Here is a 54,862-nt window from a genome sequence, read left to right as displayed (position 1 = left end):
CCGGCCTGCTTCGGACCTTTATTGCTATTGCTTTTAAATTGAAATTTACTGTCTCTTCGCAACTTCTCCCTGCTGTTTGTAGATGGAGTCTGCATCGACTGCGGTGCGGACGCTGGAGAGCGGGTAGACGCTGCTGTTCTTTCCAATGACGGTCCCCGGATTTAATACAGAGCCGCAGCCTACTTCTACACAGTCACCAATCATGGCGCCGAATTTCTTTAAGCCAGTTTCGATGTCGCCGTCTTCTGCGTGTACTTTGACCAGTGCTTTATCGGAACGAACGTTGGAGGTGATGGAACCTGCGCCCATGTGTGCTTTGTAGCCCAGAATGGAATCGCCTACATAGTTGTAGTGCGGTACCTGAACACCGTCAAACAGAATCACATTCTTTAATTCCGTGGAGTTTCCTACTACTGCTCCCTTGCCAACGATAACTTTACCGCGGATGAATGCGCAGTGACGCACTTCTGCCTCCGGTCCGATGATGACCGGCGCAATGATGCCTGCGGTCGGTGCGATGTGGGCAGATTTGTGAATCCAGATGCCCTCTGCCGGGTTTGCGTACTCATCCTTCGGAAGGGTTTCGCCCAGGCGCTCTACAAAATCACCAATGTGAGCCAGAACTTCCCACGGATAAGTAAACTGTTCTAACAGTTCTTTCGCCATGCTGTTCTCCAGGCTGTACAGATCACTGATCTTCATTTCTTCTTTTTTCATGATCATATCCTCTTTTCTTTCTTAAAGATATATACTCAGCTGCCTTTGAAAAGTGCAGGAGGGTTTCTGTTCTGTATGATTCTTTTCCAGACCAGGCTGCCTTACTTTTTCGAGTAGTTCTGCCCGGCTGTCTCAAAATATTCCCGGAGCTGATACTGGTTGTTCAGGCGCAAAACCCCGTAGGTTCTTCCAGCTACGAAACGTTCCAGTTTTTCCATATACTCGTCCGGAGTGATGGAGCCCTCTGCCACATAGGTAAGCCCCTTCTCCCAGCTTGCCGTCAGTTCCGGATTCAGAAGCTGGCGGATGGATGCGCCGACCACATCAAACACCAGCTCTCCTAAAAGCGTTGGCGTGATGATCTGGGTCTTGCCATTTAACGCCAGGTATTTGATATTGACCAGCTTTTTGAGGATTTCCGCGCGGGTCGCGCTGGTGCCGATGCCGCTTCCCTTGATCTGGGCGCGAAGTTCCTCGTCCTCAATAAGCTGTCCTGCGTTCTCCATTGCCAGGATCATGGAACCGGAAGAATAACGTTTTGGAGGGGATGTTTCCCCTTCCTTGATGGCAAAGCCATCCACCGGAAGCTGCATGCCCTTTTTCAGGGAAGCCAGCATAGTAATGAATGCCGGATTTTCCATATCCTTTTTGTTGATTTCGGACTCGTCCTTGTCATCTGTCTCCCCGTCTGCCACCTGACCGCCGGATGCTGCGGTATCATCCGCTTTCTTCCGCTTCGGCACCTCGGCCACCTTTAAATAGCCCTGCTCTGTAAGCACACGGAAGCTGGTAAAGAAATGCTCCTGGCCACAGGTCAGCTCCAGCGCATACTTCTGATAAATCGCCGCAGGATAAAAAATGCTTAAAAATCTTCTGGCAATCACCTCGTAGATTTTCATGCACAATGGTGAAAGACTGCGCATGGCACCAAATCCCTGCCCCGTCGGTACAATCGCATAGTGGTCCGTGATCTGTTTGTCATTGACATATCGGGTCTTCATAATCCCCTGATAAGACCCCTGGTCCAGGATTTCCTGGGCAAAGCCTTTCATTGGCTCAAAATTTTTCAAACCTCCGATATTCTTTGTTATTTCTTTGGCTACAGCTGTTGAAAGTACGCGGGCATCAGTACGCGGATAGGTTACCAGCTTTTTCTCATAGAGTTCCTGCACGACCTTCAGGGTTTCATCCGGGCTGATCTTGAACATTTTTGAGCAGTCATTCTGAAGCTCTGCCAGGTTATAAAGAAGCGGCGGATTCTTAGTTTCCTTCTTGCGTTCCACTTTGCTTAAGACACCCACTGGCGGATCTGTTTCTTTCAGCTGTGTGATCAGCGCCTCTGCATCCTCCCGCTTTTTAAATCCATTTTCCTTGTATAATTTGGGTGACTGGAAATAACGGGAACCATCCACGCTTCTCCACTCTGCGTCAAACTTCATATCCTGGGATAAAAACGTGCCGATCACCCGGTAAAATGGCGTCTTCACGAAATTGCGGATTTCCCTCTCCCGGCGCACCACCATACCGAGCACGCAGGTCATGACCCGGCCCACGGAAAGCACCGTGCGGTCCGCCTTCAAAAAAGCAGAAATCGTCGGGCCATATTTTAAGGTGAGCAGACGAGAAAAGTTAATGCCCATCAGATAATCTTCTTTCGCCCTAAGATAAGCAGAGGCCGCCAGGTTATCATACTCACTCCAGTCCTTGGCATCCCGGATGCCGCGCAGGATTTCCTCCTCTGTCTGGGAATCGATCCAGACACGCTTTCTGGTCTTGCCCTTTACACCCGCCATTTGATCTACCAGGCGGTAAATGTATTCGCCCTCCCGCCCGGAGTCGGTACAGATATAAATGGTGTCCACATCCAGCCGGTTCAACAGGCGGCTGACAATGGCAAACTGCTTTGAGACGCCATCGATCACCTGGTACTTGAATTCCTTTGGCAGAAACGGCAGTGTCTGCAGGCTCCAGCGCCTCAGAGCCGGATCATATGCCTCCGGATAACTCATGGTAACCAGATGTCCCACGCACCAGGTCACCACCGCGGTATCGGACTCAATATAGCCGTCCGACCGTCTTGCGGAAATCTTCAGCGCGTCCGCAAACTGCTGGGCCACGCTGGGTTTCTCCGCTATGTATAATGATTTTCCCATAAAATCAGGATTCCTTTCTGTTATTCAGCTTTCGCTTCCTTGATGCCAGCAGCCAGCTTCTTTTTCAGTGTCCTCCAGGCATCTTCATGTTCCACATAATATTTGGGGCAGTTTTTTCCGCTCACATCATGATGCCGGATGATATGCTTTTCATTTAAGGAAAGCTCCTTGCAGAGCCACCCCGTCAGCCTGGCCAGAGACTTGATTGTGGCATCAGTAAACCTTCCGTCCGCATCCGGATGACAGCATTCAATGGAAACGGTATCTTCATTGCGCGGATAATTACCATATGCCACTTCATCTAACGGAATGCACTGCAGAATTGTGCCATCCGCCCCAATGATGTAATGGCTGCTGGCAGACACCGTTTTTGAGCCACTCTGGTCTTTCAGTCCCTCAAAATAATTCCGGTTCTGTATCGCACTGCTTCCCGGGTTAGCCACATAATGGATGACGATGTCCCGCACATGTTCCCGCTTCGTTCCCGGTCTGGAGTAAGGATTTACGGTCAGAAAATCCTGGGTATACCAGTCTGGTGCCTGAATTTCAGAAAGATGCTGTTCTGCTTCCCGGTTCTGGCGCCGATAAAGCAGCATACCTCCCGCAATCAGGATAGCCAGAAACAAAACCGCATCCACAGCAATGAGAAGCCTCATTGAACGACTGGCCTTTCTCACATTTTCCCGTTCCTGCCCCGCGCTTTGCCTGAAACGCATCCGCGCATTCGCGCCTCTGCCTCTTTCGTTTTCATCCTCCTGTGCCATACCGTATCCGCTCCTTTGTATACAAACCTTGTTTCAGTATATCACAATTCTTAAGTCACGAGAACCGTTTTCTCCGGAAAAGAATACAGGCGCACGCAATCTGCGACGCCTGTAAATCTTATTTTGCTTAATGCTGTTTCTGGATGTACCCCTGATAAGCCAGTGTGGTTGCCAGATCCGCATGGCCCAGCATAGTCTGTACGGCCTGGATATCTGCGCCGCTGCTGATCAGGTGCGCGGCAAAGGAATGGCGCAGGGTATGCGGTGTAATATCCACCTGAATTTCAGCCTTGTCCCCGTAATATTTCACGATTTTCCAGAATCCCTGGCGTGACATCTGCTTTCCGCTGCAGTTGGTAAACAGCCAGGTAGATTCATTCCCCTTCAAAAGTTCCGGTCTGGCTTTCTCCAGATAGGCCCGCAGATACTGATTTACCTTTTTGCCAAAGGGAATCACCCGCTCCTTCTCCCCGTCACGGCAGGTAAGAAAGCCCACCGCCAGATTCACATCCTGAAGTTCCAGTCCGATCAGCTCAGATACCCGGATTCCCGTGGCGTAAAGGAGTTCCAGCATAGCTTTATCACGCAATTCTTTTGCGCCCTCTCCTTCTGGCTGCTCCAGAAAACGGTTCACTTCTTCTACAGTAAGAATGACCGGAATCTTTTTCTCAATTTTCGGTGTTTTCAAAAGCTCTGCCGGGTCGCGGCGGATGTTTCCCTCCATCAGTTCATAATGAAAGAACGCTTTCGTGGATGCAAGGATCCGGGATATGGTCGTTGTGGCCTTTCCCTTTCGTTCCAGATAGGAAATGTAGGAATTCAGACTGGTTCTTGTTACCTTAGACGGCTCCTCGATTCCCTGACGCTCCAGATACTCCTTAAGCTGCCTTAAGTCCCTCTGGTAAGATACTATGGTATTTTTCGATGATTGTTTCACATCCTCAAGATAATGGATAAAAGACTCTATCTCTGTCGTCATATTCTTAAACTCCAACTTCCCCAAAAACGGTATTTCCAGTCCATTCCTGCAGTGACGGGCCCGGGCTGTCTTCTGCCCTGAAATCCCATAAAACACGCATATTTCGGCAATGTGAATACCATTATATCCGCATTTTCCTATAAAATCAAACACATATTTCCCACTTTTCGGCCCATTTTGACATGATTAACATAAAAAATACAACATGTTGGAGACGTATTTTCTTCTATCTCAACATGTTGTAATTTTCGCATTGTATTTTTTTAGAACAATTTCACGATCAGCGGGCTGACATAGAGCTCCATCCAGATCCCCCCCGCCAGCAAAAACAAAATGATGCAAAAAAACCGGTCCTTCTGCACAGTCCGGTCCGATCTTCCACTGACCAGAAGCAGGAACAGGCAGGGCAGATAAGCCAGATCCTGAGGGAAACCGGCCGCCAGAAACAAAAAGCCTCCGGCCATGCCGCAGCTCCAGACCAGAAGACTGAAAAACACTCCACCGCAAAAGCCAATGGCAGTTCCCAGAAACAGACTTCCAGTCCGTCGAAGCCTGCTGCAGGTAATGCAGGCCACTGCTGCCACCTGCAGAACCCGGACTGCCAGAAGACAAATTTTCCCGGTACGGCTTCGCACAGCTGCCTGAGCCCAGCATTCTGCCATTCCATGATACAGGATTTCATAATTTACGATATTTCTGTAAAACAGTCCATTGCACAAAAGCACAGCAAGCAGCCATCCAGCCAGAACCGCTGCCGCAAGGACTGTTATGGAACGTTCCAGTCTCATAAAAACTCCATCGTTTTTTCTATCCTATGCGGTCAGCATGACCCGGTATTCAAATTTTTCTCTTTCCTATTTTCCGTATTTTGCCGCGTAAGCCATAATCGCCGCTACGGTCTTGGCATCGGTCATCTTGCCTGTATAAATAAGCTGCTGGAGGTCTTCCACGCTCCAGCGCTCCACGTTGATTACCTCATCCTCATCCAGATGCTGATGGGACGGAATCAGGTTTCTGGCTACAAACACATCAATGGCCTCATCGCAAAACGCAACTGTGGTGTTCAGGCTCATCAGATATTCCAGCTTCTCACAGCGGTATCCGGTCTCCTCCTCCAGTTCCCGGTAAGCGCACTCAATTTTCGGTTCCTCCGGCGCATCCAGTTTCCCCGCCGGAATCTCCAGAGTCTCCCGGTCCAGGGCATTACGGTACTGACGTACCATAAGAAGCTGACCGTCATCTGCCACAGCTACTACAGCCGCAGCTCCGTCATGATGAATATAATCCCAGTGAGCCTCATGACCATTCGCGATCACGGTATCCTCGTATATCTTTAAAATATTTCCGGTATATTTCAGCTGGCGGTCCTTGCGGATGACCGGCTCAATTTTAGCCTTGTTCTCCGGCTGGCCAGCATTCTGATTCTGTTTTTCTTCCATGTTCATGATGAATTTCTCCTTTACTGGATTCCCTTACATTTTGCGTAGCAGGCATCGGTTGCCTTGATCACGGCATTGCGCATGCCATACTCCTCCAGGGCAGCCACTCCTGCAATGGTGGTTCCTCCCGGGGAGCAGACCTTGTCTTTTAAGAGTCCCGGATGCTCTCCGGTCTCCAGCACCATCTTTGCGCTTCCAAGCACGGTCTGGGCCACCAGCTTGTACGCATCTGCCCGCGGAATGCCGTATTTTACGGCGCTGTCTGCCAGCGCCTCAATAAACATATAAACATAGGCAGGAGAACTGCCGCTGGCACATACCACCGCATCCATCAGCTTCTCTTCTACGATCGTCATGCGGCCAAAGGAAGTAAAGAGCGTTTCAATCGTCTGCTTCTCTTCCTCAGAAAACAGTGCCTGGTCATAGCAGACACCCGTCATGCCTTCGCCAACCAGAGCCGGAGTATTCGGCATAGCCCGGACAATGCGGCATTTCTTTCCAAAGCGGGCCTGTAGATTCTCAATCGTGATACCCGGGGCGATGGAAATGATGATCTGTTCCTCTGTCACCGCACTCCGGATTTCTCCGATAACCGTATCAAACTGCTGTGGCTTTACCGCCAGCACCAGACAGGCGCTTTCCTTCGCGCAGGTTACATTGTCTGCGGCGTAAGAAACTCCGGTCTCCGCTGCCACCTGCTCCATATGTGCTTTATTTCTTGCAGAAAAAATGAGCTGATCCGGTGCCACGGTCTTTAAAAGACCTTTTAAGATCGCGTAGCCCATGTTGCCCATGCCAATAAATCCAAACTGTTTCATGTCCGTGTCCTCCTGTGCATATGATAAGTTCATTTTAGCACAAAAGGCGCGTACTTTCCATACGCGCCTTCGTGTGAAAACCTATATTTAGTTCAGAAAATTCCTACCTATCTCCCGTTCGCCTGTTCCATATGAATGGATTTTCCTTTGATGCGGGCGTTTTTCATGCACTCCAGTACTTCCTCTGCGCAGTCCTGCGGAACTTCTACGAAGGTGTACTTGTCGTACATGTCAATGCTTCCCACCAGACGGCCGGAAATGCCAGACTCCCCTGCGATGGCACCGAGGATATCTCCCGGTTTTACCTTCTGGTCTTTTCCGATGTTGATGAACAGGCGGGCCATATCCGCGTCATCCTGATTCTTTCTGCCGCGGCCATTTCGTCCGTCTCTTCCCTTGCCCTCTCTTCTGCCGCGGCCATTTCCACGGTCACCGCGGTCGCGTCTGGAATCCAGATCGTCCAGGGATCTTGCCGGACGGTTGTCGAAGATGATATCCTCATTCTCCTCACCCATGTTCATGCGAAGCAGCGCTGCTGCCAGCTCCAGGGAAGTATAATCCTCCTCTAACAGCTTCTTCTCGATGATATGGGAAATGCGGTTTAAATCCATGTCTGCCAGAACTTCCTTTGCCTGATCCAGGATCTTCTCTGCCTTGATCTCGGTAATGTCATCCAGGGACGGAATTGCCTGCGGAATGATCTTGGTCTTGCAGTAACGCTGGATGTCACGCAGCTTGTATACCTCGCGTCCTACCACAAAGTTGAATGCGATACCTTCGCGGCCTGCACGTCCGGTACGGCCGATACGGTGTACATAGTACTCGTCATCCTGCGGGATATCGTAGTTGAATACTGCCTCTACGTCATCGACATCGATACCGCGGGCAGCCACATCGGTTGCCACCAGGATCTCGGTGCGTCCGTTACGGAAGCTGTTCATGACGCGGTCACGCTGTACCTGCTTTAAGTCACCGTGCAATCCCTCTGCAAAGTAACCGCGGCCCTGCAGCTCGGTTACCAACTCATCCACCTGCTTTTTAGTATTGCAGAACGCTACGGAAAGCTTCGGAGCATACATATCAAGCAGACGGCACATAACCTCTACCTTGGTCTTCGGCTTTACTTCATAATAATACTGGGTTACCTTCGGCACCGTCAGTTCTTTCTTTACCACCTTGACAATCTGCGGATCCTTCTGGAAGTTCTCTGCAATCTTCTGGATCGCTGCCGGCATGGTTGCGGAGAACATCACGGTCTGGCGCTCCTCCGGAAGCTGGCTTAAGATGGTCTCCATATCCTCTAAGAAGCCCATGTTCAGCATCTCATCTGCCTCATCCAGTACTACGGTATGTACCTGGTCAAACTTCACGGTCTTGCGGCGCATATGGTCCATAACACGGCCTGGAGTACCGATGATGATCTGGGTACCGTCCTTTAAACCACGGATCTGGCGCACGATATCCTGTCCGCCGTAGATCGGCAGGATCTTGATGCCGTGCATATACTTTGCCAGATTGCGGATCTCATCTGCTACCTGGATAGCCAGCTCACGGGTCGGGCAAAGAGCGATGGCCTGCAGCTTTTTCTTCTTCGGGTCGATCTTCTGAAGAAGCGGAATGCCGAATGCTGCGGTCTTACCGGTTCCGGTCTGAGCCTGGCCGATGATATCGTAGCCCTCCAGCTCCACCGGAATGGCCTTCGCCTGGATCGGGGAAGCCTCCTCAAATCCCATGTCGGTCACGGCACGCAGGATGCGGTCATCTAACTGTAACTCTTCAAATTTTACTGTTTCCATTCATTTTCCTCATTCTATTTACAATCTGTTTTCGGGTTTCCGAAAGTTTGTTCCAGTGGGGGAACACCTCGGTCTCAGGCATGCAAATACCTGCCACCGACAGATTTTTGCACACAATCACATGAAAAAAGAAGATTCAGGATGGTATTCTGAATCTTCTTCAGCACAATTTTGTATTCTAACATACGGATTTTGGAATGTCAATTTTCTTTTCGAGTGCAATCTGGCATGTGCAATCTGGCAGTATCCATTTTTCACTAATATTAAGAACAGCACCCTACATTCTCAGCAGGATGCCATTCTATTTTCAATATTCTTTAAAAGTTCCGCTCCGGTGATAATCCCTGGTTCGTTCCATAGGTATTATAAATCTGCTCAAAGGTTCCTTTCGGTGCCTGGGCGATAAAGGATGCGCCGCTGCCGTACTTTCCATACAGCTTCATGATCTGGGCCATCTGGTCTTTCTCGATGGCCACGCAGCCGGAGGTGTACTCCTTAAACTCACCGGAGCAGTGTAAAAACAGCGCGGAGCCCTGATTCTTGATGCCGTTCGGATTGAATCCGGCATCGATGGCGTAATCATAATATCCGGCATAGCCGCTGCTGCCAACCCGTTCACCCTCTTTGGAAAGGTCACGGCTCATTTTGTTGGTGTCATCCTCCCAGACATAGGTATCATCCACCTGAATATAATCAGAAGGAAATCCCTCCAGCGCTTTGGCCTGTCCGAACGGGGTATTCATTTTAAATACTCCGATCGGCGTAGTCTTATCTCCGGAGTGACGGTGGTTGCTCATGCCGTTCATACCGAGATGCCCGGTGGTCTCCAGCCGTTTCTCCCAGGCTCCTGCCGCGCTGCTCCGCTCAAAGGCGTAAACATTACAGTTAGAACCGCCGGTTCCTTCCACGATCACCAGCACCCTTGCTTCTTCCGGAAGCACAAAGCGGGATGCGTCTGCGGTCCCCGCCTGGGCCGATGCTGCCGTTACTTCTGTTGTATCTGTCTTACCTTCCATCTGATTTTCTGCCTCCCCGCTTCCGCTCTGCTGCGGTGCGTCAAAACTTACGTTGGTTGCCGCCGCCGTATTCTGTCCACCGCCTGCCGTCAGAACCGGTGCGGAAAGAATGGCTGCCGCCATATAAATTCCTGCATGGATTCCCATGTTTTATCCTGCCTTTCTTCTTTTATACCTTGAACCGATATCCCACGCCCCAGATGGTCTCAATATACTGCGGCTTTGCGGTATTGAACTCGATTTTCTCACGAATCTTTTTGATATGCACAGTTACTGTGGCAATGTCTCCGATGGAATCCATATCCCAGATTTCCCGGAACAGTTCTTCCTTCGTGTATACATGGTTTGGATTCTGGGCCAGAAAAGTTAAGAGATCGAACTCCTTGGTGGTAAAGTTTTTCTCCTCGCCGTTCACCCAGACTCTGCGGGCTGTCTTGTCAATCTTTAACCCGCGGATCTCAATGATCTCATTCTCCGGGCTTCCACTTCCGATCAGGCGCTCATAGCGGGCCAGATGAGCCTTCACCCGGGCCACCATCTCACTTGGACTAAAAGGTTTCGTCATGTAATCATCGGCGCCCAGGCCCAGGCCGCGGATCTTGTCGATATCATCCTTTTTGGCGGAAATCATGATGATGGGCGTATTCTTGACTTCCCGGAACCGTTTGCAGATTTCAAATCCATCCATGCCCGGAAGCATGAGGTCCAGGATCAGAAGATCAAAATCTTCATTCAAGGCCCGCTCTAGGCCCACATCTCCCTGCTCCTCCAGTTCTACTTCAAAACCGCTTAACTCCAGATAATCCTTCTCGAGCTCCGCGATGCTAGTCTCATCTTCAATGATCAGAATTCTGCTGCTCATTTTGTATTACCTCCTGATATTTTCTCAGCACAAAATGCATTTCCGTGCCGATTCCTTCTTTGCTGGTGGCCCAGATGCGGCCGCCGTGATCTTCAATGATCTTCTTGACAATGGAAAGGCCGATGCCGCTTCCGCCCTTGGACGAATTCCGGGAGGAATCCGTGCGGTAGAACCGGTCAAAGATATAGGGCAGATCCTTGGTGGCAATGCCCCGGCCATTATCCTCAATCTCCACCTGAATAAAATCGCCCACATCCTTGATGCGGATGTTGATGATGCCCTTCGGCTTATCCAGATATTTGACAGAGTTGCTGATGATGTTGTTGATGACACGCTTCATCTGCTCCGCGTCGGCAATGACTTCCACATCCTCATTGACATAGTTAAAATACCCCAGCTCAATGCCCCGGGATTCCATATCCAGGCCAACCTCCTCCGCACAGTCACGGAAGTAGCTGTTGACATTGATCTTATTGAAGGTATAGGGAATCTTGTTGGTATCAATCTTGGAATAAAAGGTCAGCTCATCAATCAGCCGGTCCATGTCGTTGGCCTTGTTATAAATGGTACGGATATATTTCTCCAGCTTTTCCGGCGAGGAGGCCACACCGTCCAGAATACCCTCCACATAGCCCTTAATGGCCGTGATCGGCGTTTTCAGATCGTGGGAAATGTTGCTGATCAGTTCCTTATTTTCATTGTCATACTGTATCTTCTGCTCGGCACTCTCCTTTAAACGGATGCGCATCTCCTCAAAGTCCTGACACAGCTCCCCGATCTCATCATCTTCCTCGATATCCAGGGTGAAATCCAGATTGCCATCCCGGATCTTTCTGGTTGCCTCCTGAAGCTTGCTCAGCGGACGCAGGATGGAACGGTACACCCAGATGGTCAGGGAACCGCAGATAAACATCAGCATCAGCACCGCCGTGATCATCAGCTGGGCCACCATAGTTTTGACTTCCGGAGCAAATTCATCCATCCGGTAGACCATAAACAGACGGCCCACCGACAGCATCAGTCCCACAAACATGATTGGGAGGACGCTGAATGTCACGAATGCAATGGCAAGACGCGTTTTTAACTTCATAAAAAATACACCTCTCTCTACTGACTAACAGTATAGCACAAGAGGTGTATTCCGTGTATTAAACTATTCTAAATTTTCAAACAATTACTTAGTTTCCGCACTCGATGCTGATCTCGTTGAACTTCTCCAGAATATGATCGATCTGGATCTGCTTTTTCTCCTCACCGGCCTTGTCAATGATGGCGTGGCCCTGATGCATCATCAGAAGGCGGTTGCCATACTCCACAGCATAGCGCAGGTTGTGGGTAACCATGATGGTGGTGAGGTGTTTCTCTTTTACCACCTTATCCGTCAGTTCCATGATAATGTCTGCGGTTTTCGGATCCAGTGCCGCGGTATGCTCATCCAGGATCAAAAACTCAATCGGTGTCATGGTAGACATAAGCAGTGCCATGGCCTGGCGCTGTCCGCCGGAAAGCACGCCGACCTTCACATCCATCTTATCTTCCAGGCTTAAGCCCAGCATATGAAGCTGCTCCCGGTAAAACTCCACCCGCTGGCGGTTGGTACCCGGGCGCAGATTGAAGGGTTTTCCCTTGTTATCGGCCAGAGCCATATTTTCCAGAATGGTCATGGACGGGCAGGTTCCCATGGCCGGATTCTGATACACGCGGCCGATGCGCTTCTGCCGTTTGAACTCCGGCATGTTGGTGATATCTTCGTTTCCAATTTTAATCTGTCCGGCATCCAGCGGAATGCTGCCGCAGATCAGGTTCAGCATGGAAGTTTTTCCGGAACCGTTGGAACCGACCACAGATACAAACTGACCGTCCTCAATGGAAAGGGAAAAGTCGTTGAACAGGCACATTTCATTGACGGTGCCCGCATTGTAATATTTATGAATGTGGTTTAACTCAAGCATGTGCCTTTACCTTCCTTTCCTTCCGGTTACTGGCAACCAGAATGATCAAAAACAGAACTGCCGTGATCAGCTTTAAATCCGATGCCGCCATACCCAGGGCAATGGCCAGGGACACGCAGGCTTTGTAAACGATGGAACCGAAAATCACGGCGGTGGTCGTTTTCACGCTGTGGAACCGCTTTAACAGCTTGGTTCCAATGATGACACTGGCCAGGCCGATCACCATGGTGCCGGTACCGGTGCTGACCTCAAAGAATCCCTTCTGCTGGCAGTATACACAGCCTGCCAGAGCTACGAAGCCATTGGCCAGAGCCAGACCCAGGATCTTGACCATGCCTTTATCCTTTGCAAGGGAAGTAACCAGCACCTCATTGTCACCGACCGCCCGGAGCAGATATCCGGCACGGGTCTTTAAGAACAGATCCAGCAGAATCTTGCAGACCAGAACGATCACAAACAGGATGATGCTCACCAGATACGGATCCAGCGCCTCCGGTACGACAGATTCCAGAAACGCGTTCTCAAAAATGGTTTCCTTACTGAAGATCGGCAGATTTGCTTTTCCCGCAATCCGAAGGTTAATGGAGTACAGCGCTGTCATCATAATGATGCCCGAAAGAAGATCCCGCACCTTCAGCTTAACATGGATCAGACCGGTAATGCATCCGGCCAGCAGTCCGGCCGCAAAGCTTAAGACCAAAGTCAGGGCCGGATGTACGCCCTTTAAGATCAGCATGGCTGTGACAGCCGCTCCCATCGGGAACGTGCCGTCCACAGACAGATCCGGAAAATCCAGGATTTTGTAGGTAATGTATAAGCCGAGTGCCATAATCGCGTAGATCAGGCCTTCCTCGATGACGCCAATGATGATAGACATGTGTTTCCTCCGATTTCTAAGAGCGTTTATTCTATATTATTAATACGCTCTAGTTGGTTATAATCTCATCGAACAGTGCTGCCGCATTGTCGGAAAGCTCTGCCGGGATGGTGATGCCAAGGTTTTCTGCTACTTTGTTGTTGCCATAGAAAGCTGCCTCTTCAATAACTTCAAAGTTCATCTCGCTTGCTTTCTTCTCGCCCTTTAATACTTTTGCTGCCATCTTACCGGTCTGCTCGCCAAGGCTTACATAGTCCAGTCCAACCGCTGCCAGGCAGCCGATCTTAACCTGCTCGATCTCGCTTCCGAATACCGGAATGTTCTTCTTTGCTGCCTTATCCAGGATAACCGGAAGGGAGCTTACTACGGTGTTATCGGTTAAGTTGTTGATGCAGTCTACTTTCTCTACCAGGGCATCTGCTGCTAACGGAATGTCTGCAGTAGAGGAAATGCCGCTCTCTACGATCTCAAAGCCATACTCCGGTGCTGCTTTCTTGTATTCCTCAATTGCGGAAACGGAATTGATCTCACTGGTGCTATACATGATACCGATGGTCTTTGCATCCGGAAGCATGGTGCGGATCATCTTTAACTGGCTCTCAACCGGAAGCTTGTCGCTGGTACCAGTGATCTCGCCGACCGGAGTTCCGTCTGCGTTTGCAAGCTCTGCCAGAACCGGATCGGTCACTGCGGTGTAGATAACCGGAACGCCTGCGTCCTTCGCTGCGCTGTAAGCACTCTGGGCGATCGGGGTTGCAATGGCACAGATCAGATCAGCTTTCTTGGAGAGGAAGTTGTTCATGATCTGGCTTGCGGTGCCGCCGTCTGCCTGTGCGTTCTCGTAAAGAATGGTCAGGTTCTTGCCTTCCACGATGCCCTCATCTGCCAGGCCCTGTAAAAATCCGGTACGGCAGTTATCTAAGGAGCCGTGCTCTGCGAACTGGCCAATGCCTATGGTATATTCACCATCTGCAATTTTCACACCCTCTGCTGCCTCTGCGGTAGTTTCCTCTGCTGCTGCCTCTGCGGTGATCTCTGCTGCTGTGGTATCTGCTGCGGTAGTCTCTGCAGTCTTGCTTCCGCATCCTGCTAATGTCATCATTGCTGCCATTGCTGCTGCCATCACTTTTACACTTTTTTTCATAATCTTTACCTCCTTAAAATAAAAAAGTCCCAAATACAGATTTTAATCTGTATTTGAGACGAATTCACTTAATCCGCGGTACCACTCAAATTGGTTTGCACCCACTCACCCGTATACTAACATATACGCCGCCAGATAACGGTTGCGGTCTCCGTCAGTCCCTACTCCCTGCTATGTGTTTTGCTCCGGTTTCAGATCTGCCCTCGAAAGTCCATTCAGCAATCCCTTCCATACTGCAATCCCACCACCTGCAGCTCTCTGTGATATCAGCGAAGTGCTTACTCCTCTTTCTCATCGGTTTGTCGTTGTTGGTACTTATCATAATGCGGCAGAATGGATTTGTCAACCACTTTTTTCAGACAATTTGCAATCGGTCCGACAGGGGAGTGCCACGAAACAGAACCCGACAGTTCTGGGTCCTATTTCACGGCACTCCCCTGTCTACGTTACTGGCTAAACTACAGATTCAGTTTGTCGTAACTTTTACTTAAATATACATCCAACCGTTCTCTTAACGCCCAGTATTCTTCCTGCTCCAGGTTCGGATCGCGTTCCAGGATGCGGTTTACTTCTTCGGATACGGTCTTTAACAGATTGGCGTCGGTAAAGATATCCGCGATCTTAAATTCCATGTCGCCGCTCTGGCGCAGGCCGAAGAAGTCACCGGGGCCACGCAGTTTTAAGTCCTCAGAAGCAATGTAAAAGCCATCGTTGGAGCGATTTAGGATGTCCAGGCGCTCCTGGGTTCCATCCTGATCGGAGCAGTTGACCATAATGCAATAGGACTGGTGCGCGCCACGGCCTACACGGCCACGCAGCTGATGAAGCTGGGCCAGGCCAAAACGCTCGGCATTCTCGATCATCATGACGGTGGCATTCGGCACGTTGACACCGACCTCCACAACTGTGGTAGAGACCAGCACCTGAATCTCTCCGAAGGCAAAGCGCTCCATGATCTGGTTCTTCTCCTTCCCCTTCATTTTGCCATGCAGATACTCCACAGTAATGCCTGCGGGCAGCTTTTCCCGCAACAGCTTTGTGTAATCCAGCACATTTTCTGCCTCGATCATCTCACTCTCTTCTACCATCGGACAGATCACATAAGCCTGACGCCCGGCTGCCACCTCTCTGGCAATGAACTGGTATGCCTTATCCCGGTACCCGGTGTTCACCACACAGTTTTTAATCGGCAGACGCTCTGCCGGCATTTCATCGATAATGGAAATGTCCAGATCCCCATACAGAATGATAGCCAGGGTCCGCGGAATCGGGGTGGCACTCATAACCAGTACATGAGGGGTCAGCTCCGGGTCCGTCTTGCTGCCCTTGTTGCCCAGGGCTTCCCGCTGTCCTACGCCAAACCGGTGCTGCTCATCGGTGATGACCAGCGCCAGACGGTCATAATGCACCTTCTCCTGAATCAGGGCGTGGGTCCCCACAATGATGTCTGCCTCATGGGACGCAATCTTCTCGTAGGCAATGCGTTTTTCCTTCGCGGTCATGGAACCGGTCACCAGCACCACCTGTTTTTCAATTCCATATGTGGCAAACAATTCCGTGATGGATTCGTAATGCTGCTTTGCCAGGACCTCTGTCGGTGCCATCATAGCACCCTGACAGCCATTCATGGCCGTTTCCAGAAGCGCCAGCACCGCCACGATTGTCTTTCCGGAACCCACATCGCCCTGTACCAGCCGGTTCATGACCAGGCCGCTCTCCATATCCTTCCGTACTTCCTCCAGTACCTTTTTCTGGGCTCCGGTTAACTCATAGGGCAGGGATGCCAGAAGCTTGTCCACCTCCGGCGCCCGCGGTGTCACATATTTGCTTTTCAGATCCTGCCGTTTTTCTTTTAAGCGGCGTACGGAAAGCAGAAAGAACAAAAACTCATCAAACACCAGACGTTTTCTGGCAAAAAGCAGTTCTTTTTTATCCGCTGGAAAATGGATGTGCTCAATGGCATAGTTATATTCTGCCAGTTCGTAGCGGCTGCGCAGTTCTTCCGGTAAGTATTCCCGCTCCATCTGACGCTGCTCTAACGCCTGCTGCACCGCCCGAGTAATAGCCTTGTTGCCCAGGCCCTTTGTCTGGCCGTACACCGGCTGCATGGAATGCATGATCCTCCGGTACTGTTCCGGTGTGAATACATCTGGCTGCTCCATGGTCAGCCGTCCGCTCTTCTTCACCACGCGGCCCCGGAATATGAGGATCTGGCCCATCTGCAGGACATTGCGCAGATAAGGCATATTGTACCAGGTCAGCTGCAAGGCTCCGGTCATATCCCGCACATCGGTAATGATAACCTGAATATTTTTAAACCGGCGCACGGACGGTGTTTTCATAAGCTGGCCGGATACCGCAAACATCTCTTTTTCCCGCAGTTTTCCAATAGGCACCGGCTCCTCATAGGCATCGTAGGCCCGCGGGTAATCGTGAAGCAGCTCCTCCACCGTCTCCACGCCCAGCTTCGCAAACAACTTTGCGGTTTTTTCTCCAATTCCTTTCAGACTTGTGATGGGTTGCTGATTCATAGTTTTTTTCTCCTCGTTCCATAATCCAGATTCTGCTGGCACAAAATATACCGCGTCAAAAGCATCGTTCCGCAGCATATAACACAAAAGGAGAGTCATCCCCAAAAGACAACTCCCCTCATATTCCACCTTACAGCACAGTTTCTATTTCCAGCTGTACGTGCTTTTTGACTACTCCACAGAAATCAGGTAATAGTAAATCGGCTGACCGCCCTCCTGAAGCTCAATTTCCACATCCGGGCAGCTTTCCTGAAGCTTTGCAGTCAGGGCCTCTGCGTCCTCTGCGGTGACATCACTTCCGTAGTACACGGTAACCAGCTCGGAATCCTCATCCAGCATGGCCTTTAAGGTATCAATGGTGGCCTTCTCCAGACTGGTGCTGACAGCCAGCATGCCGTGATCGCCGATTCCCATGATATCGCCCTCATGGATCTCCATATCATCGATAACAGTATTGCGGACCGCATAAGTGATCTGGCCGGTCTTCACGCGGCCCATCTCCTCTACCATGGCTGCCAGGTTCTCCTCCGGAGTCTGGTCCGGGATAAAGTTGATCAGTGCGGTAATGCCCTGGGGCACCGTCTTGGACGGAACTACAATAATCTGCTTGTCCTCCACCAGATACTTTGCCTGCTCTGCAGCCAGAATGATGTTCTTGTTGTTCGGCAGAATGTAAACGGTATCTGCATTCACATGCTCAATGGCATTGACCATATCCTCGGTGCTCGGATTCATGGTCTGTCCGCCTTCGATCAGATAGTCGGCTCCAATGCCCTTAAAAATCTCGCCCAGTCCATCTCCCACGGATACGGCAATGAAACCATACGCCTTTCTCGGCTCATGCTTTGCTGCCTCAGCATTTTCTTCCTCGGCCTTCTGCTCTGCTGCCTTGCGCTCTGCGTCCTGAATCACGCGTTCCTGATGCTCCTCGCGCATGTTGTCGATCTTCATGCGGGACAGGGAACCAAAGGTCAGCGCCTTTTGGATGGCAAGACCCGGATCGTTGGTGTGAACGTGTACTTTTACGATATCATCATCGGAAACAACAACAATGGAATCACCGATGGACTCCAGGTAAGCCTTGAACTCATGCTCGCTGTTCTCATCGTAATGCTTCTCCAGATTGATGATAAACTCGGTGCAATAGCCATATTTGATATGAGCCGTGTCGATATCAGTGGATGCTGCGCCCTTTGTCTCGGATGCAGCTGCGCTGACCGGTTTTGCGTCCGGAACCGTAATATCTACTTTCTTGCCGCTTAAGCCGTCAAACGCGCCCTTTAATACCTGCATCAGGCCCTGGCCGCCGGAGTCTACCACACCAGCCTGCTTTAATACCGGAAGCATCTCCGGGGTCTGACTCAGTACATAGTCACCGTGCTCAATGACTTTGCCGCCGAACTCTAATACATCGTCGGTCTCCTCAGCAACCTCTACTGCTTTATCAGCCATGCCCTTCGCCACTGTGAGGATGGTGCCCTCCTTCGGCTTCATAACAGCCTTGTAAGCAGTCTCCGTTGCATGAACGAACGCCTGTGCCAGGGTCTTGACATCTACAGTCTCTTTTCCTTTGATTTCCTTGGTAAAACCGCGGAACAGCTGGGATAAGATAACGCCGGAGTTTCCGCGCGCGCCACGCAGGGAACCGGAAGAAATAGCCTTGGCCAGGGAATCCATAGTCGGGTTCTCTACTGCTGCCACTTCTCTTGCCGCAGACATGATCGTCATGGTCATGTTGGTTCCGGTATCACCGTCCGGCACAGGAAATACGTTTAACTCGTTGATCCATTCTTTTTTTGCTTCTAATCCCTTTGCTCCGGCAAGAAATGCCTTCTGCATCAGACGGGCGTCTATTACCTTTACACTCACCGTCAGGTCCTCCTTAATCGATAACTCGTACACCTTCTACATAAATGTTGATCTTATCAACCTCCATGCCGGTGAATTCTTCTACTTTGTATTTTACACTTGCGATCAGGTTGTCTGATACCGCGCAGATGCTGACACCATATGCCACGATTACATGAAAATCAATGGAAATATGGTTGTCCTGCACCACCACGGTGATTCCGTGGGTCAGGCTCTCGCGCTTTAACAGCTTAACCAGTCCGTCTTTCATGCTGACAGCTGCCATACCAACAATACCAAAACACTCTACGGCCGTCATGCCTGCGTACATGGCAATGACATCGGAGCTAATCTGAATCTCGCCCAGTTTGTTATTGATGCGTCCCTTCATAGAAACCCCTCCATATCTATCTTATTTGCCGCAGAATGAAAAGCTCTGCGGCATTGCTTTCTGCTATGCCATTTTAGAAAAAGGCATTATTTAACTAATTAATCATACCATACATCCTTATTTATGTCCATTAGGACTTTCCTCGAAAACATTTTTCGGAAAATTATTTCCACGTTTTTCCCAATTTCTCCTGGTTCCTCACAAATTTCTCAAAAAAATGTGAAATTTCACTTGCCAAAATAAAGACTTTCTGCTATCATACTTTATGTTGTGGTTCCTTACGGGACCAAGTACCGGTTAAGGAGGTGCAATCATGGCTAAATGTGCAATCTGTGAAAAGGCTGCTCACTTCGGAAATAACGTGAGCCACTCCCATAGAAGATCCAACGCGATCTGGAAAGCAAACGTTAAATCCGTTAAGGTTAAAGTTAATGGAGGAGCTAAGAAGATGTATGTATGTACTTCTTGCTTACGTTCTGGCTTAGTTGAAAGAGCATAATTGGAACTGAATGCTGAGGACATGTCGTTTGACATGTCCTCTTTTTCGTTTCAGGATTTCTGTAAATCTTCTAATTTCGCAAATTTCTGCTGTTTTTCGCATTTATCTCATCCGCAAAACAGATAATACCCAAGGGTCAGGCATCCGATAATAAAGATCAGCGTAGACAACGTCTCCGGAATAAACAAAAGAAGCGTCATTCCGATTCCAAAACAAAAAAGCATAAGCCCCAGAACACGCCTCATGGCGGCCTCCCGATATAAAAACACAGCCATTTCTGCATCATCGTCTGACGCAGAAACAGCAGCGTAAGTTTTCACTATCAGTATATGCCGTATCCCACAAGGTATGAACCAGGGCTTATGCCAAATGCTCATTGTTCTCTTCGTATTCTGTAATCCGCGCGTGATAAGCCTCCGCAGATTATTCGGTCTTTTCTTCCGTATGTTTCTCTGCTTCTTCACTGGCCACGGCAATCTCCTGCGCCGTTTCCATCGCTTTTTCCGAAACCGTTTCTTCCTGCTTTCCGCCAACAAACTTATTCACAAAATCCGGCACCATGTCAAGAACCTTGGTCACCGCATCCTGCTGCTTGATGTTCACCAGCTTGGTCACACCATTCTGGATCACAAGAACCGCGCTGGGACTCATCTTGGCGCTCATACCGCCGCCACCGTTATGCTTTGCGTTGTCCGCAAAGGAACCAGCTGCCATGCCGCAGGTCACATCTACCAGCGGAAGGATGATGGCATCGTCTACCTTCACGGCATCTCCCACCACAGTCTTTGTCGTTACAAACTGATCCATCCCCTTAAACAGGGCCTCTACCGTTGAAACAAATTGATTCTCTGCCATATAATCCTCCTTTATGCGGACGGCCCGACACTCCAGGTCTTAAGATTCCCGCCATTTTTTGACCCACAAACGGATCTGTTTATTCTGAAACATCCGGAATGCCAGAAATATAAGTGTTCCCAGACGGATGCGTCCCTTCAATTTCAGTTCTCCATCCAGGCATGGCTCCATAAAATCCGGGCACACCTGAACATGCCGGCCATACAGTCCATAAAACGGGCTGATCCAGGTGAGAACCTGGCCGGTCGTATACGGATCACCAAAGCCAAAATGAATTTTTCCTTCCAGTTTTTGCGGCAGTACATGCCGGATGAGAGCAAAAATCTGCCGTTTGGCCAGGCGGAAAGCTTTTTTATTTTCCTCATCCCGGATAAAAGTCAAGATTGTCTCCCACTGTTTTTTTCTTTGTCTGAATTTCCTGGCAATTTTTTTGAACCTTTGGGAAATTCTGTGAATCCTAGCTTTCAGGTTTGCTATACACTTGCGAATTCGTTCCGGAATCGCGGACAGAAGGAAACTTGATTTTTTCGATTTCAGATCTACGTTATCCGGCGTCTCTGTTTCAGGAATTTTCGGAGTTTCCCCGATTTTTGTTTTCTGCACAGCTGCCTCTGATTTCGCAGTCTCAGAATATACTTCCGTTTCACACGTTTCTGCACGTTCCGTCCGCTCTGTTTTCACCTGTTCCGGCTTCACTTCCGCGGTTTCCACCCGCTCCGCCAGTTCCTGTTCCAGAGCATTTTCTGCCTCCCCATCTTTTCCTCTGCCCGGATGAAACCACAGAATCCGAAAATCCATCTGTGCTTCCCCGTCATAGGAAACCTTTATGGAAATGAGGCGCATAAACCAGCTTGCCGAGGCACTGCCCTTCAAATGCTCATAAATGCTGCCCTCCGCCCGATACCGGACCGGCACAAGCAGCACGCTGAATAGCACAAACAGGATCAGGCCCAGAATGATCAGGAGCAAAATCCCGATTATTTTTAAGATTCCCAGTACGATTGCTACCATACGTCAATTCCTGTAAAGCGGGCAAAGGCCTCCGCTGATACCTCTCCTGTTTTCTGATACAGATCATCCACCATCCGGCGCGCCACCTCCAGGGCCTCCCAGTAGGTCACCGCGATTCCCAGGATCATGCGCTCTTTTTTCTTTTCCGATGGAAACAGAAGCATTGCGGACGGATAGATGTCACAGAGATTCTCTCCATTTTGCGGGGAAGTAATCACATAAACCTCCGGCTGCAGCTTTTCCTCCCGGATGCCCTGAATGATGGCATACCGGTGCCGCTTTGCCTTTTTCCCAACATACAAATGACTGTACCACTGCATCGCATCTTCTCCATCTTTTCCTAGCGATAATTATCCAGAATGGAACGGCGCAGAAGATCCAGTCCCTTCACGACCGCCTGCTCCCGGATTTTAGCCCGGTTGCCCTTAAACTGATATTTCTGGACATTGACCTTGTCCTTCATGTAAGTCGCAATGTAAACCAGACCAACCGGCTTTTCCTCACTGCCGCCGTCCGGACCAGCCAGGCCGGTGACAGCCACACAGGCATCGGAATCGGTAGCAAACACACCGCCAGTTGCCATCTCTCTGGCGGTCTGCTCACTGACTGCACCATACTTCTTTAACGTACTCTTGCTGACATCCAGATACTTGCGTTTTGCTTTATTGGAATATGTGATAAAACCCTCGTTGTAAACCTCGGAAGCTCCCGGCACATTGATGATGCGGCCAGCCAGCAGTCCACCGGTGCAGGACTCCGCAGTCGTCACCGTCAGTTCGTATTTCTTTAACAGCCTGACCACAGCCTGCTCCAGCGTCTCCTCTTCCTTCGTAGAGTAGACATAGTCCCCGAAACGGTTTTTGATTTCTTTTACCACCGGCTTCACCAGTTTCTTGGCGTCTTCTTCGGTCGCTGCCTTTGCCGTCACGCGGATGTGTACCTCGCCAGTCTTCGCGTAGGTGGCAATGGTCGGATTCTGCTGTTTGTCGATGAGATCCAGAATTTTGTCTTCCACCTGGCTCTCTCCCACACCACAGATCTTCACCATCTGGGAGCGGATCACCTCCGGCTGCAGCTTCTGCAGATACGGATATACCTGATTCATGAACAGCGGATACAGCTCGTTTGGCGGTCCCGGAAGAAGAATGGCAGACTTGCCGTATTTCTCCAGGATCAGTCCAGGCGCGGTACCATTATCATTGTCCAGAACGATGCAGCCAGCCGGAACAATGGCCTGCTTCCAGTTATTGTCCGGAATCACCTTATAAATGTTGTTCCGGAAATACTCCTCAATCCGTTCATGGGTATGCGTATCCTCCACCAGCGGGAAGCCCATTACCTCCGCACAGACCTCTTTGGTCAGATCGTCCTCAGTCGGTCCAAGACCGCCGGTCAGGATGATGACATCCGAGCGCTTCAGTGCCGTCCGGATTACCTCAGCCAGGCGGTCGTGGTTATCTCCGACTGTCACCTGGTGATACATGGTCAGACCCAGAAGCGCGCATTTTTCTGCAAGAAACTGGGTGTTGGTATTCACAATGTTTCCGAGCAGAAGCTCTGTTCCGACTGAAATCAGTTCTACTACCATTTAAATTGCCCCCTCTGTAAGCACTTTATGATTCTTTGCAATGTAATCCACCAGTGAAACCACAGTCAGCACCAGGGCGATCCAGGTGCAGGCCACCGTCAGGATGTGCAGGACCGGAAGATTCACGATCATTAAGATGACTGCGATCATCTGGAATGTGGTCTTGAATTTGCCCCAATAGCTGGCAGCAATGACAATACCCTGCTCAGCCGCAATCAGACGGAAACCGCTGATGATGAATTCCCGGCTGACGATGATAATCACCATCCAGGACGGAAGCTGTCCCAGTTCAATGAGACAGATCAGCGCGGAACAGACCAGAAGCTTGTCCGCAAGCGGGTCCATAAATTTTCCAAAATTTGTTACCAGGTTATATTTTCTTGCAATCTTTCCATCCAGCATGTCAGTGAGACTGGCTACAATGAAGATGGCAGCCGCCAGGTTGCGAAGCAGGCGTACCTCACCGTGAAATGCCAGCAGGCTGACTACAAAAAACGGGATCATGATCACCCGCAGCACGGTCAGTTTATTCGGCAGATTCATCGTATACCTCCCCGATCAGATCATAGTCATTGGAACCAGTGACCTTCACCCGGACAAAATCACCGGACATAAAGAGTTCACCACTGTTAACAAAGATATATCCATCTACATTCGGGGCATCCATGTAGGTTCTTCCCACATAAGCAGCTTCGTCAGCCACCTTGCCCTCGATCATAACATCCAGAACTCGTCCTACCATGGATTCGGACTTTTCAAAGGCAATTTCCTGCTGGAGCTCCATGATCTCGTCGCGGCGCTCCTCCTTCACCTCCTCCGGGATCTGATCCGGGAAAGCTGCCGCCGGAGTATCTTCCTCTGCTGAGTAGGTAAATACGCCAAGACGCTCGAACTCCATCTCATCTACAAAGCGCATGACCTCTTCGTGATCTTCCTGGGTCTCGCCCGGGAAGCCGGAGATCATGGTTGTGCGAAGCGCAATATCCGGGACTGCGGCACGAAGCTTTCCAATGATCTCGCGAAGCTGTGCCTGATTGGTACGGCGTCCCATGCGCTTTAAGATACGGTCGCTGGCATGCTGGATCGGAACATCCAGATAATGGCAGACCTTTTCTTCCGTACGAATGGCCTCAATCAGTTCATCGGTGATCTCCTCCGGATAGCAGTACTGAATCCGGATCCAGTAAATGCCCGGGATCTCGGCCAGCTTGTGAAGCAGCTCCGGAAGCATCTTCTTTCCGTACAAATCCACGCCGTACAGGGTAGTCTCCTGCGCTACCAGAATCAGCTCGCGGACACCCTGGTCTGCCAGCTCGTTTGCCTCTTTTAACAGGCGCTCCATCGGCACGCTGCGGTAATTGCCGCGCAGGCTCGGGATGATGCAGTAAGTACAGTGTTTATCACAGCCTTCCGCGATCTTTAAAAACGCGTAATGACCGCCTGTGGTAATGATACGCGAGGTCTCCACCTCCGGAAGCGCATTCAGATCGTGGAAACAGCTGACGTGTCCCTCACCTCCAAGGGCCTGCTTTAACACATTGGAAATCTCATCGTAAGTGGAGGTTCCAAGAATACCGTCTACCTCCGGGATTTCATCGATGATCTCCTGTTTGTAACGCTGGGCCATGCAGCCGGTCACGATCAGTGCCTTGCATTTTCCGGTCTTTTTCAGTTCTGCCATCTCCAGGATGGTGTTCACACTCTCTTCTTTTGCGTCATTGATGAAACAGCAGGTATTGATCACAATGATATCTGCCTCGTTTTCATCGTCTGTAAAGGTATGGCCGTCCCGGTTTAAAAGCCCGAGCATCATCTCAGTATCAACCAGGTTCTTGTCACAGCCAAGAGAAACACATAAAATCTTCATAAATTCCAAACTCCTGTTTTATGGAAAAAGCCATCTCTGACATATGAGACGGCCTTCTCCTTTCTTTTATCCCGTTATACTTTTATTTCTACTCCTCAACCTGCTCAGCTTCTATTCCGAATGCTTCCGGATCTCCGTCTGCTGCGGCTTCGATCGCTTTTGCCTCTTCCTCTTCTTCGGCATCGTTATCGCCGAGGATTTTTACCTTACCCTCGTAAAGCTCTTGAACTGCGATGGAAAGCGGCTTTTTGCCTGCTGCTCTCGCAATGAGCGGCTCATCTCCGCCGATGATCTGTCTTGCACGCTTGGAGGTTGCAAGAACGATGGAATAACGGCTCTGCACGACCGGCTGCTCACCCGGCTCAACCTCGCTGTTTACTGCGTTGATCAAATCTGTATAAGATGGATGTAACATAATAAAACTCCTTTCTGGGGATATCTTCTTAATCTTGTATAATAGTTTTATGATAAAAACAGCCGCATTTAAAACTGTTTTAAATCCTCTTTCATTTCCACGATAAACTCCTGATTCTGGGAGGTCTTGTGGCGCTGCGCCTGAATCAGCTCATGCATTTCCCGCACACAGGTCTCCAGCTCATCATTTACCAGAATGTAGTCATAGCGGTCCATGAACTCAGCCTCTTCCACCGCGCGTTTTAAGCGGCTTTTGATGACCTCGTCTGTTTCCGTTCCGCGGCCCCGCAGTCTGCGCTCCAGCTCCTGGGCACTTGGCGGTGTTACAAATAAAAGCAGAGTGTCCGGGAACTTTTCTTTGACAGCAAGCGCGCCCTGGATCTCAATTTCCAGAATGACGTTCTTTCCGGCCTCCAGCTGCTCCATGACATAGCTCTTCGGAGTCCCGTAATAGTTTCCTACATAGCAGGCATGCTCAATCAGCGCGTCTTCCGCGATCATCTGCTCAAACTGCTCCTTCGTTTTGAAGAAATACTCTCTTCCATCCACCTCACCCTCACGCGGTCCGCGTGTAGTGGCCGAAATAGATAACGCATACTGGTCTGCATGCTCTGAAAGCAGTGCTTTCATCAAAGTGCCTTTTCCTGCTCCCGAAAAGCCGGAAACAACCGCTAAAATTCCCTTACGGCTCATACTTAATCCTCGATTCTTTCCTGGTTCTGTGATTATTCATAACTGTTCAGTATCTTCACAGTCACGAGCAAAAATCCATGAAAAATTGCCTGCGGCAATGGGATTTTTGCCTACCCGCCTATGTTTTCTTACGGTCAGCGCAGTAAATGCGCAGACCTACTGAACATTTACGATTATTCAATGTTCTGAATCTGCTCTCTGACTTTTTCGATCTCAGTCTTTAATGCAATGGCCTTATCACAAATCTCCAGATCGGTGGATTTGGACAGTGTGGTATTGGCCTCACGGTTCATCTCCTGTGCGATAAAGTCCAGCTTGCGGCCTACGCTGCCGCCTGCTTCCAGCTCTTTTCTGGTAGCATCAATATGACTGTGGAGACGTACCATCTCCTCATCTACACAAATCTTGTCGGCATAGATGGTAACCTCGGTAGCAATGCGCCCCTCATCAAGCGGGGTGCTGCCCAGAAGCTCCCTGACCTTATCCTCCAGCTTCTGGCGGTATTCGGTCAGGATGACCGGGGAACGTTCCTCGATAAAAGCCACCAGACTGCTCATGTAAGCCAGCTTGCCAAGCAGATCTTCCTTTAATTTTTCGCCCTCCTGAACGCGGGAATCCACAAATTTCTTTGCGGCCTCCTCGACGGCTCCTGAAAGCTGCTGCCAGATCCGGTCTTCATCCTCCTGGACCTGGTCCATGGTCAGGACCTCCGGCATACGGGCCAGTCCTGATACGGTAACATCGTTTTTGATGCCAAACTGTTCTTCCATCTGTTTGAAGCAGCTCATATACTCTGCAGCAAGGGAGCTGTTATACTTTAAGCACATCTTCTCTTCTGTGTAGTCTTCGTAGTTGATGAATACATCGACCTTTCCGCGCTGAATATAAGTTTTTAACAGATTGCGGATGCCTGCCTCAAAGTAGTTGAACTTCTTTGGCAGCTTGATGCTTAAATCGAGATAGCGATGGTTGACCGCCTTCATTTCTACGGAAATCTTGCATTCCGCAGTGACAATCTCGCACCGGCCGAATCCGGTCATGCTCTTTATCATGATGTCCTCTACTCCTTTGCCATAGATAAAAGTATTATAATTCAAATGGAAAAACAAGTCAACGGCTTCGTGGCAATCGGTTTTGCGTTCTTGTAAATTTTCATGGAATCCTGTATAATTGGAAGAATCGTAATATCCACTTCATATAAAGGAGCTGTATTATAACATGGCATTTGACGGAATTGTAATCGCGAACCTGGTCCATGATATCCGGCAGAAATTAGAGGGCGGCAAGATCAACAAGATTGCCCAGCCGGAGAAGGATGAGCTGATGTTCACGGTAAAAAATAATAAAGAAACCCTGCGTCTCTCGGTATCGGCCAGCGCAAGCCTGCCCCTGGTATACTTCACCGAGACCAACAAGCCAAGCCCGCTGACCGCACCGAACTTCTGCATGCTGCTGAGAAAACACATCGGAACCGGGCGCATCGTCAAAGTATCCCAGCCGGGACTTGAGCGTATCATCGAGTTTGAGATCGAGCATCTCGATGAGCTGGGAGATCTGAGGAGGAAGCGCCTCATCATTGAGCTGATGGGCAAGCACAGCAACATTATCTTTTGCAAGGAAGACGGCACCATCTTAGACAGCATCAAGCATGTCTCCGCCCAGGTCAGCTCCGTGCGCGAGGTTCTGCCGGGCCGGATGTATTTCATCCCGCACACCACCGATAAAGAAGACCCCCTCACCATTTCCGAGGAGACCTTTGCAAATGTCATAGGCAGCACCCCGGCTCCGGTTCAGAAGGCCCTGTATCAGAAACTTACCGGAATCAGTCCCATCATCGGCACGGAAATCTGCCATCTCGCCTCCATTGACGGGGACCGTTCCGCCAACGAGCTTTCTCCGGCAGAGCTGACTCATTTATACCACATGTTTGATCTGCTGATGGAGGATGTCAAAAACGGCAGGTTTACGCCGAACATCATCTACCGCGGTGAGGAGCCGGTGGAATTTTCTTCCGTACCGCTGACCTGCTATGAATCCGCGGAGTATCAGACAAAACCCTTCGGATCCATCAGCCGCCTATTAGACTCCTACTACTCCGAGAAGAGCGCTGTGACCCGCATCCGCCAGAAATCCGTAGACCTAAGAAAGATCGTCCAGACTGCCCTGGAGCGAAACTATAAAAAATACGACCTGCAGGAAAAGCAGTTAAAGGATACCGAAAAGCGTGACAAATATAAGGTATACGGCGAGCTGTTAAATACCTACGGTTATGAGTTAAAGGGCGGGGAAAAAGAGCTGAAATGCCTGAATTACTATACCAATGAAGAGATAAGGATCCCGCTGGATCCGCAGCTTTCCGCACAGGAAAACTCCCAGAAATTCTTTGCGAAATATAATAAGCTGAAACGTACCTTCGAGGCCCTGAGTGACCTGACCTTAGAGACAAAGCAGGAAATCGACCACTTAGAATCCATCAGTACCGCCCTGGATATCGCACTGAAGGAGGATGATCTGGTACAGATCAAGGAAGAGCTGATGGAATTCGGCTTTGTGAAGAAACGTCCCTACGGTGCCAAAAAGCCGAAGATCACCAGCCGTCCGTATCACTACCGCTCCACAGACGGCTTCGATATTTATGTTGGAAAGAACAACTACCAGAACGAGGAAGTGACCTTCAAAATTGCCAATGGCAATGACTGGTGGTTCCATGCCAAAGGAATTCCGGGTTCCCATGTAGTAGTCCGGACCGAGGGCAAAGAGCTGCCGGACCGTACCTTTGAGGAAGCCGCTGCCCTGGCTGCCTGGTACTCCAAAGGCCGGGACAATGATAAGGTCGAGATCGACTATATTCAGAGAAAGCATGTGAAAAAATCTGCCGGAGGCGCTCCGGGATTCGTCATCTACCATACGAATTATTCGCTGATGGCAGAGCCGAGGCTGATGCTGCAGGAAGTAACCGGTTAGCTTACAGCGCCGTTCCCTTCTTTGGAATGAAAAAGCGGCTCATATCCGTATGCTCCAATTTCAGCAGTGCCACTTTTTTGTCTATGCCACCTGCATATCCCGTCAGGCTGCCGTTACTTCCGACCACCCGGTGACAGGGAATGATAATGGAAATCGCATTATGCCCCACTGCACCGCCTACGGCCTGCGCAGACATACCTGGAGTCCTTTTCACGTCAGCCAGCTGTCTGGCAATCTCCCCGTAGGTTGTGGTCTGCCCGTATGGAATCTGCAATAAAATCTGCCATACTGCCTGCCGGAACTCTGAACCGGCAGGATGAAGGGGCGGGGTGAAGGCCGGCTCTTTTCCAGAAAAATACACATTCAGCCATTCTTTTGCTTCTGACAAAACCGGTGTTTCCCGGGAAATGTGTTCGTCCGGAAGTGTACTGGCAAAATACTTCTGCCCGGTAAACCATAAGCCGGTAAGTCCGATTTCATCCGCAGCCAGTAAAATTTCTCCCAATTCTGATTTGTATGTACAAGTGTATCCCATATGTTCCTCCGATTCTGCGATTGCTCCGTTCTTCTTGACTTACTACAAATGATATCATATATATTTCCAAATAGTAAACACATGTTCACCAGCTTGATAAAGTCTTGATATAGTTTCAACCTATGGCCAGCCACATATTTTACATATTTTACAATCACGCCGCGGGATTATATAGTGAACGTACAAAAACAAATGAGCCACGGATGATCTCGCAGCTCAGAAAGGACACGAACACATGAAAAATCCCGCTCCATACCGTTATGATATTGTCGGCAGCTTCTTGCGCACTGCTGCCATTCACGAAGCCCGCGCAAAGTTTGCATCCGGTTCCATCTCCGCCGAAGAACTGTCTAAAGTAGAGGACACTGAGATCCGCGGTTTAGTACAGAAGGAGGAACACGTTGGCCTCAAGACTGTCACAGATGGTGAATACCGCCGTTCCTTCTGGCACATGGACTTTCTCTGGGGACTGACCGGCACTCAGAAAGTCAAATCCGAGCACTTTTCCGTAGCCTTCAAGGGATTTCAGCCAAAGGCAGAAACCGTCAGAATTGTGGACAAGCTGGACTTTCCGGAGGACCATCCATTTCTGAAGCACTTCCGTTTCCTGAAGAGCATCACTGCGGATGGCATTCAGCCGAAGCAGTGCATCCCGTCTCCGTCCATGCTGCATCTGATCTGCTGTATCCGTGAGACCAATTATCAGCCCATCGAGCGCTACAAGGATGAGCAGGTGCTGTTAGATGATCTTGCCGCAGCTTACCAGAAAGCCGTAAAAGCATTCTATGCCGCAGGCTGTCGCTATCTCCAGCTGGATGATACCTCCTGGGGCGAGTTCTGCTCTGCCGAGAAACGCAAAGCCTATGCCGAGCGCGGCATCGATGTCGATGAGATCGGACGCAAATATGTCTACGTACTCAACAAGGTGCTGGAAGCAAAACCTGAAGATATGACCATTACCATGCACATCTGCCGCGGCAACTTCCGTTCCACCTGGTCCTCCTCCGGCGGATACGAGCCAGTAGCAGAGATCCTGTTCGGTCACTGCAATGTAGACGGTTTCTTCCTGGAGTATGACAGTGACCGCGCAGGCGGCTTTGAACCGCTGCGCTACATCGGCAAACAGAAGGTCGTTCTCGGCCTTGTTACCTCCAAAGAAGCCACGCTGGAAAACAAAGAGGACGTCATTGCCCGCATTCATGAAGCAGCAAACTATGTGCCGTTAGGGCAGCTGGCCTTAAGCCCGCAGTGCGGCTTTGCTTCCACCGAAGAAGGAAATCTTGTAACAGATGAGGATCAGTGGAAGAAGCTGGCACTCGTGAAAGAAATCGCTGAGGAAGTCTGGAACTAATGCCGGAATTTCTCTGCATTCAGGATCCACTCACAACCTGTCAGCGTGCTTGCACGGTGAGAAATCAACAACAGCGTCTTTCCCGCGTACTCTGTCTCCAGGGTATGCAGCAATTCCTTCTCGTGCAGTGCATCCAGCGCGCTGGACGGCTCGTCCATCAGGCAGACATCCGGATTTCTGAGAAGCACCCGCGCAATGCCGATACGCTGACGCTCTCCGCCGGAAAGCCGCGCGCTCATCTGCCCCATATCGGTGTCATAGCCATCTGGCAGAGTTTCAATAAACTCTGCGATTCCGGCACGTTTTGCTGCGGTTTTGATCTCTTCCACCGCAGCATCCGGCTTTGCAATACCAATATTTTCCGCGATCGTCGCGTCAAACAGGTAGGTATCCTGTTCCAGAAACGCGATACGCTGATGCAATTCCGTAAAGCTGATCTGCTCAATCGGGATTCCATTGATAAGGATCTGCCCTTTTGTCGGCGCATAAAACCGCAGAAGCAGACGCAGGATCGTGGATTTTCCCGCACCGGACTCCCCGGCAATGCCGACCCGGTCCCCTTTTTTGATGATATAATCAAAATGCTCCAGGATATTTTTCTGTGTACCCGGATAAGTAAAGGTCACATCCCGGAACTCAATGGTCTCGATCTCGCCGCAGAAAATCGGATGCTCCGGTTCCCTGGTCTCCGGCTCTGCATCTTCAATTTTAAAGATACGTTCTGCCGCCGCATAGCTCTCCAGCAGGCTCGTCACCACAAAGGTCAGACTGAAGGTGGAGGACAGAGAAGCCGTTGCCGCAAAGGACAGGGCAATGGTTCCCACCGGATGATTGATGCCGCGGGATGCCAGCACGCCGGCACACACCAGAATCAGGATTCTTGCCAGGTACACAAAAAAGTTCGGGAAGGATGCTATGGTCTGGCGGTGCAAAGTCAGCCCCAGAGCTGCCTGATTCACCTTCCCATTGGCCTGTTCCACCACCTGCATCCGGCGCTGTCCCGCGCCGAAAATCTGGATGTCCCGGATGCTGTAGACACTCTCCAGAATCTTAGACTTCAAATCTCCCAGCTGTTCCCGGTAACGCATGCCGATCCCCCTACCTGCCTTTAATGCCACAAGCGGAAGCACCACGCTGATGATCAGGTAGATTGGGATCAGCACCAGGGCATACAGCGGATTTACACACCAGGCGATCACCACCGTTGTCGTCGGAAGCAGAATGACCGTAACCATCGGCCCGATGGTGTGGGCAAAAAAGTATTCCAGCGTCTCAATGTCCGACACCGCAATGTTCATCACATCACCAGTCTTCCGCCCGATCAGATACGCCGGAGCGATGCGGTCGATGGCATCGAACAGATGCACCCGCATCTTTGCCAGAATGCCATAAGCACCCAGATGGGAAAACACACCCTCCAAGTAGCGGCAGACCGCGATCAGAACCGCGCAAACTGCCGTCAGGGCCGCATAAATTCCGGCTCCATCACAAAATCCCGCCGCAGCCAGAAGCCACAGGGCTCCAAAGCCCATCAGTCCCATATGGGACAGGGCTCCAAGGGTACTGGCCAGCGTGGAGATGCCAATATATTTCCAGATTGGGCGTCCCATCATCAGAAGGCGGTAATTCATCTCTTTCATCGAATAACTGAATTTTCGCTTCATTTTGCCACCTCCATTGCCTGCTGGCGTACCACCAGCTCTTTGTAAAGTCCCCCCTCTGCCATCAGGGCTTCATGGGTCCCATGCTGGGCCACCCTGCCATCTCTCAGCACATAAATGCAGTCTGCATTCTGCACGGAGGACATGCGGTGGGAAATAATGATGAGCGTCCGGCTCTCGGCCAGATGTCCGATGGTTTCCCAGATTTCTTTCTCACTCTGCGGATCCACGCTGGATGTCGCCTCATCAAAGATCATATACTCTGCCCTGGAAAGCAGCGCCCGGGCAATGCCCATCTTCTGGCGCTGTCCGCCAGATAAAGAGCTTCCGGCATTTCCAACATCGGAATCCAGCCCCTTACTCTGGGAGCGGATAAAAGCGCCCAGTCCCGCTTCTTCCAATGCCTCTAAAAGCGCAGCATCCTTTGCTCCCGGGTCCGCTAACAGCAGGTTCTCCCGGATCGTGCCGGAAAACAGATTGACCTGCTGCGGCACCATGGCAATGTGCTTTCGCAGCTCCTCCGGCTTCATGCTGCAATAGTCTTTTCCTTCTATATAGATGTTGCCAGATAACGGATCACAGAACCGCATCAGCAGAGACGCCGTTGTGGACTTTCCACAGCCAGATAAGCCCACCATAGCCACGGTCTTTCCCTTCGGAACCGTCAGGGAAATATCCTGCAAGGCCCTGCTCCTGCCTTCATAGCCATAAGAAACATGATCCATGCGGATTCCCTCGAACTGTTTCGGATCTGCCGGAAGGGCCGGATCATAAGGACGGGATGTGTCAGTATCCAGAATCTCTTCTACCTTGCCCGCTGCTGCAATCGCTGTCAGCGCGCTGTGAGAAGCGTTCATCAGCTCCTTTGCGGCAGAGAAATAGCTGTAGGAAAGCATCAGCACAATCAAAGCCTGAGCAATGGTCATGCTGCCATCCGCAATGCGGCCAGCGGAATTTACCAGTGCAAACAGAATCGCTGCGTAAATCATGGCTTCCGTTACCAGAAAGGACGTAAAGTTGACCTTCATAAAACAGTTGATGTTGTAGTTTAAAATATCTGCCTTCTCCCCTAAAATCCGGGAATGCTCCTGATCCCGGTCAAAGAGCTTCAGCGTGGTCAGTCCCCGCAGGCTGTCCATATAGTAGCCGGTCATATCATCCAGGGATTTCCAGTAAGTCTTTCGGATCTGCTCAATCCGACAGCGGAACAGATTGTTCACCGGAAGCAACACCAGAGAAACGGCCAAAAGCAGCAGAGCCACCGGCATGGAAATGTTTTTTAAATGAAAGAACAGATAAACCGGCGCCAGAATGCTGCAGATCAGGCTCGGCAGATAAGTGCTGAAATACATCTGCATCTGCTCCACCGCATCCACCGAAGCAGTGATAGCCGAAACCGGTCCGATCTTTTCAATGCCTCCTGCATCCAGCTCCAGTACCCTGGAAAAGATCATACGGCGCATACTGGTTCTCGCTTCGGCTGCTGTCTTGTATTCCAGCAGTCCCTTCCCCATCTGTGCACAGAATGTGAACAGTGCCACCAGAAGTGCCCCACGGATGGCACTGCCCGCCGATGACAGCGCCTCCTGCGGCTCAAACAGACTGCTCAGGAATCCGGCAATGATCTCAGCCAGCGCTGTAGTACCGACCAGCGTCAGAAAGCTCACACCGGCAATAGCCAGGATCCAGAGCCAGAGACCCCGGGCCAGGCGCAGCAGTGTTTTGTTCATGAAAAGCATGTTTTGTTTCCCCTCAACTTTCTCTTATTTTCTCAGCATATGCGGCGCAGGGATCGTTCCCGCTCCGCTTTTGCCGCAACGCATTTATCTATTAGTATAGCCGTTTTCACCAGATGCAGCAATATAATTGATTATTTTTCCACGCTCAGCGTGTCTCCTCTCCCGCTGGCAGCGTGACCGTAAACCGGCTTCCACAGCCCACCTTACTTGTAACTGTCACCGTACCCTGATGGGCCTGAACGATGGCCTTCACAATCGCAAGGCCAATTCCAGCTCCCCCAGTTTTGCGACTGCGGGAAAGATCAGTCCGGTAAAACCGTTCAAAGATCAGTGGCAGTTCTTCCTCTGCCATGCCAATTCCCTGATCTTCTACGATCAGGACTGCCTTGTGTTTCTCCTGTTTCACCCGGATCTGAATCGTTCCACCTTCGGTGGAATATTTTACCGCATTGGAAACCAGGTTGAAGATAACCTGATGCAGCCGCCTCTGGTCCCCCATCACTGCCGCTGCTTCCCCGCTCACTTCACAGGTGAGCTTTTTCTTTTTTAAGTCCGGCTCAAACGCTGTCTCCACGGCCTGCGCCAGTTCCAGAAGATTCACCGGTTCCAGTTCCAGATTCATATTTTCGGTTTCCATCTGCCGGAGCTTCTCCAGATCAGAAATAATGCCAGAAATCCGGCCCAGCTCCTCATAGCAGCTCTGCAGCCGGTCTTTCGTTGGTTCCCAGACCTCATCCAGCATCATTTCCAGATTCAGGGAAACATTCGCCACCGGGGTGCGGAGTTCATGGGCCACATCGGAAGTCAAACGCCTGCGAAGCGTCTCCTGCCGTTCCAGGCTCTCCGCCATGTGATTGACTGCGCTGCTTAACTCCACAAGCTCCTGTGTCTGCCTGTTTCCATTTTCAAGACGCATCCCATAATCTCCCTCTGATATTTTCCGGGTCATTTCTGTCACCTTAAGCAACGGAACGGATAAACTCTTTGCAAGTACCGCGCCTGCCGCAGCCGCAGCCACTGCGGCACAGATTCCCACCACCAGAAGAATCCGGTTTAAAGAATCCAGGAACCGGAAATCACTCTCATTTAAATAGTAAGGGCTGTAATAGCTTACATCGAGATATCCGATCACCGCATTGCTCTGCTTTACCTCATAATGGTGCGTTTCAAAATTCCCATCTAACTCTGGTCGTTTTTCCGCCATCTGTGTACGGATATCCTGCATGATCTGATGGCACAGCGTCATATCATGGTTCTCCGCATCCCAGATCACCTGACCCTCTGCATCACTCAGCCGGATCAGATACCCGTCTTTCAGGGCATACATGCCAAGACCATGGATATAGTCTACATTCCAGGTTCCATCTTCCGCATGATACTGAAAGGATAAGGACTGGGCCAGCTGCTCCGATGACATTTTCCGCTGCTGCGCCACATACTGCTCAAACTGACGGCTGATCAGGCCATTGGCCGTGACGCTGATAACCGCAACCGTAATCAGGACAATAAAGGCAAAGCCTGCTGCCAGCTGAGCGCTGATCTTCTGTTTCATTCCCTAAAACCTCCGAATTTATATCCCATTCCGTGAACCGTGCAGATATAAACCGGCTGTTTGGGATCGTCCTCCAGCTTCTTGCGCAGGTTCTTCACATGGGTATCGATCACCCGGTCATAGCCGGAAAAATCCAGGCCGAAGGCCAGCTCAATGAGGTCTTCCCGTGTGAATACCTTCTGCGGATACCGGGTGAAAGCATTCAGAAGCTTCCACTCGATGGGGGTAACCGCAATCGGTTTCTCCTGTTTGCAGACCTCCTTTCGATCCTGGTCGATCACAAGATCACCGTGATTCCAGGACACACGGCTGGAAACAGGTACTGGAGGCTCCAGCGTCCGCCGCCAGACTGCCTGCATCCGGGTATACAGATTTTTCAGGCTGAAAGGCTTGGTAATATAGTCATCCGCCCCGATATCCAGACCATTCAGCATATCTGTTTCCATGGTCTTTGCCGTGAGCATAATGACCGGCACCCGGGACTCTTTGCGGATCTGAATACAGACTTCTTCTCCGGAAAGGTCGGGAAGCATCAGATCCAGGATCACAAACGAAACCGATTCTCTCTGAAAGACCTGCAGCGCTTCCCGCCCGGTTTCCGCCTGAAACACATGGCAGCCCTGCTTTTCCAGATATGAGGTCAGCGCCTCCCGGATCATTTGTTCATCGTCTACAACCAGTATGTTTTTCCCGCCCGTCATCCTGCTTCCTCCTGACACTCCGCTCTCTTCTGGCATCCCGCTTTCTCCTGCAATTTCGTCTGTTCTTTTCTGCTGTAAGTTCTATTTTTCCGCCAGAACCATCTGAAAACAGATCAGAAACCGCCTCCACAGCAGCCCATACCCGAACTTCCAAAGTTTCCAGCTCCGGTATCCGGCTGTGCGTCAGAAATTTCCGGTGCCTCACCGGTTCCATCTGTCACAAAAATATTACCACGAATCATGCCCATCCAGCAAGTGTAGGGAACGGTTCCTGTCTTTTCCGGGGTAAATTCAATGATATTTTCGCCTTCGGAAAACGTGTGGGTAATTCCGTAGGCGTTGAGCAGCATGCGGTAATTGCAGCCGTTTAAAGCTCCCTTCGGCACTTGGATAATCCAACGGACCGGAATTCCTGCTGTTACGGTAATATTCGGATAGCGGCCGCCAGTGAGTGTGCTCTCTATGATCTGAACTCCATCCTCAGCCGTTGCACCAAGATCATTCGTTTCTGAAGCACTTGTATCCGGTTCAGCCTCTCCGGAGACTGCATACACCTGCTGCCCTGCCGCGTTCCATTCCATTCCGCTGTAAAAAAGCCCGGACAGATTGCCTCCCTGGGACAGCATCGCAAGGCCCAGCACGACCACCAGAACCGCGCCGGTCTCCATCACCTTTGCAGAAAGACGTTTTCCCAGCATAGCCACAAAGGAACCGAGTCCCAGCATCAGCGGTACCGTACCCAGGCTGAATGCCAGCATGGACAATGCTCCGGCAAATGGATTTGCCGATGCCAGCGCCACGATCTGCATGGACTGGAGCGGCCCGCATGGCATCATGCCATTTAACAGACCGATCACAAATGGCTGACTGCTTCCGGCCTTTTTCCGGTTCACGTTTCTGACCAGAAACCGCGGAAGCTGCAGTTGAAACCGCCGCAGCCATGGAAAAATTCCCAGCATGTTGATTCCCAGGATCACCATGAACACACCGGCAGCCATTTTTAAGATTCCCTGGAAAAACGGAGAGATTCCTGCTCCATAGGTTTCTCCGACCAGCATTCCCGCAAGTCCCAGCAAAAATCCGATTCCCGTGTAAGAAATCACGCGTCCCAGGTTATACAAAACAGCAGACCGAAATGCACCAAATCTGCTGTCCTCTTTTCCGGCGCTCCGTGGAATGCACTGGGACAGATTGATGCCCCCGCACATGGCAATGCAATGCACCGAGGTAAGGATTCCAATGAGAAAAAGCATCCCATATCCCATCCCGGTATCCGCAAGTTCACTCGGAACCAGCAAATTCAGAATGCCGGAGTGCTGCAGCATCCGGTAAAGAAAAAAGATCAGAATCAGAAGGGTCGCTGTCCTTCCGAAATCCGGTTTTCTGACAGCCGGTTCCAACAGAACCTCATATCCTGCCCCACGGATTACCTGCCGGAGTTCTTCCAGCGTCACCCAGTCCGGATCAAAAGCAATGTCTGCCGTTCCCTTCTGATAACTGACCTTCGCACTCTCAACGCCTGGTGTCTTTTTTAACACCTGTTCTATTTTATTCTGACAGTTAACGCACGTCATACCGTCAATGTAAAGTCTTTTTCTGCTGATATTCACGTTATTCGCACCTCCTGGCGTGAATTTTAGCAGAAAGATGTGTGATTTTTATGTGGATTCTAACTGTTTTTCTTCATCTTCTCCACAAGCTTTCCATATACCCGCTCCACAAACCAGAGCTCTGTGGATTTCTTCAGGGCTTCCTCCGGCGTAAACCAGCTCACACCGCTGTTCTCATCTTCCTTCACGAAAACCTGCTCTTCTGAATCTGCTTCCAGAAGATATGTCACATTCAAATGCAGATGGCTGGATACATATTTTCCCCGCTTCACATGTCCGTCTACCGTCAAAGATTCCAAAGAAAAAATTTTCTCTGACACCGGGCGCACACCGGAAATTCCGGCCTCTTCCTTCACCTCCCGGATCGCCACTGCCAGCAGATCTGTCTCACCGTCTGCATGACCGCCAAGCCAGGACCAGGAATCATAAATATTGTGATACACCATCAGAACCCTGCTCCGATCCTTATTGACCACCCAGGCCGAGGCTGTCATATGTGCCACGGTATTATCCCGGGAAAATGCATCGTCCTGAGTCTCGATCCAATTCAGGATCAGGGACTTGTCCATTTCCTCCTGCTCGTTAAAAGGCTGATATGTCCTTATTGACTCCATCAGTTCCTGTCTGTCCATTCCAATACGCTCCTTTTTCATGGTTGGTAAAAATGCTTCGCAAAATCCTGCCTCATCTGCCATCCTCACCGAGAGTCCGCAGAATTTCCGCAGCACGGCGGATTTCTGCCTCATCTGTGCGATAGCATTCAAATTCACTCAGGCTCCCGAGTCCCATATGTACACGCTCATTCCGATAACGCATACCGCTCTCCAGCAGCCTTTTTCCGGACATATGAAAGGCACGCACTCCTGTTTTTTTCGCGATTTCTGCAATATTCGCAGACGTCACGCCTGCCCCGGCAAGGATAGTCACTCTACGGCTGTCTGACCAGTTTTGATCTGTAAGCTGCACAAGCTTCTTAAGGAGCCAGCATCCGGCGAAGCAGTCTGCCTCCTGACCGGATGTCAGGATCGTATCCACGCCCAGCTCTGCTGACTTTTTCAAAGCTTCAAACGGATCTGCACACACATCAAAAGCACGGTGCATGGTAACTGCACAGCTGCCTGCTGCTTCCATCATCTCCTGCATCTGCTCCGTATTCAGTGTTCCATCTGCATTCAGGCTTCCAATCACAACTCCTTCTGCCCCTTCCTGCGCAAAATGGCGAATATCCTGAAGCATCTGCCGATGCTCATATTGCGTATATAAAAAGTCACCAAACCTTGGACGGATCAGCGTCCGGACCGGCAGTCCTGTTTCTTTTTTTACCTGCTCAAATAATGGATAGCCGGGCGTCGTTCCCCCAATTACAAGGTTAGCGCACAATTCCAGGCGTGTTGCACCACCCCGTTCGGCAGCCAGTGCCGATTCCACGCTGTCCACGCATACCTCTAATATATAATCCTTCATTTACTAAGATCTCCTATGAAACCAATGTCCTTGTTACAACCTGCTTAATCCGTAAAACAAAACAGGCTTTGTTTTCTGATTTTATAATACAACAGTCCCACGATGTCTGCCAGTGCCCATCCGATCGGAACTGACCACCAGATACCGACCACACCGATCTCCGGTATTGCAGATAATATATATGCCAGAGCTACCCGGGTTCCCAGTGAAAAAACGGTAAGCACTACACTCATCCCGGGTCTTCCTAAAGCCCGGTACAGACCATATAGCAGAAACAGCCATCCGATTCCAATATAGCATGCTCCTTCAATACGCAGATAGCGTACCCCCTCCATGATGATATCCGTTTCTCCGGCATCTATAAATATCATCATAAGCGGCTTTGCAAAGACATACACCAATGCAGATATCACCACACAGAAAATTGCGGATATCCGCACAGCTTCTTTCAGTCCCTGCTGTATTCTCTTCTTTTCTTTTGCTCCATAATTCTGTGCAATAAACGTAGAAAATGCATTTCCAAAATCCTGCACAGGCATATATGCAAAAGCGTCGATCTTTACAGCAGCCGCAAATGCAGCCATAATGACTGTTCCAAAGCTGTTTACAAGTCCCTGGACCATAAGTATTCCAAGATTCATGACCGACTGCTGGATGCATGTCAGCATGGAAAAAGAGAGGATTTCACGGATCCGTTCTTTTTTCAGACAACCGATTTTCCGGATCGCACGCACCTGTTTATGATTTACGAGTGTATAGAGCATGATACCAAGTCCTGACAGATACTGTGAAATCACAGTTGCCTGCGCTGCTCCTGACACTCCCAGCTCCAGACCGATAACAAACCAAAGATCAAGTATAATATTCAGCACAGATGACAGGGCCAGAAACACAAGTGGTACAACAGAATTACCGATTGCCCTGAGATATGAAGTGAAATAATTGTACAGAAAAACAGCCGGAATCCCCATAAAGATCACAAACAGGTATGCTCTCATGTCTCCCCACACTTCATCCGGAACTCTGAGAAACGATCGAAGCCCGTCAAGGCTCACGTAGGTAATCATATTCAGTAATACCGTCACAGCAGCAATAAAGAAAAACGATGCACAGATATCCTCTTTCAGTCCATTTTCATCACGCTGGCCAAACCGGATAGAAAACAACGCACCGCTTCCCATGCACAGGCCCAGAAGAATGGATGTTATAAATGTCATAAGTGTAAATGAGGAGCCTACCGCAGCCAGCGCCTTTTCGCCCAGAAAGTGCCCGACAATCAGTGTATCTGCTATGTTGTAACACTGCTGCAGCAAATCTCCAAGTATCATCGGAATGGCAAATAAAAGCATTGACCTTACAACAGGTCCTTTTGACAAATCTCTGTTCACCTTGTGCCTCCAAAATGTAAGTTTTATATTTCGAAATTGAAACAAAGCCGGATCAGCTGACACAGGTGACCGGCATCAAAGATATCAAAGGCTTGCGGCTATAAAAATCCATTTTTTATTCCGGGTCCTGATTCCGCTTGGACAGTCGGTCAACAGCTTCCTGGAGTCTCTGAAAAAACATTCCCGCATGATAGCCGTCTGCTACCGCATGAGCTATCATCAGGTTCACAGGCATCAGAATCCGGTCTCCTGATTTTTCATATTTTCCCATGGTAATGATCGGAAAATACACCGGTTCTGTACTGTTGACCGTCCTGCTGCCAAATGCCGTAAATGCAGCCCAGGGCACGCAGGAAATGCAGTAAAAATTGGCTGGCTGTCCTACTTTTGCCTTGATACCCCTTTTCTCCTGTCCTTTTTCCATATCCTCTGTGATTTCCCGGTAAAAGGTTTCAAAATCATCCGTGTAGCCAGTCCAGCAATCGGAAAAGGTTTTATCATCCTCATGAAAAATCGTATAATTCGGGACCACCTGATCCCACACACATAAATTTCCCTCCGCATCTCGAAACATGCGGAAATTTTCCATCTGGTTGAGTACTTTTGTTACCAGATAAATGATAGACGGATAAAATTTATGACCGCTCTCATGACAGAAATCCAGCAGATTTTTCACATTGATCGGCACCGTCATATTGCATTCGATTTTTAATTTTTCCGTATAATATTGATAGTGTTCCCTGCGCGGCCAGGCAGCCATATCTATTTTTCTGTAGCCAGTCATGGTATCCTTACTCCCTTCCTATTTTTTACAGCAGATCCAGCAGTGCGGCATAAAGCGGCTCATTCTGCTTTACCACCAGCAGCAGTTCTTCCTTGGCGCCATTTAACTGGTGAAATAAGCGCCTCACAGATCTGTCTTCGGATCTCAGATAATTCTGTCTGTCATAAAAATACCGCTGATCCAGTACCATGGCCAGACGGCCTGCGCAAATGGCCGGTTCCGCTTCATTCAGAATTACCTGATAGCCCTGATGCTGCGCATCACTCAAAAGAACGTCTGCCTCCCGGTCATCATTGGCATACAGCACGGTAACATGCGGAAAATGTCTTCCCTTTTTGCGTTCTGGAAGACACATCATGTTCTGGATAAACGAAGAAATCTCTGCATTTGTCCGGATCCTGTTTGTGAGCCGGAAGCTCTGAATTCCGGAGATCTGTTCCAGTGCATGTACTGCTGCCCGGTCCAGTTCCTCCGGAGATAGCATATTTTCATAATCGCTGGAGAAAATGACCGGCCGTTTCCCGCAGTAGCGCAGTAGATATTCCAGTTTCTCCTGAGAAAGGAGATGCGCTTCATCTACAAGAACAGCACTTGCGCCTGAAAGGAGATCTGATGTAATCTGAGAGTCCGCCAGGTACTTTACCCGCCTCAGCCGCTCATGCAATACCTTCCACTGCTCCACAGCCTCTCCACAGTGGATCAGACAGACCTGCTGTCTTACGGAAAGCTTCATGGCCATATCGTAAAGAAGCAGAGTCTTTCCCGTTCCCGGAAGTCCCTGAAACCAGTAATACCCGGTCCGTTCCAGACGAATCTTCTTTAAGATCTGCCGTTCAATATCCCGCTGCTGCGCTGTCAGAAAATATTCTTTTTTTAAGAATCGGGAGGGCTCCGTCAACGGGGAGATCAGAAACAATTCCGCCTGAAACAATGCTTCCGCATTCCCCTTATAGTCCTCGCTTTCATTCTGCAGCTCACTGCACAACTGCTCCCAGTCCGTATCTGCAAGATGGTCATGATTTGTCAGGCGGACCAGCCGGTTCTGGCTGCTGATATACGTATATGACCGGATCGGTTTCCCCAGCACCGACAGATAATACCGGTTCTGCAGAAGCTGACGACGCATAGCCTCCTCCGACACTGCTCCGCTTTTCAGCTCAATATTGACGATCTGGTCTTCCTTGATCTGAAGAAGATCAAATTCCTTTCCCAGCCGCGGAATCTGGAAGGAATAGAAAAAGCGCAGTCCGCAGACATCCGGCATCCGGTTTTCCAGCTGATCCACCAGGTTTTTCAGGCTGTCCAACTCCCATTCCCGCATTTTTAACGGCTTTTCTCGCTTGGACAGCTGACGCTCCATTCTGGAAAGCTGTGCCAGATTCTGTTTTCTTGTAATGGCATAAATTGAAATTGATTTCATAGATTAACTCCGGATTTTACTAAACTTCCACTCATATCTAAATCCAAAAATACCTTAATCAGCCAGAAAATATAGTTTTTCATATCTTCTTTGCCAGATCTTCAATTGTCCCAAAAATAATTTCTTTATAATTCTCCTGTGTAATATCTGTCAGATCATGCTCCTGCTTTTCCACGCTCCCCAGGCCCCAGAAAGAAGTTAATTTGTCTTCATGAATGGCATTGTAAAATAAAGAGTGCCTTGACGGAGAACATCCCGCAGTCCAGTCTTTCATTCCATCAAACTCCATCTTTGCTATATAAACCTTCGGCACATCGCAGGTGTCCGAATCCACATTGATCTCTACCGCGTAAACCGGCCCGTCAATCCAGCCATTTTCCATAACCGGCCCGTCTTCCCGGCGCTGAAACAGCAGAATAAAACTCCAGTAAATCCAGCCTTCCCAGTTCTGATCCGAGCTGTGTCTCAGGAAACGCTCTTCTGGCATATAATATGTTTTCGTGTCCAGTTCTGCCCTGCATTTTCGAATCAGTTTTTCGATTGCCTGCAATGTTCTAAATACCACCACAAAGGCGTTATGTATATTTTCTCCAACTGTCATCTGCACGTTCCTCACTCCACAATCTTTAACGAAATGTCCAACAACTCTCCTTGTTCACTTCCGGCTGGTCAAAGGAAAAGCCTTCAAAAGACAAAAATCCTTTTTCCTTCAAAAGTGATTTCAGATCTTCCACCATCGTTTCCTCGTAGGGCGACATCATCACTACCTGATCTAGTCCCAGCAGTATATCCTGCCAGGAAAGATAAACCAGATGAACATCCTGGAACACCGCCTTATTCTTATTTTCCCTGTAAATTTGTTTTGCCTCTTCCGCATCAGCAATCAGCAAAAGAAGCTTTTCTTTTTCAGGACACCATTCATCTTTCAGGACCTCTGCTTCTTTTTCTAACTGGTTCATTCCAGACAGTCCGCTCTGATATTTGACCTCAATGCCAATTCCCACAGAAGCCAGCGGAATATATCCGTCAATCTCAACCTTCCCGTTTTCCGAACGCTTCCAGAATTCGAAATCAAACTCCTCATCCAAAAGACTGGAAAAAATGTATGCCACCTGGGGATCTTCGCTGACTGCATAATGTGTAAAAACCTGGTTTAGGCCTCTGCGAAAAGGCAGGTAGCGCATCGTTCCAAAGAAGCATCCGGTTAATACATCCTCTGAATTTGTAGAAAATTTATGATAAATTTCGGCAATCATAACCCTTTCTCCTGTTTTCTATGCTGCTGTGGTCGGTTTCCCTCAGTCCAATTGTATTTCATATTCCGTATTACCCCTCCCATCAGAAAAAAGCGTTTATATCTGTGTTTATTATACTTAATTTCATCTGGAAGCACAAGGAATGTTCGCTCTTTGTAATCAGCCACTATATAAATCAGGACTCATCCATAGATAATCCTCATTTTTTTATTTTCCAGTCGAAACTTATATCACCGGTCTGCCTGAATTACAAAAAGAGCTGCCCACGCGGACAGCTTTTTCTGTAATTCACGAATCATACTATTTCTGTTCCAATGACATCTTCCTCAATAACGCATTCGTGAACCTTTGTTTTTCTATTGTAGTTTACTCCAACCAGTAACACATTTCCTCTGTATTCTTCCAGGCTTCTGCAATACTCTTTGTTTTTAATCTGTGCAATGGCTCCGTCCACGTCTTTATCCCACTTTAATTCCACTACAATGGCCGGTTTCTCCGGGAATTTCTTTCTTGGAATAAATACAAGATCCGCAAAACCTTTTCCGCCTGCCAGTTCCCTGTGAATCACATAAAAATTTCTCGCTGCATACAAAGCAAGGGAAATGGTATAACTCAATGCATTTTCATCATTATACTGAATATGAGATGTTTCAAAATGTGCCTGGCTGATTGCTTCGGCCACCTGCTTCGGCCGTTTCTGCCAGATTGCTTCCAACGTATCTGCTGAATTTTTTAACGACTTTGAGACCTCTCCCCATTCCGATGCCGAAACACTGTTTACATATTCTGCTCTTACTTCTTCATTCGGAATTTTTACCGTCTTACTATCATAATCATAAGAAACATACCCCAAATGAATCAGAAGCGTCAGGACGTCATCTTCGAAATGAAAGGTCGACATATCATTTGAAAAATTCCCAATATTGACCGGAACTGTATTACCTGCAATCATACTCAAAACATCATCTTTTAAGCCCTCAAAATTCATATCAATATAAATTCTCAACGCCTCGAATGTCTCGGTTTGATTCCAGTAATTCCCTATCTTTTTGAATCGCATACAGCTTACTACAGAACGCGGACTGTAAATGGAGATTTCATTTTCAAAAGAATAGCCATCATACCAGCATTTTACTTCTGTCATATCCATCTGATACTGCTCACACAGCATTCTGACTTCCGCTTCTGTAAAACCTACATACTCCGCCAGCGGGCCAGGATCAATCATGGAAAATTCATCGAACATATTCAGGGCAGAATGCGTCCCGTATTTCTTAATTGGAAGAATTCCCGTCATATAGGCAAGGTGAATATAGGCCTTGTCCTTTAGCACGTCTCTTAGAAAATCAAGATACTTTTCCTGTGCCGCTTTATCTTCTTTATACTCCCGGAAAATACAGTCCCATTCATCCAGAATTACAACAAATGCCTGTTTCTTCTGGGAATATACGTCCTGCATACATTCAATCACATCGGTGTCATCAAAATAGTCCACATCCGGATATTCCTTTTTCAGATCGCGAATGACCAGTTTGCTGAAACGTTCAATCAGTTCATAAATGCTGTGACTTCTGCTTAAAATTTCCTGCATATTAACGGAAATCGTATTGTACTGATTCAGATATTGTTTGAATGCACTGTTTTTTGCAATCTCAAATCGTGAAAAAAGCTGCCCGGCAGCGCACCCACGGCTATAGTATGCGGTAAGCATATTAGCTGCCGTCGATTTTCCAAAACGCCGCGGACGGCTGACACAGATATATTTCTGCATCGTATGCAAAACAGAATTGGTATAGGCCAGTAAACCGGTCTTGTCCACATAAATGTCGGAATTCACGGCCTCTTCGAATTTGCTGCTGTCCGGATTCAAATAGATCCCCATTTGCGCGTCCTCCCGCTTTCCACTATTATTTATTCAGTATACCTCATTTCTTACTCTTCCGAAACAGCAAAACTCAGATTCTGTTTTCTGCCTGTTCTACTCCCGCATACTGCATAAATGCCTGTTTTGCCCGCTCCAGAAGACCTGTCAGATCCACACTGTCCTCAAAACAGCAGATCACCACCAGAACTTCTTTCGCGTTTTCTGTTACCATGGCCCGGGTAGAACTCTATATTCCTGGTAAAATCCAAATCCAAGAACACCTTAATCAACCAGAAAAACACCAACAGCACCAGAATCGGAATCACACAGGAAGTGATCAGCATCACGGCGATGGCTTCTGCAAAACGGCTTAAGGAATGTTCAATCTTCTGCAGCAGTTCTTCGGAAGATAATGTCACGTTTTCCACAGCACCAGTCACCGTTTCTTTTGCGCTGCCAAAAGCTCCCTTTGCTTTTTCCCAAAGACCTGTCACACCTGTACCTGAATTTTCTGATGTTCCCGCAGTATGACCCGGATTCTGTCCTGCTCTCTGACCATCTTGATCTGCTTCGCTTCCACTCGGCTGCGTCTCTGTTCCTTCTCCTGATTTACTCTCCAGAATTTTCTGCGTTCCTTTTGCTTCTTCCAGGGTCATCTCGATCTGGGCATGGTAGGTGTTATCGATCAGATCAGACAACTTCACACTGGCAGGAACCACCAGAAAAATGCAAATGCCAAACGCCAACAACCTTCTGGCCAGACGTCCAATACTGCGGTTTTCCAAAATCAAATTTCCAGCAAACAACACGCACGCCGCCGGAATGAACAATTTAAACGCTGCGTAACCAGTCAGCGTCACCAGATATTTTTCCAGAAATACCGCACACAATACAATGAGTAAATATCCGCTCAAATCTGCAACCTTTTCTGCAATCGGTGTTCCCACATCGCCCGGAATCAGTGTGATCAATGCCGAGGTAGCGGTAGCTGCCACCGTCAGTTCCAACACCGTATCTTTTTTCTCGTCCAGTGCAGCTATGGTCTCCTTATGATGTTCCGGTGCCGCCGCGTATTTTGCTCCCGCGCTGAATGACAATATTGCGATCACAAGCAGCACTATAATCCCAAGCCATTTCTTTTTGTCATAGGTAATGTTCATACTTATCCTCTTTCTTCCTTTCGTAAATGACCTGCCTATTTTTCTGTTCCTGTCACTTCTTCTCTTATTTTTTCTCATCCAGATACGCATCCAGAAACCATTCCGCCAGACTGTTCGGTCGGATATTCGCTCTCGCTTCTTCTGGTGTAAACCACTTGCAGCGGTCAATCTCCTGATTGATATGCAATGCTTTCGCGTTATCTACATAGGCAGTAAAATTGCACATCAGCGTGTTGGACGGCTCAAAAAATCGGGTCCGGTTGAATTTCATGCGGGATACATGAAGACCGGTTTCTTCGCGAACTTCCCGCGCCACAGCATCCTCCTCCGCCTCGCCCCGGTTCACATAGCCAGCCACCAGAATATAAGTCGGCTTTCCGTACTGCTGGATCAGAAGAATCTTTCCAGTTTCTTCATCCGTCACAACCATGCTGACCGCCACATTGTACATAGGGAAACGGTACTGCTGGCACTGCGGACAGTATGGAACAATGCCTTCTCCCTCCAGTTCTTTTTCCGTCAGCTCTGCTCCGCATTCATAACAGTGTTTCTGAATCATTCCTTTATCCTCCTTCTAACAAACCGCAGTTTCCATATCACGCAAAATCAGCCTTAAAATCCCCACGGCAGATATGCCGCCAGAACTGCCAGCAGCACCGATGGCAGCATATTCGCCACACTCACTTTCTTTCCCCAGATCAGATTGACTCCGATGCAAAAGATCAACAAAGATCCAACCAGAGACAGATAGGCCAGAGCCAGTTCTGTCATAACCGGCGACAGTAACCCGGCCAACAGTGTAATGCTTCCTTCAAACGCAAACACAGGAATGGCAGAAAACGCGCATCCGCGCCCCATAGAGGATGTCATCACCGCAATGATGATAAAATCCAGAACAGATTTTACCGCCAGCGTGGAATAATCATGCAGCAGTCCGTCCTGAATCGAACCGACAATCGCCATGGCTCCAATGGATACCGTCAAAGAAGCGGTTACAAAAGCATTGACAAACTCCGCGTCTTTGCTGTTTCCGGTCTTCTGCTTCAGCCATTCTCCAAAGCTCTCAAATCCATGCTCAATTCCAATCAGTTCCCCGATGATAGTTCCAATGGCCAGGCAAAGCACCACCAGCATGGACTTTCCACTGCTGATCTTTCCTCCATCAATAGAAAGCATCCCCTCCATAGCCCCGGCAATTCCAATAAATAACACGCTAACGCCACAGGCTTTGTTCAATGCTTCCTGCTGCTCCACACGAAACAACTTACCTGTAAAATGTCCGACCAGGCCACCGGCTATAATGCTGACACTGTTTATGATGGTTCCCAATCCTGTCATGATTTCTCCTTTGTTGTCTTTCACAGAAACTATTGACATTTTCTTAATTTTCGTTTATTCTTTTTACTAGAAACGAAGTTTACTACCGTACGGCATATGCTAATGCGGCTTGCTCGTTTCTTTTTTTGTGCGAACAATATCATACAAATAGAGTTTTTCGTCTTTGTCCCGTCTTATTAATATTCTTGCACCAAATATGTTATATCTTTCCAACTCACCATTTTCATCATATACAGGCAAGCCAAACCGGGTATCATACCGATACCATCCATATTTTGCCTTACTTCCATGCTTATTGAAATAATCTGGGTATTCCGCTTTATTATAAGCAATTTCTATCAATTCCCCAATTGCCGTTATTGTATTGGCTTTTGCTTTTTCGTTTGCTCCTTTTGTATTTTTCGTATCTTGCGAGTGACTGAATTCATCCGGAAAATCTGTACCGATATATACTTTCTCTGATGTTTCAAGAATTTCGTAATATTCACCAATATATTCTTTTAGATATTCCTCAATGTGAACCTTACATGACTAAAGTCACGTGCTTCTCAGCTGCTTTAAGCAGCAAGACTAAATATCGGCGGATACGCCTGTAACTTAGAATTTGTGCGGATACGCACTTTTTCCATGCCGGATACGGCTGGTTTCCACATTATAGGTAATCCACTGTATATCTGCCTGTGTTTATGCAGCTTTGGAATTGTTTATTGCCACAGAAAGCTTTCTTAAATCTGCATAAACACATGAGGTTCTACGCTTCACAGAAGGAACTTTTGCCTCCAGTGAAGACCTTTCCGTTTCCGGTAAGGGTTTTAGTAATTCCCGGATAAAATATCTGGCACCGATATTATACGAAGCAGATAAATCGCAATGATAACATTTCCCTGTTGTAAATCTACAAAGGCTATGATTCTCTGTGCTTCTGTCCACATTTCCGCTTCCATCATACGCTAACCAGCTTGTGTTGCGGGCAGATACTCGGGAAATATGTATTCCACATCTGTGCGCCTGATGTTCACACAGTTTCTGAATATCCTGCTTTCTCCATAAATGAAGCTTTTGTTTCTTTTTCCCGGATATCTTTCCCTGCATTTCCAGATACTCAAAAACAATTACGTTCACCTGATTTTCTCTGGCATATTTTGTGATTTCCGCAGCTATCTTACGGGACAGTTCCATGTTCAGCCTTTTTGCATAAGCCCATCGGCTTTGAACCTGTCTGGAGCAATGTTCTCTTTGAAAACGACGGATTCTGCCAAGTACATGATACAATTGGTCTTTATCACTGGAGAAATTTATAAATTTCCGCCCCAGGATAGTGCCATCTGCACACATAATACTGCAGACCGCATCCGTATTAATTCCCAAGTCAACGCTGCATACCACTTGTTCTTTTACAACTGTTTTTGATAAGATTGTTTCCTCTGTGTAAGAAAATCGAAGAAAATATTTATGATGTTTCTTTTCCAAAGTGGGGGCAGATGCTTTTTCTCCGCTCCATTTTTTCCGCAGATATTCCATATCTGTATGGAGTAATTTTACCGGGAACCATTTCCAGTCACGCCCATCAAATAACTTTAAATGAGCCACATCTTCTCCGTTTTCTGCTTCCCTATACATTACATCACGATAAAATACCGGCATCGCATGATTCTCGCAGGTCAGCTTCGGTCTTCCGCTCAAGCCTCCCTTTTCCCACAAACTCAGCCGTGTCTGATAAGAGGATACACTTCCAAGCGCGTGCTGAATGGCCGCTCTTCTCAAATAGGACGGCATTTTGGGGAAATGGCGGTCAAACGCAAATCTGGCACGATTCTTTTTCGTTTCATGTACCAGATGTTCGGCTTCATTAAAGCGCTTCTGTGTATTTCCGATTTCTGAAAGTTCTTCCCAACTCTCTGCATACACCCCAATCAGGTAGGAAACTGCCTTCCGGAAAATATCCAGCGTATGGCGGATTGGTATATTCTGTTTTTTGACCTCTACACCATAGCTGGATACAATCTGCATAAAGCACCTTTACTTTCTTTTTTCCCTTTCTTTTTGCCCCTCAATATACGCCATTACCTGATCTCTGCTTTGATCACTTACAGTAACTGCACAATACGATGGATTCCACAAATGTCCTCCCCACAGTTCCCGTTTTAATTCTGGATGCGAAAGAAACAACTGACGCGCCAGATTTCCTTTCATAATCTTGATCATATCTGATATAAAAAACTGTGGCTTACAGTCCAAAAGTAAATGAATATGATCCGGCATAACCTCCATCGCAAGAATCTGAAATCGGTATTCCTCCGCAAGTTCATATAACATTTTTTTGCATTCTGCATCTAATCCATTTTTCAGAACCTGTTTTCTGTATTTCGTGCACCAGACAAGATGGTACTGTAAAGAATACACATATCCTCTACCATATGAAAGTGTATTTTCTTTAATAGTAAATATATCTTTTTCCATATTTATATTATACCATATGTTTCTTTATATAGCAAACATTTGTTCTGTATTTATTAAAAAATTTGGCACACCTAACTCATCACTAAAGTAACGAGAATGCGGTGTGCCGTTTTTCAATCCAATTAATGTTTCGCCTTGATTTGAAACGTACATCATTGATCAAAACAATCTTTTTTCCATCCAGATTTGCAATAATATTGATATTGGATTTGTTATCCGCTTTTGTCAACTGCGTAAACCTCAATTGATACATCAGTAATCTTGGAACATATTCTGGCGGTTGTCTCCTCGCTGCTTCCCAATCTTCTAAAGTCCGAACAGGGATCCCCGTATATTCCGAAAATTCTTTCCGGTTCATTCCTACTTTTTCTCTTAACGATCTCACTAGACTCGCCGTATCCATAACAATACACCTCTCATTGCGTTTTGCTAATAATAACATAAAATCTAGCTCGCAATATTTCAAACCTGAATACAGCGAAAGCCACCGCATACGAAACGTGCGGCGGCCTTCTGCCATCGTCTTACAGTCTGCAAATGCCTCTGGCATTCGCAGGTCTGTTTCAACATATTTCTTTCTATTTATGCTTCGGTACCATAACTTCCATACCGCCCATATACGGCTGCAGCACCTTCGGGATCTTGACAGTTCCATCTTCCTGCAGGTTGTTCTCCAGGAATGCGATCAGCATACGCGGCGGAGCAACTACAGTGTTGTTTAAGGTATGAGCGAAGTACTTTCCATCCGGTCCGTCTACGCGGATCTTTAAGCGGCGTGCCTGTGCGTCTCCTAAGTTGGAGCAGGAACCTACCTCAAAGTACTTCTTCTGACGCGGAGACCATGCCTCTACGTCGCAGGATTTTACCTTTAAGTCTGCCAGGTCACCGGAGCAGCACTCCAGGGTACGGACCGGAATGTCCATGGAACGGAACAGATCTACTGTGTTCTGCCATAATTTGTCATACCACAGCTTGGACTCTTCCGGCTTGCAGACAACGATCATCTCCTGCTTCTCAAACTGATGGATACGGTATACGCCGCGCTCCTCGATACCATGAGCGCCTTTCTCCTTACGGAAGCACGGAGAATAGCTGGTCAGAGTCTTCGGAAGTTCGTTCTCCGGAGTGATGGTGTCGATGAATTTTCCGATCATAGAGTGCTCACTGGTACCGATCAGGTACAGGTCCTCACCCTCGATCTTGTACATCATAGCGTCCATCTCCGCGAAGGACATAACGCCGGTTACGACGTTACTGCGGATCATGAACGGCGGGATGCAGTAGGTGAAGCCGCGGTTGATCATGAAATCACGCGCGTAGGAAATCACTGCGGAATGCAGTCTTGCGATATCGCCCATCAGGTAGTAGAAGCCATTTCCTGCTACCTTGCCTGCTGCGTCTAAGTCGATGCCGTCGAAGGTCTTCATGATATCGGTATGATACGGAATCTCGAAGTCCGGAACAAACGGATCGCCGAATTTCTCGATCTCTACGTTCTGGCTGTCATCTTTGCCGATCGGTACGCTCGGATCAATGATGTTCGGAATGGTCATCATGATCTTTAATACCTTTGCCTCCAGCTCGGTCTCCTGAGCCTCCAGCTCTGCCAGGCGTGCTGCGTTTGCTGCTACCTGAGCCTTAACCTCTTCTGCCTCATCCTTCTTGCCCTGGCCCATTAACTGACCGATCTGCTTGGACAGCTTGTTGCGGGATGCACGAAGGTTATCAGCCTCTGCTTTCGCTGCACGGTTCTTCGCGTCCAGCTCGATAACCTCGTCAACCAGCGGAAGCTTCTCAAACTGGAACTTGTTCTCGATATTCTTCTTTACGATGTCCGGATTCTCGCGGACAAACTTTAAATCTAACATTTTTTCCTCCTGTATACGTTTCCCTGTTCCCGACTCCAAAGCGCGCCTGGAAACAAAAAATGTAGTATAATCAAACTCGATTATACTACATTTCTACCGGGTTGGAAACCCCTAATTCAATTAATCCAGCTCGTAAACATCGCCGTATTTCTCCTCAAAGGACTCCTGGTCAGCCGGTACTTCAATCTCGCCATTGATGATCTTCTCTTTTACTTCCTCAACCTCTGCTATGACATCGTCTGCAATCAGATCCTGGCTCGGTGCGATATCTACACCGCCCTCTGCCAGATCGTAGGTGTGTACACTGCTCTCCAGAGTACCATTTACCAGAGACTCGATGGTATCATATACTGCGTTATCCACACGCTTCATTGCGGAGGTCAGGACAGTATCTGGGGAGATGCCGGACTGGTCACTGTCCACGCCGATTGCGTAAACACCAGCTTCGTGACATGCCTCAATCACACCAAGACCGGTTGCTGCTGCCGCGTGGAAGATCACGTCTGCGCCATTGGTGATTGCGGTGTTTGCCATAGTCTTACCGGTTGCTGCGTCTGCGAAAGAGTTTGCGTTGAACTGCTGGATCTTTGCGTCCGGATTCGCATCCAGAACACCTGCGCAGTAACCGTAACCAAACTGGTTCATGGTCTCATTGGCCATACCAGCCACATAGCCGACATTGTTGGTTTTGGTGGTCTTGCCTGCTACATAACCAGCCAGGTAGGACGCCTGCTCCGCGCGGAACATCAGGCAGGTTACGTTCGGAAGATCAATGGTTGCATCATCTACAATAGCAAACTTGATATCCAGATTCTGCTCTGCAGCGGTTCTGGTAGCATCCGCCAGCATGTAACCAATGCTGATGATCAAGTCATATTCCTCATCCGCGAAAGTCTCCAGGTTCGGAGCATAATCCGCATCGGTGCCGGACTCCAGGTAGTTTACGGTCACCCCCAGCTCTTCAGCCGCACGCTCCATGCCTTCCCATGCAGTCTGGTTGAAAGAACCATCATTTACGCCGCCGACATCGGTAACCAGGCCGATCTTTAAATCAGACGTATCCTTCGCTGCCGCGGATCCGCTCTCTGCGGTATTATTATTTTCTGTGGTATTGGTGTTAGAACCACCGCATGCCACAAGGGAGATGCACATTGCTGCTGCCATCATAAGAGCTGTAATTCTTCTTTTCATTCTGTCCTCCAAATATAAACTTTTCTTCGGCCTCGAAATAGCCTTGTAGGTTATACCATAAAAGAAGGCGGATGAAAAGGACACATGGCACTTTTAAAATACCAATTTAAATCATGTTCGCGAAAGTTCCGAAGCAGGCCGGGGTGGTATCCCGCTGCGTAAAATATAAGTGCCGTGTTCGGACGATGTGGCTGACAGCCGTTTGCGGATAGTCGGACTGATCGTCCGCCTCCCGAAAACGTCAGTCGCCACATAGCCGGACACGTTGCACTTATATTTATGCTACGCAGGATACCACCCCGGCCTGCTTCTGCTTTCCTGACTATTCTACGATAATGAATA

At 48.9% G+C, this 54,862-nt stretch carries 52 protein-coding genes and 1 other annotated feature; of the genes, 3 read left to right on the top strand and 49 right to left on the bottom strand.

The window, feature by feature from the left end; all coding sequences use genetic code 11:
* Positions 1-45: 45 nt before the first annotated feature.
* The 17 genes from DWY84_RS12315 to DWY84_RS12235 all read right to left on the bottom strand — a co-directional run bounded on the left by DWY84_RS12315 (position 46) and on the right by DWY84_RS12235 (position 19,287).
* A complete protein-coding gene (locus DWY84_RS12315; protein ID WP_118533683.1) occupies positions 46-717 on the bottom strand; it encodes a UDP-N-acetylglucosamine pyrophosphorylase in 672 nt (223 codons plus the stop codon).
* Between the two features lie 101 nt (positions 718-818).
* On the bottom strand, positions 819-2,870 hold the full coding sequence (locus tag DWY84_RS12310; protein ID WP_118533682.1) for a DNA topoisomerase: 2,052 nt from the start codon (positions 2,868-2,870) through the stop codon (positions 819-821).
* Between the two features lie 20 nt (positions 2,871-2,890).
* Entirely contained in the window at positions 2,891-3,634 is a 744-nt protein-coding gene (locus tag DWY84_RS12305; protein ID WP_243024843.1) for a peptidoglycan recognition family protein, read from the bottom strand.
* A 127-nt stretch (positions 3,635-3,761) separates the two neighbouring features.
* A complete protein-coding gene (locus DWY84_RS12300; protein ID WP_118533681.1) occupies positions 3,762-4,613 on the bottom strand; it encodes a tyrosine recombinase in 852 nt (283 codons plus the stop codon).
* A 263-nt stretch (positions 4,614-4,876) separates the two neighbouring features.
* Positions 4,877-5,401, bottom strand: a complete 525-nt coding sequence (locus tag DWY84_RS12295) for a hypothetical protein (RefSeq protein WP_118533680.1) — start codon at positions 5,399-5,401, stop codon at positions 4,877-4,879.
* A gap of 66 nt (positions 5,402-5,467) precedes the next feature.
* The gene (locus DWY84_RS12290) at positions 5,468-6,052 is read right to left on the bottom strand and encodes an NUDIX hydrolase (protein WP_243024844.1); all 585 of its coding nucleotides are present in this window, start codon (positions 6,050-6,052) and stop codon (positions 5,468-5,470) included.
* Between the two features lie 20 nt (positions 6,053-6,072).
* Entirely contained in the window at positions 6,073-6,870 is a 798-nt protein-coding gene (gene proC / locus DWY84_RS12285; RefSeq protein ID WP_118533678.1) for a pyrroline-5-carboxylate reductase, read from the bottom strand.
* 107 nt (positions 6,871-6,977) lie between these two features.
* The gene (locus DWY84_RS12280) at positions 6,978-8,666 is read right to left on the bottom strand and encodes a DEAD/DEAH box helicase (protein WP_118533677.1); all 1,689 of its coding nucleotides are present in this window, start codon (positions 8,664-8,666) and stop codon (positions 6,978-6,980) included.
* Between the two features lie 317 nt (positions 8,667-8,983).
* Positions 8,984-9,829: a hypothetical protein gene (locus DWY84_RS12275; RefSeq protein WP_118533676.1), complete on the bottom strand. Its 846-nt coding sequence runs from the start codon at positions 9,827-9,829 to the stop codon at positions 8,984-8,986.
* 22 nt (positions 9,830-9,851) lie between these two features.
* A complete protein-coding gene (locus tag DWY84_RS12270; RefSeq protein ID WP_118533675.1) occupies positions 9,852-10,544 on the bottom strand; it encodes a response regulator transcription factor in 693 nt (230 codons plus the stop codon).
* Entirely contained in the window at positions 10,519-11,634 is a 1,116-nt protein-coding gene (locus DWY84_RS12265) for a HAMP domain-containing sensor histidine kinase (RefSeq protein ID WP_118533674.1), read from the bottom strand. The genes DWY84_RS12270 and DWY84_RS12265 overlap by 26 nt, the downstream gene beginning before the upstream one ends.
* Before the next feature lie 88 nt (positions 11,635-11,722).
* A complete protein-coding gene (locus DWY84_RS12260) occupies positions 11,723-12,496 on the bottom strand; it encodes an ATP-binding cassette domain-containing protein (RefSeq protein WP_118533673.1) in 774 nt (257 codons plus the stop codon).
* A complete protein-coding gene (locus DWY84_RS12255; RefSeq protein ID WP_118533672.1) occupies positions 12,489-13,373 on the bottom strand; it encodes an ABC transporter permease in 885 nt (294 codons plus the stop codon). The genes DWY84_RS12260 and DWY84_RS12255 overlap by 8 nt, the downstream gene beginning before the upstream one ends.
* A gap of 49 nt (positions 13,374-13,422) precedes the next feature.
* A complete protein-coding gene (locus DWY84_RS12250) occupies positions 13,423-14,517 on the bottom strand; it encodes an ABC transporter substrate-binding protein (protein WP_118533671.1) in 1,095 nt (364 codons plus the stop codon).
* Positions 14,518-14,568: 51 nt separating this feature from the next.
* Positions 14,569-14,821: a binding site (T-box leader), on the bottom strand.
* A 154-nt stretch (positions 14,822-14,975) separates the two neighbouring features.
* On the bottom strand, positions 14,976-17,048 hold the full coding sequence (recG, locus tag DWY84_RS12245; protein ID WP_118533686.1) for an ATP-dependent DNA helicase RecG: 2,073 nt from the start codon (positions 17,046-17,048) through the stop codon (positions 14,976-14,978).
* A 171-nt stretch (positions 17,049-17,219) separates the two neighbouring features.
* Positions 17,220-18,917 (bottom strand): DAK2 domain-containing protein, encoded by a 1,698-nt coding sequence (locus DWY84_RS12240; RefSeq protein ID WP_118533670.1) that lies wholly within the window; start codon positions 18,915-18,917, stop codon positions 17,220-17,222.
* A gap of 13 nt (positions 18,918-18,930) precedes the next feature.
* Positions 18,931-19,287 carry an Asp23/Gls24 family envelope stress response protein gene (locus DWY84_RS12235; protein ID WP_118533669.1) on the bottom strand — a complete coding sequence of 119 codons (357 nt, stop codon included), beginning with the start codon at positions 19,285-19,287 and terminating at the stop codon, positions 18,931-18,933.
* A 313-nt stretch (positions 19,288-19,600) separates the two neighbouring features.
* Between DWY84_RS12235 and rpmB the strand changes: the two genes are divergently transcribed.
* On the top strand, positions 19,601-19,786 hold the full coding sequence (gene rpmB / locus DWY84_RS12230; RefSeq protein ID WP_118533668.1) for a 50S ribosomal protein L28: 186 nt from the start codon (positions 19,601-19,603) through the stop codon (positions 19,784-19,786).
* A gap of 107 nt (positions 19,787-19,893) precedes the next feature.
* On the opposite strand, the gene DWY84_RS17435 is transcribed toward rpmB, so the two are convergent.
* The 10 genes from DWY84_RS17435 to DWY84_RS12180 form a co-directional block, all read right to left on the bottom strand.
* On the bottom strand, positions 19,894-20,031 hold the full coding sequence (locus DWY84_RS17435) for a hypothetical protein (RefSeq protein WP_178716430.1): 138 nt from the start codon (positions 20,029-20,031) through the stop codon (positions 19,894-19,896).
* A 178-nt stretch (positions 20,032-20,209) separates the two neighbouring features.
* Positions 20,210-20,641: a GerW family sporulation protein gene (locus DWY84_RS12220; RefSeq protein WP_118533666.1), complete on the bottom strand. Its 432-nt coding sequence runs from the start codon at positions 20,639-20,641 to the stop codon at positions 20,210-20,212.
* A gap of 39 nt (positions 20,642-20,680) precedes the next feature.
* Entirely contained in the window at positions 20,681-21,652 is a 972-nt protein-coding gene (locus DWY84_RS12215) for a DUF2953 domain-containing protein (RefSeq protein ID WP_118533665.1), read from the bottom strand.
* A complete protein-coding gene (locus tag DWY84_RS12210) occupies positions 21,646-21,972 on the bottom strand; it encodes a hypothetical protein (protein ID WP_118533664.1) in 327 nt (108 codons plus the stop codon). The genes DWY84_RS12215 and DWY84_RS12210 overlap by 7 nt, the downstream gene beginning before the upstream one ends.
* A gap of 20 nt (positions 21,973-21,992) precedes the next feature.
* Positions 21,993-23,240, bottom strand: a complete 1,248-nt coding sequence (locus DWY84_RS12205) for a competence/damage-inducible protein A (protein ID WP_118533663.1) — start codon at positions 23,238-23,240, stop codon at positions 21,993-21,995.
* Positions 23,241-23,783, bottom strand: coding sequence for a CDP-diacylglycerol--glycerol-3-phosphate 3-phosphatidyltransferase (pgsA, locus tag DWY84_RS12200; RefSeq protein WP_118533662.1), 543 nt, complete (start codon positions 23,781-23,783; stop codon positions 23,241-23,243). It abuts the gene before it with no gap.
* The gene (gene rimO, locus DWY84_RS12195; RefSeq protein ID WP_118533661.1) at positions 23,767-25,107 is read right to left on the bottom strand and encodes a 30S ribosomal protein S12 methylthiotransferase RimO; all 1,341 of its coding nucleotides are present in this window, start codon (positions 25,105-25,107) and stop codon (positions 23,767-23,769) included. Before rimO ends, pgsA begins: the two co-directional genes overlap by 17 nt.
* Positions 25,108-25,195: 88 nt before the next feature.
* A complete protein-coding gene (gene rpoZ / locus DWY84_RS12190; RefSeq protein ID WP_118533660.1) occupies positions 25,196-25,522 on the bottom strand; it encodes a DNA-directed RNA polymerase subunit omega in 327 nt (108 codons plus the stop codon).
* Positions 25,523-25,590: 68 nt separating this feature from the next.
* A complete protein-coding gene (gmk, locus tag DWY84_RS12185) occupies positions 25,591-26,214 on the bottom strand; it encodes a guanylate kinase (RefSeq protein WP_118533659.1) in 624 nt (207 codons plus the stop codon).
* A gap of 173 nt (positions 26,215-26,387) precedes the next feature.
* A complete protein-coding gene (locus DWY84_RS12180; RefSeq protein ID WP_118533658.1) occupies positions 26,388-27,266 on the bottom strand; it encodes a YicC/YloC family endoribonuclease in 879 nt (292 codons plus the stop codon).
* Positions 27,267-27,432: 166 nt separating this feature from the next.
* Here DWY84_RS12180 and DWY84_RS12175 point away from each other — a divergent pair, with 166 nt between their 5' ends.
* Positions 27,433-29,178 carry an NFACT RNA binding domain-containing protein gene (locus DWY84_RS12175; protein ID WP_118533657.1) on the top strand — a complete coding sequence of 582 codons (1,746 nt, stop codon included), beginning with the start codon at positions 27,433-27,435 and terminating at the stop codon, positions 29,176-29,178.
* A 1-nt stretch (position 29,179) separates the two neighbouring features.
* Here DWY84_RS12175 and DWY84_RS12170 read toward each other — a convergent pair whose 3' ends face one another.
* Positions 29,180-29,713, bottom strand: coding sequence for a methylated-DNA--[protein]-cysteine S-methyltransferase (locus tag DWY84_RS12170; RefSeq protein WP_118533656.1), 534 nt, complete (start codon positions 29,711-29,713; stop codon positions 29,180-29,182).
* A 235-nt stretch (positions 29,714-29,948) separates the two neighbouring features.
* Between DWY84_RS12170 and DWY84_RS12165 the strand changes: the two genes are divergently transcribed.
* Positions 29,949-31,064 (top strand): 5-methyltetrahydropteroyltriglutamate--homocysteine S-methyltransferase, encoded by a 1,116-nt coding sequence (locus DWY84_RS12165; RefSeq protein ID WP_118533655.1) that lies wholly within the window; start codon positions 29,949-29,951, stop codon positions 31,062-31,064.
* On the opposite strand, the gene cydC is transcribed toward DWY84_RS12165, so the two are convergent.
* From cydC to DWY84_RS12055, 21 genes are all read right to left on the bottom strand, one after another.
* Positions 31,061-32,728, bottom strand: a complete 1,668-nt coding sequence (gene cydC / locus DWY84_RS12160; protein ID WP_182434951.1) for a thiol reductant ABC exporter subunit CydC — start codon at positions 32,726-32,728, stop codon at positions 31,061-31,063. The genes DWY84_RS12165 and cydC overlap by 4 nt on opposite strands.
* Positions 32,725-34,464 carry an ABC transporter ATP-binding protein gene (locus DWY84_RS12155; protein WP_118533654.1) on the bottom strand — a complete coding sequence of 580 codons (1,740 nt, stop codon included), beginning with the start codon at positions 34,462-34,464 and terminating at the stop codon, positions 32,725-32,727. The genes cydC and DWY84_RS12155 overlap by 4 nt, the downstream gene beginning before the upstream one ends.
* A 145-nt stretch (positions 34,465-34,609) precedes the next feature.
* Positions 34,610-36,016 carry a HAMP domain-containing sensor histidine kinase gene (locus tag DWY84_RS12150; protein ID WP_118533653.1) on the bottom strand — a complete coding sequence of 469 codons (1,407 nt, stop codon included), beginning with the start codon at positions 36,014-36,016 and terminating at the stop codon, positions 34,610-34,612.
* On the bottom strand, positions 36,013-36,717 hold the full coding sequence (locus DWY84_RS12145) for a response regulator transcription factor (RefSeq protein WP_118533652.1): 705 nt from the start codon (positions 36,715-36,717) through the stop codon (positions 36,013-36,015). The genes DWY84_RS12150 and DWY84_RS12145 overlap by 4 nt, the downstream gene beginning before the upstream one ends.
* 113 nt (positions 36,718-36,830) lie before the next feature.
* Positions 36,831-38,327: a sulfite exporter TauE/SafE family protein gene (locus DWY84_RS12140; RefSeq protein ID WP_118533651.1), complete on the bottom strand. Its 1,497-nt coding sequence runs from the start codon at positions 38,325-38,327 to the stop codon at positions 36,831-36,833.
* Positions 38,328-38,386: 59 nt separating this feature from the next.
* A complete protein-coding gene (locus DWY84_RS12135) occupies positions 38,387-38,959 on the bottom strand; it encodes an NUDIX hydrolase (RefSeq protein ID WP_118533684.1) in 573 nt (190 codons plus the stop codon).
* A 52-nt stretch (positions 38,960-39,011) separates the two neighbouring features.
* A complete protein-coding gene (locus DWY84_RS12130; RefSeq protein ID WP_118533650.1) occupies positions 39,012-39,791 on the bottom strand; it encodes a copper homeostasis protein CutC in 780 nt (259 codons plus the stop codon).
* A 44-nt stretch (positions 39,792-39,835) separates the two neighbouring features.
* A complete protein-coding gene (locus DWY84_RS12125) occupies positions 39,836-41,179 on the bottom strand; it encodes an MATE family efflux transporter (RefSeq protein WP_118533649.1) in 1,344 nt (447 codons plus the stop codon).
* 115 nt (positions 41,180-41,294) lie between these two features.
* Positions 41,295-41,963 (bottom strand): CatA-like O-acetyltransferase, encoded by a 669-nt coding sequence (locus DWY84_RS12120; protein WP_118533648.1) that lies wholly within the window; start codon positions 41,961-41,963, stop codon positions 41,295-41,297.
* A gap of 25 nt (positions 41,964-41,988) precedes the next feature.
* Complete coding sequence (locus DWY84_RS12115; protein WP_118533647.1) at positions 41,989-43,383, bottom strand: AAA family ATPase; 1,395 nt, start codon at positions 43,381-43,383, stop codon at positions 41,989-41,991.
* A gap of 79 nt (positions 43,384-43,462) precedes the next feature.
* Positions 43,463-43,984, bottom strand: a complete 522-nt coding sequence (locus tag DWY84_RS12110) for a hypothetical protein (RefSeq protein ID WP_118533646.1) — start codon at positions 43,982-43,984, stop codon at positions 43,463-43,465.
* A gap of 25 nt (positions 43,985-44,009) precedes the next feature.
* Positions 44,010-44,639, bottom strand: a complete 630-nt coding sequence (locus DWY84_RS12105) for a hypothetical protein (protein WP_118533645.1) — start codon at positions 44,637-44,639, stop codon at positions 44,010-44,012.
* Between the two features lie 295 nt (positions 44,640-44,934).
* On the bottom strand, positions 44,935-46,521 hold the full coding sequence (locus DWY84_RS12100) for an AAA family ATPase (protein WP_118533644.1): 1,587 nt from the start codon (positions 46,519-46,521) through the stop codon (positions 44,935-44,937).
* Between the two features lie 164 nt (positions 46,522-46,685).
* Positions 46,686-47,663, bottom strand: coding sequence for a hypothetical protein (locus DWY84_RS12095; protein WP_182434950.1), 978 nt, complete (start codon positions 47,661-47,663; stop codon positions 46,686-46,688).
* Between the two features lie 64 nt (positions 47,664-47,727).
* Entirely contained in the window at positions 47,728-48,222 is a 495-nt protein-coding gene (locus tag DWY84_RS12090; RefSeq protein ID WP_118533643.1) for an NUDIX domain-containing protein, read from the bottom strand.
* 53 nt (positions 48,223-48,275) lie between these two features.
* Positions 48,276-49,001: a DUF554 domain-containing protein gene (locus DWY84_RS12085; RefSeq protein WP_118533642.1), complete on the bottom strand. Its 726-nt coding sequence runs from the start codon at positions 48,999-49,001 to the stop codon at positions 48,276-48,278.
* A 684-nt stretch (positions 49,002-49,685) separates the two neighbouring features.
* Entirely contained in the window at positions 49,686-50,684 is a 999-nt protein-coding gene (locus tag DWY84_RS12075; protein WP_243024842.1) for an IS200/IS605 family accessory protein TnpB-related protein, read from the bottom strand.
* 336 nt (positions 50,685-51,020) lie between these two features.
* Entirely contained in the window at positions 51,021-51,461 is a 441-nt protein-coding gene (gene tnpA, locus DWY84_RS12070) for an IS200/IS605 family transposase (RefSeq protein ID WP_118533640.1), read from the bottom strand.
* Between the two features lie 82 nt (positions 51,462-51,543).
* The gene (locus DWY84_RS18070) at positions 51,544-52,011 is read right to left on the bottom strand and encodes a helix-turn-helix domain-containing protein (RefSeq protein ID WP_347560797.1); all 468 of its coding nucleotides are present in this window, start codon (positions 52,009-52,011) and stop codon (positions 51,544-51,546) included.
* Between the two features lie 28 nt (positions 52,012-52,039).
* Complete coding sequence (serS, locus tag DWY84_RS12060) at positions 52,040-53,329, bottom strand: serine--tRNA ligase (RefSeq protein WP_118533639.1); 1,290 nt, start codon at positions 53,327-53,329, stop codon at positions 52,040-52,042.
* A 120-nt stretch (positions 53,330-53,449) separates the two neighbouring features.
* Positions 53,450-54,520 carry a BMP family ABC transporter substrate-binding protein gene (locus tag DWY84_RS12055; RefSeq protein ID WP_118533638.1) on the bottom strand — a complete coding sequence of 357 codons (1,071 nt, stop codon included), beginning with the start codon at positions 54,518-54,520 and terminating at the stop codon, positions 53,450-53,452.
* Between the last annotated feature and the right edge of the window lie 342 nt (positions 54,521-54,862).

The organism is Clostridium sp. AF27-2AA, from assembly GCF_003478505.1.
Classification (GTDB): domain Bacteria; phylum Bacillota; class Clostridia; order Lachnospirales; family Lachnospiraceae; genus Brotaphodocola.
This window is presented reverse-complemented; position numbering and strand designations above follow the sequence as displayed.

Coding starts and splice junctions, on each gene's coding strand:
- rimO (WP_118533661.1), bottom strand. CDS start 25,107: ATGAAGATTTTATGTGTTTCTCTTGGCTGTGACAAGAACCTGGTTGAT.
- DWY84_RS18070 (WP_347560797.1), bottom strand. CDS start 52,011: ATGCCAGAGGCATTTGCAGACTGTAAGACGATGGCAGAAGGCCGCCGC.
- rpmB (WP_118533668.1), top strand. CDS start 19,601: ATGGCTAAATGTGCAATCTGTGAAAAGGCTGCTCACTTCGGAAATAAC.
- DWY84_RS12300 (WP_118533681.1), bottom strand. CDS start 4,613: ATGACGACAGAGATAGAGTCTTTTATCCATTATCTTGAGGATGTGAAA.
- DWY84_RS12135 (WP_118533684.1), bottom strand. CDS start 38,959: ATGGACAGACAGGAACTGATGGAGTCAATAAGGACATATCAGCCTTTT.
- DWY84_RS12055 (WP_118533638.1), bottom strand. CDS start 54,520: ATGAAAAGAAGAATTACAGCTCTTATGATGGCAGCAGCAATGTGCATC.
- DWY84_RS12120 (WP_118533648.1), bottom strand. CDS start 41,963: ATGACTGGCTACAGAAAAATAGATATGGCTGCCTGGCCGCGCAGGGAA.
- gmk (WP_118533659.1), bottom strand. CDS start 26,214: ATGAGCCGTAAGGGAATTTTAGCGGTTGTTTCCGGCTTTTCGGGAGCA.
- DWY84_RS12275 (WP_118533676.1), bottom strand. CDS start 9,829: ATGGGAATCCATGCAGGAATTTATATGGCGGCAGCCATTCTTTCCGCA.
- DWY84_RS12175 (WP_118533657.1), top strand. CDS start 27,433: ATGGCATTTGACGGAATTGTAATCGCGAACCTGGTCCATGATATCCGG.
- DWY84_RS12270 (WP_118533675.1), bottom strand. CDS start 10,544: ATGAGCAGCAGAATTCTGATCATTGAAGATGAGACTAGCATCGCGGAG.
- DWY84_RS12130 (WP_118533650.1), bottom strand. CDS start 39,791: ATGAAGGATTATATATTAGAGGTATGCGTGGACAGCGTGGAATCGGCA.
- DWY84_RS12295 (WP_118533680.1), bottom strand. CDS start 5,401: ATGAGACTGGAACGTTCCATAACAGTCCTTGCGGCAGCGGTTCTGGCT.
- DWY84_RS12165 (WP_118533655.1), top strand. CDS start 29,949: ATGAAAAATCCCGCTCCATACCGTTATGATATTGTCGGCAGCTTCTTG.
- DWY84_RS12265 (WP_118533674.1), bottom strand. CDS start 11,634: ATGAAGTTAAAAACGCGTCTTGCCATTGCATTCGTGACATTCAGCGTC.
- DWY84_RS12220 (WP_118533666.1), bottom strand. CDS start 20,641: ATGGCAGAGAATCAATTTGTTTCAACGGTAGAGGCCCTGTTTAAGGGG.
- DWY84_RS12260 (WP_118533673.1), bottom strand. CDS start 12,496: ATGCTTGAGTTAAACCACATTCATAAATATTACAATGCGGGCACCGTC.
- DWY84_RS12305 (WP_243024843.1), bottom strand. CDS start 3,634: ATGGCACAGGAGGATGAAAACGAAAGAGGCAGAGGCGCGAATGCGCGG.
- DWY84_RS12315 (WP_118533683.1), bottom strand. CDS start 717: ATGAAAAAAGAAGAAATGAAGATCAGTGATCTGTACAGCCTGGAGAAC.
- DWY84_RS12250 (WP_118533671.1), bottom strand. CDS start 14,517: ATGAAAAAAAGTGTAAAAGTGATGGCAGCAGCAATGGCAGCAATGATG.
- DWY84_RS12235 (WP_118533669.1), bottom strand. CDS start 19,287: ATGAAGGGACGCATCAATAACAAACTGGGCGAGATTCAGATTAGCTCC.
- DWY84_RS12205 (WP_118533663.1), bottom strand. CDS start 23,240: ATGGTAGTAGAACTGATTTCAGTCGGAACAGAGCTTCTGCTCGGAAAC.
- serS (WP_118533639.1), bottom strand. CDS start 53,329: ATGTTAGATTTAAAGTTTGTCCGCGAGAATCCGGACATCGTAAAGAAG.
- DWY84_RS12110 (WP_118533646.1), bottom strand. CDS start 43,984: ATGACAGTTGGAGAAAATATACATAACGCCTTTGTGGTGGTATTTAGA.
- proC (WP_118533678.1), bottom strand. CDS start 6,870: ATGAAACAGTTTGGATTTATTGGCATGGGCAACATGGGCTACGCGATC.
- DWY84_RS12255 (WP_118533672.1), bottom strand. CDS start 13,373: ATGTCTATCATCATTGGCGTCATCGAGGAAGGCCTGATCTACGCGATT.
- rpoZ (WP_118533660.1), bottom strand. CDS start 25,522: ATGTTACATCCATCTTATACAGATTTGATCAACGCAGTAAACAGCGAG.
- DWY84_RS12095 (WP_182434950.1), bottom strand. CDS start 47,663: ATGAACATTACCTATGACAAAAAGAAATGGCTTGGGATTATAGTGCTG.
- DWY84_RS12085 (WP_118533642.1), bottom strand. CDS start 49,001: ATGACAGGATTGGGAACCATCATAAACAGTGTCAGCATTATAGCCGGT.
- DWY84_RS17435 (WP_178716430.1), bottom strand. CDS start 20,031: ATGAGGCGTGTTCTGGGGCTTATGCTTTTTTGTTTTGGAATCGGAATG.
- tnpA (WP_118533640.1), bottom strand. CDS start 51,461: ATGGAAAAAGATATATTTACTATTAAAGAAAATACACTTTCATATGGT.
- DWY84_RS12180 (WP_118533658.1), bottom strand. CDS start 27,266: ATGATAAAGAGCATGACCGGATTCGGCCGGTGCGAGATTGTCACTGCG.
- DWY84_RS12105 (WP_118533645.1), bottom strand. CDS start 44,639: ATGATTGCCGAAATTTATCATAAATTTTCTACAAATTCAGAGGATGTA.
- cydC (WP_182434951.1), bottom strand. CDS start 32,728: ATGAAGCGAAAATTCAGTTATTCGATGAAAGAGATGAATTACCGCCTT.
- DWY84_RS12100 (WP_118533644.1), bottom strand. CDS start 46,521: ATGGGGATCTATTTGAATCCGGACAGCAGCAAATTCGAAGAGGCCGTG.
- DWY84_RS12280 (WP_118533677.1), bottom strand. CDS start 8,666: ATGGAAACAGTAAAATTTGAAGAGTTACAGTTAGATGACCGCATCCTG.
- recG (WP_118533686.1), bottom strand. CDS start 17,048: ATGAATCAGCAACCCATCACAAGTCTGAAAGGAATTGGAGAAAAAACC.
- DWY84_RS12210 (WP_118533664.1), bottom strand. CDS start 21,972: ATGCAGTGGTACAGTCATTTGTATGTTGGGAAAAAGGCAAAGCGGCAC.
- DWY84_RS12155 (WP_118533654.1), bottom strand. CDS start 34,464: ATGCTTTTCATGAACAAAACACTGCTGCGCCTGGCCCGGGGTCTCTGG.
- DWY84_RS12115 (WP_118533647.1), bottom strand. CDS start 43,383: ATGAAATCAATTTCAATTTATGCCATTACAAGAAAACAGAATCTGGCA.
- DWY84_RS12090 (WP_118533643.1), bottom strand. CDS start 48,222: ATGATTCAGAAACACTGTTATGAATGCGGAGCAGAGCTGACGGAAAAA.
- pgsA (WP_118533662.1), bottom strand. CDS start 23,783: ATGAATCTGCCGAATAAACTGACCGTGCTGCGGGTGATCATGATCCCG.
- DWY84_RS12150 (WP_118533653.1), bottom strand. CDS start 36,016: ATGAAACAGAAGATCAGCGCTCAGCTGGCAGCAGGCTTTGCCTTTATT.
- DWY84_RS12310 (WP_118533682.1), bottom strand. CDS start 2,870: ATGGGAAAATCATTATACATAGCGGAGAAACCCAGCGTGGCCCAGCAG.
- DWY84_RS12145 (WP_118533652.1), bottom strand. CDS start 36,717: ATGACGGGCGGGAAAAACATACTGGTTGTAGACGATGAACAAATGATC.
- DWY84_RS12170 (WP_118533656.1), bottom strand. CDS start 29,713: ATGGGATACACTTGTACATACAAATCAGAATTGGGAGAAATTTTACTG.
- DWY84_RS12215 (WP_118533665.1), bottom strand. CDS start 21,652: ATGGTAGCAATCGTACTGGGAATCTTAAAAATAATCGGGATTTTGCTC.
- DWY84_RS12290 (WP_243024844.1), bottom strand. CDS start 6,052: ATGGAAGAAAAACAGAATCAGAATGCTGGCCAGCCGGAGAACAAGGCT.